Source organism: Aeromonas sp. 130281 (assembly GCF_056642115.1).
In genome coordinates this window covers 171,216-228,293 of sequence record NZ_JBWVQS010000006.1, presented here as the reverse complement: position 1 = coordinate 228,293, position 57,078 = coordinate 171,216, and the positions used below count along the sequence as shown (strand labels likewise).

Annotated in this window: 49 protein-coding genes and 1 tRNA gene (2 of these 50 running past the window's edge); 23 read left to right on the top strand and 27 right to left on the bottom strand. The window is 63.1% G+C overall.

Annotated elements, in window-relative coordinates:
• From pgsA to AC1IN8_RS16560, 8 genes are all read right to left on the bottom strand, one after another.
• Positions 1-318 carry the 5' portion of a CDP-diacylglycerol--glycerol-3-phosphate 3-phosphatidyltransferase gene (gene pgsA, locus AC1IN8_RS16595; protein WP_139436951.1) on the bottom strand. 237 nt of this gene lie to the left of the window's left edge, so 318 of the gene's 555 nt are visible here — the first part of the coding sequence; its start codon is at positions 316-318; the stop codon falls past the left edge of the window.
• 360 nt (positions 319-678) lie between these two features.
• A complete protein-coding gene (gene uvrC, locus AC1IN8_RS16590; RefSeq protein ID WP_479759718.1) occupies positions 679-2,532 on the bottom strand; it encodes an excinuclease ABC subunit UvrC in 1,854 nt (617 codons plus the stop codon).
• A gap of 111 nt (positions 2,533-2,643) precedes the next feature.
• Positions 2,644-3,288, bottom strand: a complete 645-nt coding sequence (uvrY, locus tag AC1IN8_RS16585; RefSeq protein ID WP_025327477.1) for a UvrY/SirA/GacA family response regulator transcription factor — start codon at positions 3,286-3,288, stop codon at positions 2,644-2,646.
• A 210-nt stretch (positions 3,289-3,498) separates the two neighbouring features.
• Positions 3,499-4,248, bottom strand: coding sequence for a 3-deoxy-manno-octulosonate cytidylyltransferase (gene kdsB, locus AC1IN8_RS16580; RefSeq protein WP_479759716.1), 750 nt, complete (start codon positions 4,246-4,248; stop codon positions 3,499-3,501).
• The gene (locus AC1IN8_RS16575) at positions 4,245-4,445 is read right to left on the bottom strand and encodes a Trm112 family protein (protein ID WP_005331987.1); all 201 of its coding nucleotides are present in this window, start codon (positions 4,443-4,445) and stop codon (positions 4,245-4,247) included. The genes kdsB and AC1IN8_RS16575 overlap by 4 nt, the downstream gene beginning before the upstream one ends.
• Positions 4,446-4,595: 150 nt before the next feature.
• Positions 4,596-5,591: a tetraacyldisaccharide 4'-kinase gene (lpxK, locus tag AC1IN8_RS16570; RefSeq protein ID WP_479759714.1), complete on the bottom strand. Its 996-nt coding sequence runs from the start codon at positions 5,589-5,591 to the stop codon at positions 4,596-4,598.
• Entirely contained in the window at positions 5,591-7,357 is a 1,767-nt protein-coding gene (gene msbA / locus AC1IN8_RS16565; protein ID WP_247626543.1) for a lipid A ABC transporter ATP-binding protein/permease MsbA, read from the bottom strand. The genes lpxK and msbA overlap by 1 nt, the downstream gene beginning before the upstream one ends.
• 202 nt (positions 7,358-7,559) lie before the next feature.
• A complete protein-coding gene (locus AC1IN8_RS16560; RefSeq protein ID WP_479759759.1) occupies positions 7,560-9,815 on the bottom strand; it encodes a DNA internalization-related competence protein ComEC/Rec2 in 2,256 nt (751 codons plus the stop codon).
• Between the two features lie 28 nt (positions 9,816-9,843).
• Here AC1IN8_RS16560 and AC1IN8_RS16555 point away from each other — a divergent pair, with 28 nt between their 5' ends.
• The 3 genes from AC1IN8_RS16555 (at position 9,844) to AC1IN8_RS16545 (ending at position 12,474) form a co-directional block, all read left to right on the top strand.
• Positions 9,844-10,362, top strand: coding sequence for a DUF2062 domain-containing protein (locus AC1IN8_RS16555; protein WP_139436941.1), 519 nt, complete (start codon positions 9,844-9,846; stop codon positions 10,360-10,362).
• Positions 10,356-10,850 carry a DUF2062 domain-containing protein gene (locus AC1IN8_RS16550; protein WP_479759712.1) on the top strand — a complete coding sequence of 165 codons (495 nt, stop codon included), beginning with the start codon at positions 10,356-10,358 and terminating at the stop codon, positions 10,848-10,850. Before AC1IN8_RS16555 ends, AC1IN8_RS16550 begins: the two co-directional genes overlap by 7 nt.
• A 118-nt stretch (positions 10,851-10,968) precedes the next feature.
• Positions 10,969-12,474, top strand: a complete 1,506-nt coding sequence (locus AC1IN8_RS16545) for a helicase HerA-like domain-containing protein (RefSeq protein WP_479759710.1) — start codon at positions 10,969-10,971, stop codon at positions 12,472-12,474.
• Positions 12,475-12,632: 158 nt separating this feature from the next.
• On the opposite strand, the gene AC1IN8_RS16540 is transcribed toward AC1IN8_RS16545, so the two are convergent.
• From AC1IN8_RS16540 to AC1IN8_RS16530, 3 genes are all read right to left on the bottom strand, one after another.
• Positions 12,633-13,823 (bottom strand): amino acid aminotransferase, encoded by a 1,191-nt coding sequence (locus AC1IN8_RS16540; RefSeq protein WP_319916656.1) that lies wholly within the window; start codon positions 13,821-13,823, stop codon positions 12,633-12,635.
• Between the two features lie 145 nt (positions 13,824-13,968).
• Entirely contained in the window at positions 13,969-14,910 is a 942-nt protein-coding gene (locus AC1IN8_RS16535) for a hypothetical protein (protein ID WP_162519222.1), read from the bottom strand.
• A 203-nt stretch (positions 14,911-15,113) separates the two neighbouring features.
• Positions 15,114-16,151 (bottom strand): porin, encoded by a 1,038-nt coding sequence (locus AC1IN8_RS16530; RefSeq protein WP_139436934.1) that lies wholly within the window; start codon positions 16,149-16,151, stop codon positions 15,114-15,116.
• A gap of 385 nt (positions 16,152-16,536) precedes the next feature.
• Here AC1IN8_RS16530 and dinG point away from each other — a divergent pair, with 385 nt between their 5' ends.
• The 3 genes from dinG to AC1IN8_RS16515 all read left to right on the top strand — a co-directional run bounded on the left by dinG (position 16,537) and on the right by AC1IN8_RS16515 (position 20,382).
• Positions 16,537-18,609: an ATP-dependent DNA helicase DinG gene (gene dinG, locus AC1IN8_RS16525; RefSeq protein ID WP_139436932.1), complete on the top strand. Its 2,073-nt coding sequence runs from the start codon at positions 16,537-16,539 to the stop codon at positions 18,607-18,609.
• Positions 18,610-18,752: 143 nt separating this feature from the next.
• Positions 18,753-19,412: a YccT family protein gene (locus tag AC1IN8_RS16520; protein WP_139436930.1), complete on the top strand. Its 660-nt coding sequence runs from the start codon at positions 18,753-18,755 to the stop codon at positions 19,410-19,412.
• Positions 19,413-19,485: 73 nt separating this feature from the next.
• Entirely contained in the window at positions 19,486-20,382 is an 897-nt protein-coding gene (locus AC1IN8_RS16515) for a histone deacetylase family protein (RefSeq protein WP_479759707.1), read from the top strand.
• 170 nt (positions 20,383-20,552) lie between these two features.
• Here the strand turns inward: AC1IN8_RS16515 and AC1IN8_RS16510 are convergent, their stop codons facing one another.
• Positions 20,553-21,701 carry an MFS transporter gene (locus AC1IN8_RS16510; RefSeq protein WP_479759705.1) on the bottom strand — a complete coding sequence of 383 codons (1,149 nt, stop codon included), beginning with the start codon at positions 21,699-21,701 and terminating at the stop codon, positions 20,553-20,555.
• A 376-nt stretch (positions 21,702-22,077) separates the two neighbouring features.
• A complete protein-coding gene (ylqF, locus tag AC1IN8_RS16505; protein WP_139437034.1) occupies positions 22,078-23,028 on the bottom strand; it encodes a ribosome biogenesis GTPase YlqF in 951 nt (316 codons plus the stop codon).
• A 326-nt stretch (positions 23,029-23,354) separates the two neighbouring features.
• On the opposite strand from ylqF, the gene AC1IN8_RS16500 reads away from it, so the two are divergent.
• From AC1IN8_RS16500 to uhpC, 8 genes are all read left to right on the top strand, one after another.
• Complete coding sequence (locus AC1IN8_RS16500) at positions 23,355-24,746, top strand: alkaline phosphatase (RefSeq protein WP_479759703.1); 1,392 nt, start codon at positions 23,355-23,357, stop codon at positions 24,744-24,746.
• Between the two features lie 23 nt (positions 24,747-24,769).
• Positions 24,770-26,137 carry an alkaline phosphatase gene (locus AC1IN8_RS16495; RefSeq protein ID WP_479759757.1) on the top strand — a complete coding sequence of 456 codons (1,368 nt, stop codon included), beginning with the start codon at positions 24,770-24,772 and terminating at the stop codon, positions 26,135-26,137.
• A 49-nt stretch (positions 26,138-26,186) separates the two neighbouring features.
• Positions 26,187-26,870 (top strand): hypothetical protein, encoded by a 684-nt coding sequence (locus AC1IN8_RS16490; RefSeq protein ID WP_479759701.1) that lies wholly within the window; start codon positions 26,187-26,189, stop codon positions 26,868-26,870.
• Positions 26,871-26,952: 82 nt separating this feature from the next.
• The gene (locus AC1IN8_RS16485) at positions 26,953-27,687 is read left to right on the top strand and encodes a substrate-binding periplasmic protein (protein WP_479759699.1); all 735 of its coding nucleotides are present in this window, start codon (positions 26,953-26,955) and stop codon (positions 27,685-27,687) included.
• A gap of 227 nt (positions 27,688-27,914) precedes the next feature.
• Positions 27,915-28,310: a nucleoside diphosphate kinase regulator gene (gene rnk / locus AC1IN8_RS16480; RefSeq protein ID WP_025327497.1), complete on the top strand. Its 396-nt coding sequence runs from the start codon at positions 27,915-27,917 to the stop codon at positions 28,308-28,310.
• Between the two features lie 197 nt (positions 28,311-28,507).
• A complete protein-coding gene (gene uhpA / locus AC1IN8_RS16475; RefSeq protein ID WP_202046104.1) occupies positions 28,508-29,098 on the top strand; it encodes a response regulator transcription factor UhpA in 591 nt (196 codons plus the stop codon).
• Entirely contained in the window at positions 29,095-30,612 is a 1,518-nt protein-coding gene (gene uhpB, locus AC1IN8_RS16470) for a signal transduction histidine-protein kinase/phosphatase UhpB (protein ID WP_479759697.1), read from the top strand. Before uhpA ends, uhpB begins: the two co-directional genes overlap by 4 nt.
• A 27-nt stretch (positions 30,613-30,639) precedes the next feature.
• Positions 30,640-31,974 carry an MFS transporter family glucose-6-phosphate receptor UhpC gene (uhpC, locus tag AC1IN8_RS16465; RefSeq protein ID WP_479759695.1) on the top strand — a complete coding sequence of 445 codons (1,335 nt, stop codon included), beginning with the start codon at positions 30,640-30,642 and terminating at the stop codon, positions 31,972-31,974.
• A 176-nt stretch (positions 31,975-32,150) separates the two neighbouring features.
• On the opposite strand, the gene AC1IN8_RS16460 is transcribed toward uhpC, so the two are convergent.
• Entirely contained in the window at positions 32,151-33,278 is a 1,128-nt protein-coding gene (locus tag AC1IN8_RS16460) for a GGDEF domain-containing protein (protein WP_479759694.1), read from the bottom strand.
• A gap of 485 nt (positions 33,279-33,763) precedes the next feature.
• Between AC1IN8_RS16460 and AC1IN8_RS16455 the strand changes: the two genes are divergently transcribed.
• The 4 genes from AC1IN8_RS16455 (at position 33,764) to AC1IN8_RS16440 (ending at position 37,479) form a co-directional block, all read left to right on the top strand.
• Positions 33,764-34,564 carry a transporter substrate-binding domain-containing protein gene (locus AC1IN8_RS16455; protein ID WP_162519227.1) on the top strand — a complete coding sequence of 267 codons (801 nt, stop codon included), beginning with the start codon at positions 33,764-33,766 and terminating at the stop codon, positions 34,562-34,564.
• 96 nt (positions 34,565-34,660) lie between these two features.
• The gene (locus AC1IN8_RS16450; RefSeq protein ID WP_342059829.1) at positions 34,661-35,620 is read left to right on the top strand and encodes an amino acid ABC transporter permease; all 960 of its coding nucleotides are present in this window, start codon (positions 34,661-34,663) and stop codon (positions 35,618-35,620) included.
• 89 nt (positions 35,621-35,709) lie between these two features.
• Positions 35,710-36,453: an amino acid ABC transporter ATP-binding protein gene (locus AC1IN8_RS16445; protein ID WP_139437013.1), complete on the top strand. Its 744-nt coding sequence runs from the start codon at positions 35,710-35,712 to the stop codon at positions 36,451-36,453.
• Positions 36,454-36,639: 186 nt separating this feature from the next.
• Entirely contained in the window at positions 36,640-37,479 is an 840-nt protein-coding gene (locus AC1IN8_RS16440; protein ID WP_247626559.1) for a sterol desaturase family protein, read from the top strand.
• Between the two features lie 86 nt (positions 37,480-37,565).
• Here the strand turns inward: AC1IN8_RS16440 and AC1IN8_RS16435 are convergent, their stop codons facing one another.
• The 10 genes from AC1IN8_RS16435 to tadA form a co-directional block, all read right to left on the bottom strand.
• Positions 37,566-38,966 carry a basic amino acid/polyamine antiporter gene (locus tag AC1IN8_RS16435; protein WP_479759691.1) on the bottom strand — a complete coding sequence of 467 codons (1,401 nt, stop codon included), beginning with the start codon at positions 38,964-38,966 and terminating at the stop codon, positions 37,566-37,568.
• Positions 38,967-38,975: 9 nt separating this feature from the next.
• Entirely contained in the window at positions 38,976-39,878 is a 903-nt protein-coding gene (locus AC1IN8_RS16430; protein ID WP_479759690.1) for a homocysteine S-methyltransferase family protein, read from the bottom strand.
• 282 nt (positions 39,879-40,160) lie between these two features.
• Positions 40,161-40,703 carry a hypothetical protein gene (locus tag AC1IN8_RS16425; RefSeq protein WP_162627170.1) on the bottom strand — a complete coding sequence of 181 codons (543 nt, stop codon included), beginning with the start codon at positions 40,701-40,703 and terminating at the stop codon, positions 40,161-40,163.
• 20 nt (positions 40,704-40,723) lie between these two features.
• Positions 40,724-40,846 carry a hypothetical protein gene (locus AC1IN8_RS16420; protein WP_479759688.1) on the bottom strand — a complete coding sequence of 41 codons (123 nt, stop codon included), beginning with the start codon at positions 40,844-40,846 and terminating at the stop codon, positions 40,724-40,726.
• A 29-nt stretch (positions 40,847-40,875) separates the two neighbouring features.
• Positions 40,876-42,198, bottom strand: a complete 1,323-nt coding sequence (gene paeA, locus AC1IN8_RS16415; protein ID WP_479759686.1) for a polyamine export protein PaeA — start codon at positions 42,196-42,198, stop codon at positions 40,876-40,878.
• 192 nt (positions 42,199-42,390) lie between these two features.
• Entirely contained in the window at positions 42,391-43,101 is a 711-nt protein-coding gene (gene phoU / locus AC1IN8_RS16410; protein WP_025327511.1) for a phosphate signaling complex protein PhoU, read from the bottom strand.
• A gap of 191 nt (positions 43,102-43,292) precedes the next feature.
• Positions 43,293-44,111 (bottom strand): phosphate ABC transporter ATP-binding protein PstB, encoded by an 819-nt coding sequence (gene pstB, locus AC1IN8_RS16405; RefSeq protein WP_005328825.1) that lies wholly within the window; start codon positions 44,109-44,111, stop codon positions 43,293-43,295.
• Positions 44,112-44,216: 105 nt separating this feature from the next.
• On the bottom strand, positions 44,217-45,866 hold the full coding sequence (gene pstA / locus AC1IN8_RS16400; protein ID WP_479759684.1) for a phosphate ABC transporter permease PstA: 1,650 nt from the start codon (positions 45,864-45,866) through the stop codon (positions 44,217-44,219).
• 50 nt (positions 45,867-45,916) lie between these two features.
• Positions 45,917-48,154: an ABC transporter permease subunit gene (locus AC1IN8_RS16395; RefSeq protein WP_139437000.1), complete on the bottom strand. Its 2,238-nt coding sequence runs from the start codon at positions 48,152-48,154 to the stop codon at positions 45,917-45,919.
• 201 nt (positions 48,155-48,355) lie between these two features.
• A complete protein-coding gene (gene tadA / locus AC1IN8_RS16390; protein WP_479759755.1) occupies positions 48,356-48,865 on the bottom strand; it encodes a tRNA adenosine(34) deaminase TadA in 510 nt (169 codons plus the stop codon).
• Between the two features lie 269 nt (positions 48,866-49,134).
• Between tadA and AC1IN8_RS16385 the strand changes: the two genes are divergently transcribed.
• The 4 genes from AC1IN8_RS16385 (at position 49,135) to aceA (ending at position 53,307) form a co-directional block, all read left to right on the top strand.
• A tRNA-Pro gene (locus AC1IN8_RS16385) sits at positions 49,135-49,211 on the top strand.
• Between the two features lie 257 nt (positions 49,212-49,468).
• The gene (locus tag AC1IN8_RS16380; protein WP_163153711.1) at positions 49,469-49,609 is read left to right on the top strand and encodes a hypothetical protein; all 141 of its coding nucleotides are present in this window, start codon (positions 49,469-49,471) and stop codon (positions 49,607-49,609) included.
• Positions 49,610-50,313: 704 nt separating this feature from the next.
• Complete coding sequence (gene aceB / locus AC1IN8_RS16375; RefSeq protein WP_479759682.1) at positions 50,314-51,921, top strand: malate synthase A; 1,608 nt, start codon at positions 50,314-50,316, stop codon at positions 51,919-51,921.
• Between the two features lie 72 nt (positions 51,922-51,993).
• Positions 51,994-53,307: an isocitrate lyase gene (aceA, locus tag AC1IN8_RS16370; RefSeq protein WP_025327517.1), complete on the top strand. Its 1,314-nt coding sequence runs from the start codon at positions 51,994-51,996 to the stop codon at positions 53,305-53,307.
• Between the two features lie 92 nt (positions 53,308-53,399).
• Here the strand turns inward: aceA and hda are convergent, their stop codons facing one another.
• The 3 genes from hda to upp form a co-directional block, all read right to left on the bottom strand.
• Entirely contained in the window at positions 53,400-54,101 is a 702-nt protein-coding gene (gene hda / locus AC1IN8_RS16365; RefSeq protein ID WP_162519142.1) for a DnaA inactivator Hda, read from the bottom strand.
• Positions 54,102-54,203: 102 nt separating this feature from the next.
• Positions 54,204-55,232: a DUF2066 domain-containing protein gene (locus AC1IN8_RS16360; protein WP_247626565.1), complete on the bottom strand. Its 1,029-nt coding sequence runs from the start codon at positions 55,230-55,232 to the stop codon at positions 54,204-54,206.
• 143 nt (positions 55,233-55,375) lie between these two features.
• On the bottom strand, positions 55,376-56,002 hold the full coding sequence (gene upp, locus AC1IN8_RS16355) for a uracil phosphoribosyltransferase (RefSeq protein ID WP_479759680.1): 627 nt from the start codon (positions 56,000-56,002) through the stop codon (positions 55,376-55,378).
• Positions 56,003-56,177: 175 nt separating this feature from the next.
• On the opposite strand from upp, the gene purM reads away from it, so the two are divergent.
• Positions 56,178-57,078 carry the 5' portion of a phosphoribosylformylglycinamidine cyclo-ligase gene (gene purM / locus AC1IN8_RS16350; protein ID WP_182788445.1) on the top strand. It continues 137 nt past the right edge of the window, so the window shows 901 of its 1,038 coding nt (coding positions 1-901); the start codon lies at positions 56,178-56,180; its stop codon lies beyond the right edge, outside the window.

Here is a 57,078-nt window from a genome sequence, read left to right as displayed (position 1 = left end):
AGCGGAGATGATGATCTCGCGGCCAATCATGGTCATGGCCGGTATGGTGACCCAGATGGTGTTGTAGTGTTCGACGATGACCACCAGGGCGGCCGCCACCATGATCTTGTCGGCAACGGGATCGAGGAAGGCACCGAAGGCGGTGGACTGGTTCAGCTTGCGGGCGAGATAGCCATCAAACCAGTCGGTCGCGGCCGCCAGGATGAAGACAAGCGCAGCCGCCAGGTAGGACCACTGATAGGGAAGGTAGAACAGGATGACGAAGACGGGGATGAGCAAAATCCGAAAAAACGTCAGCAGGTTAGGAATATTTGTCATTATTTTCAGCCACTTCTTGTATGCCGCTACATGGTAGCCCCAAGCCGATCACCGTTGCAACCGGACAGGCGACCGCCTTGGTCCATTAATCCATCAATAACCTCAGGATGCATGCCATTATGGCATTTGCGGGCCCCCTGCGTCACGGCTCTTGTGCTGCCGGGGCCGGTTTGCGGGATCCACATCAAATGCCCCCCACTCAAGGTGGCCCGGGTCGGACCCGCTCCTGACGGATACCAGGCATCCCCTGTCCGGAACAACAACGCCTACCCGGGCGGGAACGAATGCAAGGCCCCTGAATGGTATGAGCCAGCCGGCTCCTGGGTATCGCCTACCCAGAACAGCAACGATTATCCAGGGTCAGAGCGAGTGCAGGGCGTCGTGGATGGATTGGGCCAGCTCCAGGCTGATGCCGGGCACCTTGGCGAGCTCGTCCACCCCCGCCTTCTTCACCTCCTGCAGGCCCCCCAGGTACTTGAGCAGGGCCTGCCGCCGCTTGGGCCCCACCCCCGGGATGTCCTCCAGGGTACTGGTGGTACGGGCCTTGGCACGGCGGGCGCGGTGGCCTGTGATGGCAAAACGGTGGGATTCATCGCGAATGTGCTGAATAAGGTGCAAAGCGGGCATATCTGCCGGCAAGTGCAGCTCTTCGTGGCTCTCCCCCAGGATCAGGGTCTCCAGCCCGGCCTTGCGGGTCACTCCCTTGGCGATGCCCACCAGCAGCGGGTATTTGCCCCCCAGAAACTCCAGCTGACGGGCCAGGATCTCCTCGGCGCGGCGCAACTGGCCGAGGCCGCCATCGATGAAGAGCACGTCCGGCACCTTGTCCGGCTCCTGCTGCTTGCCAAAACGCCGCTCCAGCGCCTGCTCCATGGCGGCGTAGTCATCGCCCCCCGTGATGCCGTCGATGTTGAAGCGCCTGTATTCCGATGAGAGCGGTCCCTCCCGGTTGAACACCACACAGGAGGCGACGGTGCGCTCCCCCATGGTGTGGGAGATGTCGAAGCACTCCATGCGGGCGATGGGGCGCTCGAGCTCCAGCAGCTCCTCCAGCTGGTCGTAGCGGGCGGTAATGGTGCTCTTGTGGGCCAGCCGCGAGCGCAGCGCCGTCTGGGCGTTGATGGAGGCGAGCTTGATAAATCGTGCCCGCTCGGCCCGGGTGCGGCTCTGCACCCGCACCTTGTAGCCGGCGGTCTGGCTCAGGGTCTCGGCGATCACCGCCTCGTCTTCCAGCGCCACGTCCAGCAGCACCTCGCTCGGGATCTGTCGTCCCCCCTGCCCCGACAGGTAGAACTGCAGCAGGAAGGATTGCACCACCTCGTCGAGGGGGGTATCGGCCGGCACCTTCGGGTAATAGCTGCGCGATCCCAGCACCTTGCCCTGGCGGATGAAGAGCACGTGGATGCAGGCCGCCCCCTGATCGAAGGCCACCCCCACCACGTCCAGCTCGTCCAGCACGTTGCCGCTCACCGACTGCTGCTCGGTGACCCGGCGCAGGGCCTGGATCTGATCCCGGTAGCGGGCCGCCTCCTCGAAGCGCAGATCGCCACTGGCGGACTCCATCTTGCCCACCAGCTCGCCGATCACCTGCTGGTTCTTGCCCGCCAGGAACAGCTTGGCCAGCTCCACCTGCTGGGCATACTCGGCCTCGCTCACCAGCCCGGCCACGCAGGGGCCGGCGCAGCGCTTGAGCTGATAGAGCAGGCACGGGCGGGTGCGGTTGGCATAGACGGCGTCCTCGCACTGGCGCACCGGGAAGATCTTCTGCATCAGGTGCAGGCTCTCGCGCACGGCGCCGCCGGAGGGGTAAGGGCCGAAGTACTCCCCCTTCACCTTGCGGGCACCGCGATGCACGCCGATGCGCGGGTGCTGGTGCGCCGTGATGATGATCCAGGGGTAGGACTTGTCATCCCGCAGCAGCACGTTGTAGCGCGGCTGGTACTGCTTGATGAGGTTGTGCTCGAGGATCAGCGCCTCTGTCTCGGTGTGGGTGACAGTGACCTGGATGTCGGCTATCTGGCGCACCAGGGTGCGGGTCTTGATGCTGTCCACATTGGTGCGAAAGTAGGAGGCGAGCCGCTTTTTCAGATCCTTGGCCTTGCCCACGTAGATGACGGTGCCGCCGCCGTCATACATGCGGTAGACGCCGCTCTGGTGGGTGACGGCGCTCAAAAATGCCTTGCTGTCAAAATGGGGCTCGGGAGAGAGGGTCATCGGCAACTCGACTCAACGGATGAATGCAAAAAGACGGGGAGAGCATACTGCGCCGGGCCTGCGAAAAGCAAAAAGGCGGCACTCGCCGCCTTGGGTGGGCACAGGCATCCCTTACAGGGTGTCGGCATCCAGCATGCCATAGCGAATGGCCAGATGGGTCAGCTCCACGTCGCCATTGATCCCCAGCTTGCTGAACAGGCGGTAGCGATAGCTGTTGACCGTCTTCGGGCTCAGGTTGAGCTGCTCCGAGATGTCGGTCACCTTCTGTCCCTTGGTGATCATCATCATGATCTGCAGTTCGCGCTCGGAGAGGGACTTGAAGGGGTTCTCGTCCGCCGAGGCAAACTGGCTCAGGGCCATCTGCTGGGCGATCTCGGGGGAGATGTAACGCTGGCCGGAGTGCACCAGGCGAATGGCATGGATCATCTCGTCCGGCGCGGCCCCCTTGGTGAGGTATCCGGCGGCGCCCGCCTGCATCACCTTGGTGGGGAACGGATTTTCGGAATGAATGGTCAGCACTATGATGCGCACATCGGGGCGCAGCCGCAGGATCTTGCGGGTCGCTTCCAGACCGCCGATACCCGGCATGTTCATGTCCATCAAAATCACGTCGGGGTGATGCTGCCGACAGAAGGCCACGGCGGTTTCCCCGCTCTGCGCCTCGCCCACCACCTTGATCCCGCGGACATCTTCCAAAATGCGTCTTATCCCTGTACGCACCAACTCATGATCATCGACCAGGAATACATTAATCACCCAAACACCCCGTTTTTTATCTCGTTATATGCCAGTTAGGGTTAACACGGCGTCTTGCATCATAACCAAACTCGATGATTTGGCAAACCATGGCCGGGAAAAGTTTGAAAGTGCTCGTAAAAGCCGTTTTAAATCAAATTATTATATAAATAATCAACGAAAAAACGGCGCCTGAAGGCGCCGTATCGGTCAACTTTCGTGCCGCCAGCCTCAGTTGGCCAGCAGGGCACGCACCTTGTCCAGATCGGACTGGGTATCCACCCCGACCGGGGGAGCCTCCAGCGCCTGGGCCACGTGGATCTTCTCCCCGTACCAGAGCACCCGCAACTGCTCCAGCGCCTCGATTTGCTCCAGCGCGCTCGGCGCCCAGTCCACGTAACGCTGAATGAAGCCGGCGCGATAGGCGTAGATGCCGATGTGGCGCTGGTAGTGATCGCCAATCTGCTCGTGACTCTTGGCAAAGCGGTCCCTGTCCCAGGGGATGCTGGCGCGGCTGAAGTAGAGGGCGTAACCATCCTTGTCGGTCACAACCTTGACCGCATTGGGGTTGAATGCCTCTTCGGCGTCCTGGATCGGCACCGACAGGGTCGCCATCGGCGCCGTGGCGGCGGCCAGGTTGTCCGCCACCTGGCGGATGATGGCGGGCGGAATGAGCGGCTCGTCCCCCTGCACGTTGACGATGATGGTATCGGCGGCGAAGCCGTAGTGACGGCACACCTCGGCCAGGCGCTCGGTGCCGGACTGGTGATCCGGTGAGGTCATGCACACCTCGACGCCGGTTGCCTGCAGTGCCTGCTGCACCCGCTCATCGTCGGTGGCGACTATCACCCGATCGGCGCCAGATTGCAGGGCCTTCTCCACCACGTGCTGCACCATGGGCTTACCATGGATGTCCGCCAGCGGCTTGCCCGGCAAGCGGGTCGAGGCGTAACGGGCCGGAATGACGACGACGAAACTCATGGCTTCAGCTCTTCCAGGGGCAGATGACGCGCCCGGTTCTCCAGGAGGACGGGGATCCCCTCCTCCAGCGGATAGGCCAGTCTGTCGAAGCGGCAGATGAGCTCATGGGCGGCCTTGTCCGACTGCGGTTGATAGTGCAGCTTCCCCTTGCAAACCGGGCAGGCGATGATGTCGAGCAATTTGATATCCAGTGCCAAAACGAAACTCCTTCAACGATGTCGAGCAAGCGACGATCTCGGGCGGGCTAGGCTGCCGAGCAGTTTAATGGTCCATCGCCGGAGCCGGCACCCGGCTCCTTGCAACGGCGCCGCACGGGCTATGCCATGCAGGCGATGATCTTGCGCCATTCAGTGTGCATGGTCAGGGCCGGACGCCTGCGGCGGGGTCAACCGCTGCAGCAGGGTATCGAGCAGGGAGGCGGGCAACTCGGCGCTCACCGGCAGATACCACCAGTGCGGCGGTGCGAAGGCCCGGCACTTGACCGCATCCTTCTCCGTCATCAGCAGGGGGCGCTCGCCGAAACGGGCGAGCAGCTCATCCCGATCAAAGGCCTGATGATCCGCATAACCGACACGCTCTGCCAGCTCATAGCCGAGTCCGGCCAGGGTGGCAAAGAAGCGGGGAGGATGGCCGATACCCGCCAGTGCATCCACAGGTCCGGCAAGGGGAGCCTCGAGGGGCGCATCGTCGCACACGCGGCGCGGCGCGGCCGCCACCAGCGCCATGGGGTATTCCCCCTGGGCCGGGGTGCCGCCGTTACAGATGATGGCATCGACCCGCTTGAGGCGGGTCATGGGTTCCCGCAGCGGCCCCATGGGTAGCAGGCAGCCATTGCCGAAGCGCCGGGCCCCATCCACCACCACCAGCTCTATGTCCCGGTCCAGGGCGTAGTGCTGCAGGCCATCGTCGGTGATGACGATGTCCACCTCACCGCTTTGCTCCAGCAGACGCACCGCATCGGCGCGCCTGGGGGCCACCACCACGGGGCAGCCGCAGCGCCTTGCGATGAGCACAGGCTCATCCCCCGCCTGGGCCGTGGTGCTCTGCTTATCGAGTCGGTAAGGGTAATGGGGCGCCTTGCCGCCGTAACCCCGGCTGACCACGCCGGGGCGATAGCCACGGGCCTGGAGTTGCTCTACCAGCCAGACCACCACAGGGGTCTTGCCGTTGCCACCGACCGAGATATTGCCCACCACTATCACCGGCAGGCTGGCGCGATAGGCGCTGAACCAGCCGCGCCGGTAGGCGAAACGGCGCCCGCCGCTGACGAGGGCAAACAGCAGGGCCAAGGGGGCCAGCCACCAGCGCCAGCCACTCTTGCCGTACCAGAGACGCTCCAGCATCAGGCCGAATGACTCACGGCGCCGCCGAACTGGATGGCGCGCAGTTGGGCATAGGTGCCCTGCTGGCTCATCAGCTCGCCATGGTTGCCGCGCTCGACGATATGACCCTCGTCGATCACCAGGATCTCGTCCGCCTTCTCTATGGTGGAGAGACGGTGGGCGATCACCAGGGAGGTGCGCGCCTTGCACAGCTCGTCGATGGCCGCCTGGATGTGGCGCTCTGACTCGGTATCCAGGGCCGAGGTGGCCTCGTCCAGCAGCAGGACCGGGGAGTCCCGCAGCAGGGCGCGGGCGATGGCGATGCGCTGGCGCTGGCCACCGGACAAGGAGGCGCCATTCTCGCCGATGACGGTGTCATAGCCCTCCGGCATCTTGCGCACGAACTCGTCGGCATGGGCGATGCGGGCGGCATGCTGGATCTCTTCCCGGCTGTACTTGTCTTCTGCCGCGTAGGCGATGTTGTTGGCCACGGAGTCGTTGAACAGGTGGACGTGCTGGGAGACCAGGGCGTACTGCTTGCGCAGCTCGCTTAAGCGATATTCGCGGATGTTGACGCCGTCCAGCAGGATCTCCCCCTGCTCTATGTCATAGAAGCGGGTCAAGAGGCTGGCGATGGTGCTCTTGCCGGAGCCGGAGCGACCCACCAGGGCCACGGACTTGCCCGCCTCCACCTTGAAGCTGATGTTGTGCAGCGCCGGGGTCTCCTTGGTCGGGTAGGTGAAGGTGACGTTGCGAAACTCGATCTCCCCACGGGCCCGCTCCAGGGTGCGAGTGCCGGTGTCCTGCTCCGGGGTGGAGTCCAGCAGACCGAACAGGCTCTGGCAGGCGGTGATGCCGCGCTGGAACTGGTTGTTCACGTCGGTCAGGCTTTTCAGCGGCTTGAGCAGCATCATCATGGAGGTGACCATGACGGTGAAGGTGCCCGCGGTCAGGGTTGCCTTGACCGAGTCTATGGTCGCCACATAGAGGAAGACCGCCAGGGCGACCGAGGCCACCATCTGGACTATGGGGCTGCCGATGGCGTCGGCCGCCACCATCTTCATGGTCTGCTGGCGCATCCGGTTGCTGACCTGATAGAAGCGCTTGTCCTCCACCTGCTGGCCGCCGAACATCAGCACCTCTTTATGGCCCTTGAGCATCTGCTCGGTGGAGGTGGTGATGTCACCCACCGCCTGCTGGATGTGGCGGCTGATCTTGCGAAAACGACGGCTGATGAGGCCGATCAGTATGCCCACCACGGGGCCGACCACCAGGAAGATCACCGACAGCTGCCAGGAGTGCCAGAACATAAGCCCGAGCAGGCCGATGACGGTGGCCCCTTCCCGCACCAGAGAGACCAGGGTGGAGCTCGCGGCTGACGACACCTGACCGGCGTCATAAGTCACCTTGGAGAGCAGGTTGCCGGTATTCTGGCGGTCGAAGAAGCTCATGGGCATGGCCATCAGGTGGCTGAACACCTGCTGCTGCAGCCGCATCACCACATGGTTGCCGACCCAGGCCATGCAGTAGTTGGAGAGAAAGGCGGCGCAACCGCGCAGGGCGACGATGCCGAGCACGAAGAAGGGCATCCACTTGAGCACGCTGCTGTCGTTGCCGTTGAGGCCCTGATCGATGAGCGGCTTGATGGAGTAGACGAAGGTGGTATCCACGGCCGCATAACCCAGCATGCCGATGATGCCGCCCACCAGCCCCAGTTTGCGATCCCGGACATAACCGAGCAGGCGCTTGAAGACGGGCCAGCTCTCTTGTGAGGTTTCTTGTTGCATGAATAGCCGTTAATAAGGGAAATGACGGGGTATTCTAGCCAAAGCGCAGGATTACACCAAGCGTTGCCATCGCCTGGCCATCTTCCTCCCCCTTATTAACGGGAAATGACGGATTATTGCCCTGGCCAACGCTTGGGCATCCATCGGGCGTTGCCATGGCACAGGTCCCACCCCAAAGAGAAATAACGGCCGAGGGAGAGTCCTAGCGCCATAGCCTGGGCCGCCACCAGTGGCCATTGCGCCTGTACCAGGGGCCCTGCTCGCGCTCGGCCCGGATCTCGAGCCCGGCCTCCCCCGCCTCGATCAGGATGGCGCCATCCTGCCCCGTCACCCATTGGCGAGCCCCCTCGTATCTCGCCACCACCTCGGGGCGGGGAAACTGCCACTGGTTCCTGTCGCCGGCGCTGTGGATGACGACATCCGGGTTCACCGCCGCCACGAAGCCCGGGGTCGAGGAGGTGCGGCTGCCATGGTGAGGGCTCACCAGCACGGCGCTGGAGAGGGTGCTGAAGCGAGCGCCGGAGAAGGTGCTGGCGAGTTCTTCGCCTTCGCCCTTATCTTCCAGTGCCAGCAGGCGGCGCTCCGCCCCCTGCTCTATGTCGCCACTGAGCAGGATGCGATGCCGGCCGTCGCTTATCTGCACCACGCAACTGTCGTTGTTGCGCCCCGCCCCCGGCCGCTCGGGCCAGAGCAGCCGCACCTCCAGCCCCTGCCAGTGCCAGTTCTGACCGCGGCGACACAGGATCGTGCTGGGTGCGAAGCCGAACGAGGAGAGCTCGCGGCGCACCGGCATCGCCTGCAGCATGGCACGTCGATTGCCCGCATGATCCCTGTCCTTGTGGCTGATGATGAGGGCATCGAGCACCCGCACATCGAGCCGGCTCAGCACGGGTAATATGGCGGCCTCCGCCATGTTGTAACCGCCGGGGTAGCTATCCCCGGTGTCGTAGAGGATGCCGCGATCGCCGCGGGTGACGAGCACTGACAAGCCCTGCCCCACATCCAGCACCCGCACCTGCCAGGACGTGGGGGCAGGCCAGGCTCCCAGCAGCAGGGCGGCCCCCACCGGGAGCAGCAAGCCGCGCCCTCCCGGCAACTGCCAGGCCCCCCACAGCAGCACCAGCAGGGCGCTGACGGGCATCAGCCAGCCGGGAACCGGCCACCAGAGCTGCAGGTGGTCCGCCAGCAGGCCGAGTCCCCACAGCACCCACGTCAGCCCCAGATCGGACAACCAGAACAGACCATGAGCCAGGGCGGTGGAGAGCGGCGCCAGCAGCACACCGATGAGCGCCAGCGGAATGATGCCGAGGCAGAACAGCGGCAACGCCAGCAGATTGAGCAAGAGCGCCAGCGGGGCCATGCCCTCGAACAGCAGCAGTTGCAGGGGCAGCAACCCGAGCAGCAGCAGGCACTGCAGGCGCACCAGCCCGGGACGCACGTGCAGCAGGCTCGCCAGCAGCAGCAGGGCCACCGCCATGAAGGAGAGCCAGAAGCCGGCCGAGTAGAGGGCAAAGGGATCCCAGATCACGAGCACCACGAAGGCCCACAGCCAGATGCGGTGGCTGGGCCAGTCCCGCCTCAGCCAGCGCAGCAGGCTCCACACCAGCACCATGATGAGGGCCCGCTCGGTCGCCACCGCAAATCCCGCCAGCCAGCTGTAGACGGCGGCAAACAACAGGGAGACCAGAATGGCCCCCCGCAATCCCAGCAGCCGCCCCAGCCACCAGCCGAGTACCGCCACCAGGGCGATATGCTGGCCGGAGATGGCGATGATGTGGGTCAGGCCGCTGCCGCGAAACAGATCCCACTGGGCATCCGTGATGCCCCCCTGCTCCCCGAAGCTGAGGGCCGCCAGCAAGGGGGCCTGCTCCAGCCCCTGCCAGGCGGTGCTGGCGGCGGCCAGCCAGCGCTCCCGCATCCCGGGGGCCGCCCCCTGGACCTTGATGAGACTGCGCAGGTTGCCGGTCGCCGTGATCCCCTTGCCAAGCAGCAGGCGCCGCCCATCCATGCCCGCCTCATTGGCCAGCCCGTGGGCGGGCTTGAGGGAAGTCACCAGGGTGATGCGGCTACCGGCGGGCAAGTGCGGCAGTGCCTGGTAGGCATTGATCCTGACGAGGGGAGCCACCCCGAGGGGCCGCTCGTCCAGCGTCTCGACCCGCAGTAGCAGGCGGGCAAATTTATCTCGTGGTTTATCGCCTGAGGACTCCGTACTTTGCACCCGTGCGGTTATGATGTGGCTGGTCTGTGTCTCCAGCTTGTCCAGCCAGGCCAGCCGATACTGCAGGTTCAGCTGCATCCAGAGCACCCCGAGCACCAGAAACAAGAGCCGCCAGTGGCGGCCATGGGCGAGCAGGATCGCCAGGGCCAGCAGTGCGCCGCCCCATGCAGTAGAGGGTAACCAGGGCCAGAGCAGTGAGGAGCTTGCCCCCAGGGCAAACGACAACAGACGCAGATCCATGGAGCAAGTATTTAGCAAGGTTTCAAACATGCCCAAACGACTCATAAAACGCTGGCTGCCCGATCAGGACAAGCTCAAGGAACACAAGCACTTGCGGCTGTTCGGCAAGCTGCTGCTCGATGCCAACCTCTGGCACCTCAACCGCCGCTCCGCCGCCGGAGCCTTCGCGGTCGGCCTCTTCATGGCCTGGATCCCCCTCCCCTGCCAGATGCTGCTGGCGGCCGGTGGCGCCATCCTCTTTCGGGTCAATCTGCCCCTCTCGGTCGCCCTGGTCTGGCTCTCCAACCCCTTCACCATGCCGCCGCTGTTCTATGGCGCCTACCTGGTGGGCTGCCAGCTGCTGGGGCACCCCGCCCAGCACATCGAGATCCAGTTCACCTGGGCATGGCTGGTCTCGGTATTTGAGACCCTGGCCCCGCCGCTGCTGCTGGGCTCCCTGGTGCTCGCACTCTTGAGTTCACTGATGGGTTACACCTTCATCCGCACCTTCTGGCGCATCAATACGGTGCGTCAGTGGCAGAAGCGCAAGGAGGCGCGGGCATGCTGAGCCGCTGGCTGGCCCGTTTCAAGATAGACCCGGACACCCTGCGCCAGCAGAAGTGGTTCGCCCTCTTTGGTGAGCGCCTGCTGACCCCCGCCCTCTGGCAGGGCGGCACCCGGGCACTCAGCGGCGCCGTGGCGGCCGGCATCTTCGCCAGCTGGATCCCCATCCCCATGCACTCCCTCGTCGCCGTCGCGCTGGCGCTGGCATTCAGCCTCAACCTGCCGCTGGCCCTGCTGGCGGTCTGGTTCAACAACCCGCTGACGTTGCCCTTCATGTACCTCTATGCCTACCGCACCGGCTGCCTGGTGCTGCACCAGACGCCGGAGCCCTTCCACCTCACCTGGTCATTGCACTGGCTGGAGCATGAGGCGGCGACCCTGGTGCCCCCCTTCCTGCTCGGCAGCCTGCTGCTGGCGCTGCTGACCGCCGCCACCGGGGCCCTGCTCACCCTCATGCTGCTGCAGCTGGGCAGGCTGACTCGCTCCCGCTGAGCCCCTCTTCGGCCTCGCCATAGGGCGCAATTCGCGCCGCCTTGCCATCGTTTGGCTCTGCCACCACACTCCTTGTAGCCCTCAGCTTGCCGCTACCTGCAAAGACAAGGAGTTCACCATGGCCCAACCCCTGACGCTGGCCTATGCCAATGGCCAACCCATCTCCCTGCTGCCCGCCATGGCCAACCGCCACGGCCTCATCACAGGCGCCACCGGGACCGGCAAGACAGTCACCCTGCAGGTGCTGGCAGAGGGGTTCTCCCGCCTCGGGGTGCCGGTCTTTCTGGCGGATGTGAAGGGGGATCTCAGCGGCCTTGGCGCCGCCGGCACCCCGTCGACCAAGCTGGATGCCCGGCTGGCCCAGCTCGGCATCCCGGCCCCCGCCTTCGCCCCCAGCCCGACCCTGTTCTGGGACCTGTTTGCGGAGCAGGGGCACCCGGTGCGGGCCACCGTCTCCGACATGGGGCCCCTGCTGCTGGCCCGTCTGCTCGGCCTCAACGACACCCAGAGCGGGGTGCTGGAGCTGGTGTTCAAGGTGGCGGACGACGAGGGGCTGTTGCTGCTCGATCTGAAAGACTTGCGCGCCATGGTGCAGTTTGCCGGAGACAACGCCAAGACCCTCACCACCCGCTATGGCAATGTGTCCACTGCCTCCATCGGCGCCATACTGCGCAACCTGCTCACCCTGGAGAGCGCGGGAGGGGACCACTTCTTCGGCGAGCCCATGCTGGACATCCAGGATCTGCTGCAGACCGACGGGGCTGGCCACGGCCACATCAATGTGCTGGCGGCCGGCAAGCTCACCCAATCCAACCGCCTCTATGCCTGCTTCCTGCTCTGGCTGCTCTCCGAGCTGTTCGAGCAGTTGCCGGAGGTGGGGGATCCCGATAAACCCGTGCTGGTCTTCTTCTTCGACGAGGCACATCTCTTGTTCAACGATGCCCCCAAGGCGCTGCTGGAGAAGATAGAGCTGGTGGTGCGCCTCATCCGCTCCAAGGGGGTCGGCGTCTACTTCGTGACCCAGAGCCCGGCCGACATTCCCGACAGCGTGCTGGGGCAGCTCGGCAACCGGGTGCAGCACGCCCTGCGCGCCTTTACCCCGAGCGATCAGAAGGCGGTGCGCATCGCCGCCAACACCCTGCGCGCCAACCCGGCCTTCGACGCGGCCGGCGTCATCACCGAGCTCGGGGTGGGCGAAGCCTTGGTCTCTCTGCTCGATGAGAAGGGGCGCCCCTGCGTGGTGGAGCGCGCCTTCATCGCCCCGCCCGCCAGTCGCATCGGTCCCCTGAACGACGCCGAGCGGCAGGCCCTGATCCAGGGGTCAGTGCTTCACGGCAGATACGAGACCCGCGAGGATCGCGAATCCGCCTTCGAGCGGCTCAATGGCGGGGCACCGGCCGCCTCAGATGATGCCCCCCCATCCCCGTCGGAGCAGGGCGGCGGATTGCTCGACGCCCTCAACGGCATCCTGTTCGGGCGCACAGGCCCGCGCGGTGGCCAACATGACGGCGTGGTGCAGACCGCCGCCAAGAGCGTGGCCCGCACCCTGGGCAACGAGGTGGGTCGCCAGCTGGTACGGGGGGTGCTGGGCTCTCTGCTGGGGGGCAGCAAACGGCGCCGCTGATACCGAAAAACAGGCATGAAAAAGCCCGCCAGGGGACGCCTGGCGGGCTTTTTACTGAGCGGATGCCGATGGTTGTGTTTACAGCACCTTGGTGATGGCATCGCACAGGGGATCTATATTGACGCGGGTGACTCCCGCATAGAACCTCTTCGCCTCAGTTACAGCACCTTGGCGATGGCGTCGCACAGGGGATCTATGTTGGCGCGGGTGATCCCGGCCACGCTGATCCGGCCGGAGCCGACGATGTAGATGGCAAACTCGCTCTTGAGGCGCTCCACCTGATCCTTGGAGAGACCGGAGAAGGAGAACATGCCGTTCTGCTCGCGGATGAAGCTGAAGTCCTGGCTCACGCCGAGGGCGCCGAGTTTCTCCACCAGCAGCTCGCGCATCTCGCGAATGCGCACCCGCATGGCCGCCACCTCTTCCACCCACTCTGCATAGAGGGCCGGATCGCTGACGATGGTGGTCACCACGGCGGCGCCGTGTGACGGCGGGTTGGAGTAGTTGGCACGGATGACGGTCTTGACCTGGGTGAAGGCCACATCGGCAATCGCCTTGGTCGCGCTCACCAGGGTGAAGGCGCCGACCCGCTCGTTGTAGAGGCCGAAGTTCTTGGAGAAGGAGCTCGCCACCAGCAGCTCGTCGTGGCACTCGGCGAAGATGCGCAGCCCCTCGGCATCCTCTTCGATACCACGGGCAAAGCCCTGATAGGCGAAGTCAAACAGCGGCAGCCAGCCGGCGGCGGCGCTCTGTTTGGCTAGGGCACGCCACTGATCCGCGGTGGGGTCAATGCCGGTCGGGTTGTGGCAGCAGCCGTGCAGCAGCACCAGATCGCCGGCCTGCGCTTCGGAAAGCGACGCCTGCATGGCGGCAAAGTCGAGACCCTTGGTCGCCGCATCGTAGTACTTGTACCACTTGACGGTGAGGCCGGCGGCCTGGAACACGCTGACGTGGTTGGCCCAGGTGGGATCGGAGATCCAGATGGTCTTGGCCAGACCGTTGCGCACCACGAACTCGGCGGCGATACGCAGGGCCCCTGTACCACCCGGCGCCTGGGCTGTCTTGGCGCGGCCGCTGGCGACCAGGGCAGAGTCCTGCCCGAACAGCAGTTGCTGCACTATGCGGCCATATTCGATATTGCCTTCAATACCGAGGTAGTTCTTGGTCTTCTCGTCGGTGAGCAGCTTCTGCTCGGCTTTCTTGACGCAATGAAGGATAGGAGTGGCACCGGTCTCATCCTTGTAGATCCCGACCCCCAGATTGATCTTGTGGCTGCGAGAGTCGGCACGGAAGGCTTCGGTCAGGCCCAGGATCGGATCCGCTGGGGCGGCAACAACCTTTTCAAACATGGTATTCCCTGTATTCCGTTGAGTTCGTTGGCTGGCAAAGTAGGTTGGCAAACAAAAGCGCCCCTTTGGCGAGCGCTCCGTCAACTCTTTATACCACTGCCTTCCATAGGGGAAAACCGCTTTCTCAAGGGGGATGACGGCCTCGTCAGCCGATGGCATGCCAGCCCGATGCCAGGGCACATACTTCGGCCGACAGGCCACGGTTGGACTCCACCAGATCGCTGCACAAGGCCCGCAATGGACGGGGGATCCGGCTCGGCTCCCAGGGACGAGCATCCTGCAGAGGGGCGGCATAGGCCTCCTTGATGGGGGCCAGCTCCCGGGGCAGCCACCAGCTGGCCGGGCGCCCCAGCCGCTGGGCCAATACCAGGACCCTGTCGACACCGGCCGGGTCCAATGCTGTGAGGTGGCTCCAGAGGGTCTGGGGAGGCAAGGCGGCAATCAGGGGTTGCAGGGCACCGGGATCCTGGGCGGGCAGCCAGACCAGCAAGGCATCATCCGGGAGACTCAGCTCGGCGAAGACGCCAACGGAATCTGTGCTGATCACCCGCTGGATCTCCCCCTCCCCCCACAGGATCTTGCCAAGACCCGCCAGGGTGCGGGCGGGTAGCGCCACCTCTCCCAGGGTGCGCAACCAGGGGGCCGCATCGAGCAGGGTGCCACCGCTGAAGAACAGGCTGAACGGGCGGGCGGCCCGCAGCCGCAGCGGCAGATCGCTGCACAGCCGTATCCCCTTGTCTTCGAAGTTGATCTGCTCAACCGGACTGAAGCTCGCCTCCCCCTTGCGATAGAGCGCCGCCAGCACCCGTTCGTTGACCCGCTCCCCCAGTTGCCAACCCTGAGCATGGAGCCACTCCTCGGGCTCGGGGGGGGCACAGGCCAGCTCGGCCAGCATCAGCTCACGGGTGAGATAGCGCCGTCCAGCCGGGGTCAGCTCATAGCGGTGATTGCCAAGGGGAAGCAGCAACTGATTGTCCCTGAGCATGCCGATGAGGGGCTGCCATTGGCGACCGCGGATAACCTGGGGCGCCTCGTCCAGCAATTGCTGAGCCAGCGCTCGCCACTCGGGGTGACTGAAATCGATCACACGCATCCTTCCCTGTCGGCTGACCATCTTTCAACGAATTGAATAATCTAGCGATTTACGACCAAGGAGCCAAGGGCGGAAAAGAGACAACGTGACCTGGCGCAGGGCCAAACGGCGGGGAACTGAAAGAGGTGAAAGACAGATAAAACAAAACGGCCAAGCAAGCTTGGCCGTTTATCAACTAAATCCGTACTAAGACTGGATTAGAAGTTGTATTGCAGGGCAACAGTGACTTCGTCATCCTTGTCGTTGATACCCTGGATCTTGTACTCGGTGTAAGCCTTGAACTTGGAAGTAAAGTTGTACTGAACACCCAGCAGGGTTTCGTCAACGATGTCTTCGTAGGAAGAACCGGCAGAGTTGGACAGAACCTTGCCTTCGGCAAAGTTGTAGCCAGCCAGGAAGGTCCAGGCGTCTACGTTGTAGGAAGCAGCCAGCTCGTAGCCACGACCCTTGTCCTTGTTGCTACCTTGGGTGGTGTTGTCGTAGCTCAGGTCACCCTGGGTGTACATACCAGCGAAGTAGAAACCGTTGATGGCGTAGTGTGCGCCCAGGGCCCACTCTTTCTTGTCGCCAGAAGCGCTGGAAGCGGTGCTTTCCAGGTCGGAGTAAGCGTAACCAGCGTTCAGGCCCAGACCGAAGTCGAAGTCATAGCCGGCTGCAGCGGCGTAACCGTAGTTACGTTTAGCGTTCGGACCATAAACCTCGGTCTCTTTGATGCCTTGACCGATGTCAGTAACCTTGACGGCTTTGTCATCGTTGGTCTGATAGGACAGTTTGCCCTTGAAGCCACCGTAGGTGTTGGAGTAGATGATCTGGCCTTCTTGACGACCGTCGTAGAAGTTACCTACGTCACCCCATTCGTTGAAGATATCGGTCGGCTCCAGCACGTCGTAGAACGCGGTGTCGGTCTGGCCGAAGATGATCTTGCCGTACTGGGTGCCATCGAAACCAACGTAGATGTGACGGGAGTCAAACTTGTTGGCAGAGTTTTCGGCAGAGACTTGCCACTCGGTCTTGGCGATACCGGACCAGGTGTTGTTCAGCGCAACTTTACCGGACCAGCCCAGACGGGAAGAACCGACCAGCTCAGCGTCGGTGTCGTCGTGCTCACCGTACATGTTGGCCTGAACACGGCCGTAGATATCAAAGGAGGTGCCGTCTTTGTCATAAACGACTGCGGCGTTAGCGGCAGATGCGAACAGAGCCGGGATAGCAATAGCCAGAATTGTCTTTTTCATAGTTGTTTCCAATGCCTACTGTAATTAAACACTAAGTCCTTGTTATTCCCTGTGTTAGCGATGTTCTTTGCATCACTATGCCGCCGAGACTATCACCGGGTTTTACGATCCGCAACGAAAAAACTTGGAACTTTTTGAGAAAACCATAGTCATAGGGAAAAAATTGTGAGCTGAATCCCATATTGTTTGCCCTCCCAGGGAAAACGTTTACAGCGATACTTGCTGCCTGAACAACCTTTTTTTGGTGGTTTATTGCACGCAAAATCAGCCCCATGACATAAGTGCGGATCCCGGCCCGCAACCCCTGCCTCGCCTTGCCTCGACCCCGGCCGCCTGTTGCGGGTATCCTGTGACCATTCATCCCAGACACGGTCACGCCCCATTCATGCTATCCACTCGCCTCAAAGCCACCATTCGCAATACCTATCGACAGATTGCCGATGGTTTACCCGGTTTTGTGCCGCGCAAGGAGCAGAATTTTCTGGTGGCCGAAATCGCCAAGACACTCACCGGAGAGTATGAGAAGAGTCGCCGCATCCTGGTGGCCGAGGCGGGCACCGGCATCGGCAAGTCCCTCTCCTATGCCCAGGGCGCCATCCCGGTGGCGCGGCTCACCCAGAAGAAGCTGGTGATCTCCACCGCCACCGTCGCCCTGCAGGAGCAGCTGATCCACAAGGACCTGCCGTTCTACCATCGCCACAGCGAGCTGCCGTTTCGCTTCATGCTGGTCAAGGGGCGTCAGCGTTACTGCTGCGAACATCTGCTTGAACAAGCGGCAAGTGGCGCCGATATGGCCAATTTCGAACTCGATTTCGGGAGCTTGAGCAAGCACAAGCCGTCAGATTCTGACAAGGAGCGCTATCAGGCGCTGTGGCAGGCCTATACCGAGGGGAAGTGGGACGGGGACAGGGACAACTGGCCCAAGCCCATCCCGGACACTTGCTGGGATCGCATCGCCGCCGATCGCCACAGTTGCAACAAGGCGCTCAGCCATCATCAGCACTGCCCCTTCCACCGTGCCAGGAACGACATGGACGCCGCCGATGTGCTGGTGGTCAACCATGCCCTGCTGCTCTCCGACCTCACCATGGGCGGCGGCATCATACTGCCGCCACCGGACGAGTGTATCTATGTGCTGGATGAGGCCCATCACCTGCCGACCATAGCCCGGGATCACGGCGCAGCCTCTGCCAGCATCAAGGGATCCCGCCGCTGGCTGGAAAAGCTGGTGCAAAGCGCTGGCAAGCTGGCCAGGGCGCTGAACAAGGAGAGCTTGCTCGACCCCCAGCTCAAGCTGCAGGATGCCCTGGCCTCCTTGCAGCCGGATCTCAAGGCGCTGGAGCAGTGGCTCGCTGGCAACGATCACCTATTTGGCTCAGAGCAGCACCACAGATTTGCCGAAGGGGTCCTGCCCGATCCCCTGCCCATGCTGGCGGAGAACCTGAAGGAGGCGAGCAAGAAGGCGCTGCGGGCGCTGGACAGGATGCAGGGCGCCATCGGCGAGGCGCTCAAGGACGGCGAAATCCGTCGCAAGGAGGCCGAGCCTCTGCTGGCGGAGAGCGGTTTTCACCTGCAGCGGCTGGAGAGCTTCTGCGCCCTGTGGGAGATGCTGAGCCGTCACGTGCCCACTGGCAAGACACCGCTGGCCCGCTGGATGGCCAGGAGCGAGGACGGGGACATCTGGCTGCACGCCTCTCCCATAGAGGTGGGTTATCTGCTGGAAGAGTGGCTCTGGTCCCGCTGTCTGGGCGCCGTGCTGGTCTCGGCCACCCTCACCGCCCTCTCCTCCTTCAGCTATTTCCGCCACCAGGTGGGACTCAAGGAGCACGACGGCACTCGCTACCTGCGCCTGCGCTCTCCTTTCGAGTACCACAAGGCCGAGCTCTATCTGCCCAAGATGGCCCATGAACCGAGCGCACCCGGCTTTACCCAGGAGCTGGTCGATACCCTGCCCCGGCTGCTGGCGGGCAAGGAGGCGAGCCTGGTGCTCTTCTCCTCCTACCGCCAGATGAACGAGGTGGCGGTGGGCCTGCGGGCCAAGGGGCTCTCCCTGCTGGTGCAGGGGGAAGCGTCCCGCAACGCCCTGCTGACCTTGCACAAACAGAAATGCGACGGCGGTCAGGCCAGCATCCTGTTTGGCACCGGCAGCTTCTCGGAAGGGCTGGATCTCCCCGGTCACTACCTCACCAACCTGGTGATCACCAAGCTCCCCTTCGCGGTGCCGAACTCCCCGGTGGAGGAGGCGACCGCCGAGTGGGTCGAAAAACGCGGCGGCAACCCCTTCCTGCAGTTGACGGTACCGGAGGCGTCCCGCAAGCTCATCCAGGCCTGTGGCCGCCTGATCCGCAAGGAGGCCGATCGGGGCCGGGTAACCATTCTCGACCGGCGCCTTCTTACCAAGCGCTACGGCAAGGGGTTGCTGGACGCCCTCCCCCCCTTCACCCGACGCATCGAATGAAACACGCCGGGTTGATTTGACAGATGCATCATCAAGCTGCTGCCGGGCGGCGCCATAAACCGCTATTGCTGCTGTGGGGCAAACCTGTAAAAATGAGCCCCTATTTTTCAGTGGGCAATCGCCTGACTGTTCAAGGAGATGAAATGAAACTGACTGTTCTGGTGCCGGCTCTGGCTGGTCTGTTGTGGGCAGGTAGCGCCCTGGCTGATAGCCAACTGGAAATACAGAATCCCTACGTGATGCAGCTGCTCGATGGCGAATCCATCAATCCCAAACTGCTGGACAAGACCAGCAGCTTCCCCATCAGTGCCGGCAAGCACCAGGTAGTGGTGGCCTTCGAAGGCAACTACTCCAGCCGCAGCGAAATCAAACTGGTGACCGCCGAGCCCCTGGTGATCAACTTCACCGCCGGTGACAACCAGACCCTGGTGCTGGATTTCAAGAAGCCCCGTAACGAGTCTGAAGCCCAGCAATTTGTCAAAGAGCAGAAAGTCGTGCTCAAGGACAAGGTCAGCGGTCAGGTTCTGGCCAGCGAGCAGTTCGTCATGCCGAAAGTGGGTGGCTTCCAGCTGACCCGCGACTATCAGCAGGAGCTGATCAAGATGGGCAAGGCCTTCAACCAGCCAGCGACCGTTGCCGTCTCCACCGCTGCCGTGATGGCCGCCGCCAGCGCACCGGTGGAAGTGGCGCCGAGCAAGGCCCAGAGCAATCCGGAAGCCCTGACCCAGCTGCAAAACTGGTACAACAAGGCCGATGCGGAAACCCGCAAAGCCTTCCAGATCTGGGTTATCCAGCAGCAATAAGGGCGCAGCGCGTCGCTTTATGCATAGAGGGGAGCCTGGCTCCCCTTTTTCATATCAGTTCGGGCCTATTGCCATGTCCCTGCGCATCTTCTACTACCCCTATTACTCCTCCCTGACACTGCCCGAGCGGCACCGCTTTCCCCTGGCCAAGTATCAGGCGCTCTACCAGCACCTGGCAGCACTGGGCTATCCGCTGGCAGAGGCCGCGCCCGCCACGCCTGAGCAGATCAAAAGAGTGCACGACGCCGGTTATGTGGAAGCGGCCCTTGCCGGCACCCTGGATGACGGCGCCATCCGCCGGCTCGGCTTTCCCTGGTCACCCATGCTGATGGAGCGCACCCTGCGCTCGGTCGGGGCCACCCTGGCCGCCAGCCGCCACGCCCTCGAGCAGGGCTGCGGCCTGCAGATCTCCGGCGGCTATCATCACGCCCACAGGGACTTTGGCAGCGGCTTCTGCCTGTTCAACGATCTGGTGATCGCAGCCCGGGCCTGCCTCGACGAGGGGCGCTGTGAGCAGGTGCTCATCGTGGATCTCGATGTCCACCAAGGGGATGGCAGCGCCGCCCTGTGCACGGGGAGCCGGGAGATCATCACCCTCTCCCTGCATGGCGAGCACAACTTCCCCCACCACAAGCCCGCCTCCCATCTGGACTTTGCCCTGCCAAGCGGTATGAAGGACGACGCCTACCTCGAGACCCTGGCCCAGGCGCTCTCTCTGGCGCTGCGCCTCTACCGCCCCGACCTCATCCTCTATCAGGCCGGGGTCGACGTGCACCAGGCCGACGAGCTCGGCTATCTCTCCCTGAGCGACGCCGGGGTGCGCCAGCGGGACGCCATGGTGTTTGACTGCGCGATAAGCCACGGCCTGCCCATTGCCGCCGTACCGGGAGGCGGCTATCGGCGCGACTGGCGACAGTTGATCCCCCTCCACCTGTCCCTGTTCGAAGAGGCGAAAAAGCGCCATGGCTAGCGCCCCTTTCTCCCTCCCCAGCCCCTGATAACAACAAGGCGGCCCAGGGGCCGCCTTGTTGTATAGGGCACAGCTGCCTTTTGCTGCCCCTGTCACCATAGACAGCACAGGGCATCATGCCTGGCTCTCGGCGCCTCTTCCCATCAGACACTCGCCATCAGACACAGCCATCAGGCATGGGCCACCGGCGTCGGATGCTCACCCATGGGGCGCAGCAGCATCAGCAGATAGATGAAGGAGACGCTGGCAATCATGATAAACAGCAGCTTATCCGAGTAGTGCTGCATCAAGAGCGCGGTATAGGCCGGGCCGAGCAGGCTGCCTATGGTGTAGCTCAGCAGCAGCGCCTGATTCATCGCCACCAGCTGATGCTGCTCGACCCTCTCGCAGGCCCAGGCCATGGCCACCGGATAGAGGGTAAAACCGGCGGCGCCCAGGATGAAGAGCGCCGGCCCCATCGCCAGGTTGCCGAGCATCGCCAAGGCGCCCAGGATGACCACCAGCACCTGCAGCCGCAGTACCGGCAAACGACCGAACCTGTCTGCCAGACGGCCGGCGGGCCACTGCCCCAGGATGCCAGCGCTCACCATCACCGCCATCCAGTAGCCGATACCGGCATCACTCACCCCCTGGTGGTTCAGGTAGAGCGGCATCAGGCCATAGAGCGACCCCAATACGATGCCGGAGATGACGCAGCCATTGACCCCGAGGCGCGCCTGACGCAGGCGCAGCATGGGCCACACCCGGGTTGCCCCCTGCGGCTCCCCCTGCTCGCTGACAATGCGGGTAAACAGCAGCGGCAAGATAGCGGCCAATACCAGGCCAGTCACCCAGGGCAACACGTCCATCAGCGCGGTCGGCAGCGTGCTGACCAGCAGTTGCCCGAGCACAGTCCCCAGGTAATAGACCATCATGTAGGCGGCGAGCAGGCGCCCCCGGTTGCGCGCGTTGCCGCTGCACATCAGCGCACTCTCCACCACCACCCAGATCATGGCGCAGCCGATGCCGGCGATGAAGCGCCAGGCGAGCCAGCTCCAGAACCCCAGGGTGACTCCTAGGCCCACACAGCCTGCGGCAAAGATCAGAGACGCCAGGTAGTAGCTGCGGTTGAACCCGGCGCGTTTGATCAGCACCCCCGCCAGCAGGGTCCCCAGCAGGTTGCCGCAAAAATAGGCGGAGCCGACCATGCCCACCTGCCAGGTCGGCAGCTGGTCATGGGCGAGCCAGAGCGGCACCAGGGTATTCAACACTGCGATGGCCAGGGTCAACAGCAGCAGGCCACAGAGCAATAACAGCACTGGCCGGGAGTATGTGGTCATGGATAAAACCGTGGGGAGAGTCAAAATGCGAGCGCATCATGCCACCGCCAAAGCCATTGTCAATCGGCGCTGAACGAACCGCAGCCAGGTTTGCTTCGCACAGGCCTTGCGCCCTGGTGCTGCCCCCTGCACCCCCTGCCCGTCAGCAGGATGAACCCACTGACCAAACGGGCCTTGGACTGGAAGGGATAGGGCCGGATGGGGATCTTCATCCCTCTGTTAGCGGCGGCATCAAGGTAAAGCGGGGCTGCTCCCTTGCGCTATGGGCGCGCCATCGTTTCGGCTACTTTTTCCTTGCCTCGTCCCTGACCATAAAAGCCATAACAGAAGAGGCGACCCCGGGGTCGCCTCTTCGTTATTCCTGCCACAATAGCGGTTATTTCTGACGCTTTCTGGCGTACTTGCGACGGGCCCGCGCCTGGCGCTCCTCTTCCCGCTCCGCCTTCTCCTTGGCCTTCTGCTCCGCCTCCTCGGCCGCCAGCACGATCTCGGCGCTCACCATCTCCGGGGTCTCCAGGGAGATGCGCCCCAGCATGCCGGATCGGAACTCGTTGACCAGGATCTCGGAGGCCTTGTGCAGATCCGCCAGGCCGCCCTTGCGCATGAAGGCGCGCTGGCGGGCGATGAGCTCCAGCAACTCGATCTCGGTCTCGGGCAGATCGCTAATCTGGTAGCGCGCCTTGATCCGCTCCGGGTAGGCCTTGATGAAGTAATCGGCGGCGAACATGGCGATGTCGGCGTAGTCGAAGACGGTGTCCTTGATGGCCGCTGTGATGGCCAGCCGGTAGCCGCAGGAGGGCGGGTTGAGCTTGGGCCAGAGGAAACCCGGGGTATCGGTCAGGATGACGTTGTTGTCCAGCTTGATCCGCTGCTGGGACTTGGTCACCCCCGCCTCGTTGCCGGTGCGGGCTATGATGCGCCCCGCCAGGGTGTTGATCAGGGTGGACTTGCCCACGTTGGGGATGCCCATGATCATGGCCCGCACCCCTCGCAGGTCAAAGTTGCGCTCCGGCAGCATCTCGTGGCACAGGGTCAGCAGCGCCTTGATCTTCTCCGGCTCCTGCTGGGTCAGGGGCAACGCCTTGATCCCCTTCTCTTGTTCCATGTGCGCCACCCACAGCTCGGTGATCGCCGGATCGGCGAGATCCGCCTTGTTCAGCACCTTGATGACGGGAGTATCCCCACGCAGCTCGGGCACCAGGGGATTCTCGCTGGAGAAGGGGATGCGGGCATCGAGCATCTCGATGATGACATCGACCTGGGGCATGACCTCGGCAATTTCTTTGCGGGCCTTGTGCATGTGGCCGGGGAACCAGTTGATGGACATATCCGTTACTCTCTCATTGGGGATGCGGGCTCCCGCCGGGGGCTGCGGGCGCCTGGTGATGCGCCAGACCGCTGGCACTCATCGCAAGGGGGCGCATTTTACCTGCTGTGGCCCCGATTTGACAGGCCATTATGGCAACGGGCGTGCACGGCAGCGGCGCCGGTGTCACCACGACCGCCCGGGGCCAAAGGCCAGACAGTAATCAATAACTCATTGATACAACATAACATTTACCTGGCACCTTCACCGTATTGTCATCCAGACTCACTAAAAGTGTCATCTGCCCCCTCTAGGCTGCGCTCAGGTTTTACAAGGAGCGAACCCCAATGAGAAACATGGCAGGACTTGCAGTGATGATAGGCGCCACCCTGGTCGCCGGCTGCAACTCCAACAACGACAGCAGCACCCCGGAGCCCAGCGCCAAAAACGTCATCTTCTTCCTCGGCGACGGCATGGGCCTCAACACCCTGACCGCCGCCCGCATCTACGGCGTGGGGGAAGAGGGCAGCCTCACCATAGACACCCTGCCGGAAACGGCCTTCATCAAGACCTTCTCCCACGACGCCCAGGTCACCGACTCGGCCCCCTCCATGGCGGCCTACATGACGGGGGTCAAGAGCAACAACGGCGTCATCAGCATGGACAGCGACGCTACCTATGAGAGCGACTGCAGCATGAGCGCCGGCAAGCCGGTCACCACCCTGCTGGAGCTGGCCAAGGCCGACGGCCGCGGCACCGGCGTGGTCACCAGCACCCGGGTGACCCACGCCACCCCGGCTGCCACCTATGCCCACATCTGCAACCGGGATCTGGAAGCCGACATCGCCGCCCAGCTGGTACCGGGCGGCGCTGGCTACAACACGGCCCTGAAAGAGGGGCTGGACGTGGTGCTCGGTGGCGGCAGCAGCTTCTTCCTGCCAAAAGCCGACAAGGGCAAGCGAGAAGATGGCCGCAACCTCATCGACGAGATGCAGGCCAAGGGCTACCAGTTTGCCAGCACCCTGGACGAGCTGAACCAGGCCGAGGCGGGCAAGCCGCTGCTGGGGCTGTTTGGCGCCAGCCACATGAAATATGACCTCGACAGGCCCGCCAGCGAGCCGTCGCTGGCCCAGATGACCCTGGCCGCCATCAAGCAGCTCAAGGACAAGGAGAAGGGCTACTTCCTGATGGTGGAGGGGGGCCGCATCGATCACGCCCTGCACGACACCAACGCCAAGCGCGCCCTGCAGGACACCCTGGCCTTCGACGACGCCATCAAGGCCACCCTGGACGAGGTGAAGAAAACCGACCCCGAGCTGAAGAACACCCTGATCGTGGTCACCGCCGACCATGACCATACGCTGGTGCTGAACGGCTACGCCAAGCGCACCGGCAAGACCACGGCCGGCAACCCCGGGGTGCTCGGGCTGGTGAAGAACTATGAGACCGGCGAGCCGAGCAAGGACAGCGACGGCATGCCCTACACCATCATCGGCTTTGGCAACGGCTACAACCGGGTGGATGGCCCGCGCAGCAGCGTGGCGCCGCTCGACGATGCCACCGTCTCCGCCGACGACTATCACCAGGAGGTGGTGGTCAAGGTGGGCGAGATAGGCAACGAGACCCACGGCGGCACCGACGTCTTCCTCGGTGCCATAGGCCAGGGAGCTGACAGCTTCCACGGCTCACTCGATAACACCGCCGTGTTCGGCAAGGTCAAGGCTGCGGCCAAGCTGTGAGGATCATTCCCGTGAGAAAAACCATGAACAAGACCCTGGTGTGCACCGCCCTGTTCGCCGCCCTCGGCGGCCTCTCCCAGGCCCAGGCCGCCGACGCCAAGAACGTCATCCTCTTTATCGGCGACGGCATGGGCCCCACAGTGCTCACCGCCACCCGCCTCTACAAGGTGGGGGAAGAGGGTGATCTCGAGATGATGAAGCTGCCACGCAGCGCCCGCATCAAGACCTTCTCCCACGACGCCCAGACCACGGACTCGGCCCCCTCCATGGCGGCCTACACCACCGGGGTCAAGATGAACAACGAGGTGATCGCCATGAGCAGCGACACCAGGGCCGTGGCGCCGTCCAAGGATGCCAACGGCAACAAGGGCATCAACAACTGCACCGGCGACAACGGCACCCCGGTGCCGACCATACTCGAGCTGGCCAAGGCGGCGGGCAAGTCGGTGGGGGCCGTCACCACCACCGAGCTGACCCATGCCACCCCGGCGGCCACCTACTCCCACATCTGCCACCGGGATGCGGCCTACGCCATCGCCGAGCAGGCGGTACCGGGCGGCGCCGGCTTCAACGCCGCGCTCGGGGACGGGGTGGACGTGCTGATGGGGGGCGGCGCCAATCACTGGACCCCCTACAGCGCCAGCAACAAGGGGGGCCGGGCCGATGGCCGGGATCTCACCGCCGAGCTCGGTGCCCAGGGCTATCAGTACGTCACCACCCAGAGCGATCTCGCCAAGGTAGAGAGCGGCAAGGTGCTGGGTCTGTTCAGTGCCAAGTCCCACCTCGACTACGAGCTGGACCGTGTCGCCAAGGGAGCGGCCAACACCCAGCCGTCCCTCTCCGAGATGACCGCCAAGGCGATCGATCTCTTGAGCCAGAACAGCCAGGGTTACTTCCTGATGGTTGAAGGGGGCCGCATCGACCACGCCCTGCACGCCACCAATGCCAAACGGTCGCTGACCGATGCGGTGGCGCTGGACGAGGCGGTCAAGACGGCGCTGGGCAAGGTGGACCTGACCGATACCCTGATCGTGGTCACCGCCGATCACGACCACACCATGACCATCAACGGTTACTCCGCCAAGGGCAACCCTGTGCTGGATCTGGTGAAAAACGGCGACGGCTCGACCCAGAACGACGTGGATGGCAAGCCCTTCACTACCCTGGTGTTCGGCAACGGCCCGAACCGCGCGGACCAGCGCCCCACCCTCACCAGCAACGAGGTGATGGGGGACGACTACCTGCAGGAGACCGGGGTCAAGCTGGGCTCGGAGACCCACGGCGGCGGTGATGTGATGCTGTTCGCGGGCGGCGCCGGCAGCGGCCGCTTCAAGGGCACCCTCGACAACACCCTGGTGTTTGGCAAGCTCAGGGAGGCGCTCGGCCTGTAAGAAAGCGGGCCCGGTGTCACGCCGGGCCCCTTCTTTCGAGCGATCACCCATGATGCGACTGTTACTTCCGTTATGGCTCCTTGGCAGCAGCCTCTGCTTCCCCCTGCTGGCCGACGAGGCGCCCGATCTGGCCGCCCGCATCCGCTATCAGGACAGGATCACCAGCAGCGACGGCATAGCCCGGGAGAACCACTGGCAGGAGAAATGGATCCGGGTCGGCAACCAGGTGTGGAGCCAGCGGCTCATCCCCCTGCCGCTCGCCCGCGCCTACCACGCCAGCCACGATGCCACCCCGGGCCACAAGCACTTCACCCACCAGATGGCGGCGCGCTGGGTGACCCGCGACGCACAGGGGGAGCTGCAACTGCGCTACGCCGACAGCTGGCACAACCAGCTGGTGGAGGTGCCGCCGGAGGAGTATGGCCAGGTGGCCTTCACCCCCCACTGGGACAAGCTTCGCCACCTGGTGGATCCGGCCTTGCTGCAAGGCATGACCCCCCTCGACGACGCGGCCCCCGAGCAGGCCCGCTGGTACGAAAAACGCGAGGGCAGGCAACGCACCCGCATCCTCTGGTCTAGACAATGGCAGTTGCCCCTGGTGGTGGAGTCCGCGAGCCTGGACGGCTATCGCAGCTACCGGATGGAGGTGACCCTCAAACCCCTGCCAAGGCAGTTGCCCTGGCAGCAGCTGGGCGGCTACCAGACCCTGGATCTGCGGGACTTCTTCGACTGACGGCCCGCTCCCCCCGATGGGTTGGCTGACTTGGGGTAACGGGATGTTACACTCTGTGTACTCATCCCTGACCCGGTCTCCTATGCGCCTTCCCCTACTGCTTCTATTCTGCTGCGCCCTCCTCTTCCCGGGCCCCGGCGCCCACGCCGTGGTGGTCCTGGCCGCAGACATTCCCCCCTATGTCATTCGCTCCCAGCAGGGGGCCCCGAGCGGCATGGCCATCGAGGTGCTGGAGGAGGCGGCCCGCCGCCTCGGGGAGCCCCTGGAGATAGAGCTGATGCCGCTGGCCCGCGCCCTCAGCCAGACCCGCCACCGGGCGGACGTCCTGCTGCTGCCACCGGCCCGAAATCCCCAGCGCGAACCCCTGTTCCTCTGGATTGCCCCCCTGCTGGAGGAGGCCTTCGTGCTGGTCAGCCACCGTCAGCACCACCCGGCCCCCCTCTCGGCCAAGGCACTGACCGGCCTGACCCTGGGGGCGATGCGTGGTTCTCATGGTCAGAGCCTGATCCAACCCCTGAAGGGGGTGACCCGGGAGCTGGTCACCGAGGAGGTCAACAATGCCAGCAAGCTGGCGCTGGGCCGCATCCAGGGTTGGGCCGTGGCCTGGAACACGGCCCGCTACAACCAGCAGCGGGCCGGCTTGCCCCTGGGAGATCTGGTGCGCGGTGACACCCTGCAAGAGAGCGCCCTCTATCTGGCCGCCAGCCCGCGGTTTCCTGCGGCCGAGGCGCTGCGCTGGCGCAAGGCGATCGAGGGGATGCGCGAGGATGGCAGCCTGGCGCACATCCTCAAGCAGTACGATTATCAGGCGCCCTGACACTGGGCCGGACATTTGCCAAAGCCATTCAGAATGGTTATGGTATCCCCATGAAAGCGCTCATGATTTTTTCCAGTCTGCTCACACCCCGTTGAGCCCCCGCCCTCGCCCCTGACAGCGAGTCGCTCGGGGGCATCGCGCTTGCGATCTATTCTCACAATCCGAACCCTTTTTCGACCAGCTTGTCCGTCATCCTGGTCCTTTCAGCCATTGATAAGGAATACCCAATGCAACAGCCTCATCTCGTCATCTCCAACCTGGATCTGGATCGCATCGAGCAACTGCTCGGCAACCACCCGCAACACCTGGCCCTGCAGGAGGAGCTGAACCGCGCCGAGATCCGCGACCCCGCCGATATGCCGCCGGACGTGGTCACCATGAACAGCACGGTGCGCTTCAAGATGCAGAACAGCGGCAACGACTTCTGCCTGACCCTGGTCTACCCGAAGGACGTGCAGGGGGACGAGTCGAAGATCTCCGTGCTGGCACCGGTCGGCAGCGCCCTGCTTGGCTTGAAGGTGGGTGACAGCATCGCCTGGCCGGGCCCGGCCGGGCGCACCATACAGGTGGAGATACTGGAGGTGGTCTATCAGCCGGAGCGCGCGGGCGAGCTGCACCGCTGACCGGGCCGGGCACGCTCTGCCGCCCAGGCGAGCAGGGCGTGCCTCTCCTTATATTGCCGCCCTGAATCCCGCACTCAGGTGAAGCACCCATCGCCGCATCCCCAGCTCCGGGGCTCTCCTCCCCTTGAGCAAGAAGGCGAGCGGGAGTATCTTGTTGGCCGCGCCAGCGCCCTGGCCGCAGATTTCAGGCTGACATCATGATAAAAATTGCCCTCATCGACGATCACCAGATAGTCCGCTCCGGCTTTGCCCAGTTGCTCAATCTCGAGCCCGATCTGCGGGTCATCGCCGAATTTGGCAGCGCCGCCGACGCCCTCGCCGGCTTGCCGGGCAGCGGCGTCCAGCTGTGCGTGTGCGACATCTCCATGCCGGATCAATCCGGGCTGGACCTGCTCAGGCAGCTGCCCGCCGGCCTCGCCGTGGTGATGCTGTCGGTGCACGACAGCCCGGCCCTCATCGAGCAGGCCCTGCAGGCCGGCGCCAAGGGGTTTCTCTCCAAGCGCTGCAGCCCGGAGGAGCTGATCGCTGCGGTGCGCACCGCCGCCCAGGGGGGCTGTTACCTCACCCCGGACATCGCCCACAAGCTCGCCAGCAGCCACAGGGATCCCCTCACCAACCGGGAGCGGGAGGTAGCCCAGCTGCTGGCCGGCGGCATGGAGGTGAAGGCCATCGCCGAGCGTCTCGGCCTCTCCCCCAAGACGGTGCACGTGCACCGCGCCAACCTGATGGACAAGCTCAACGTCAACAACAACGTGGAGCTGGCCCACCGCATGCTGGACAGCTGGTGATCTCTCGGTTTGCCAGCTATGTCGCCATCGCCCTGGCGGCCTGCTTCATCTTCACCGCCGGCTGGTTCTGCCTCTGGAGCATAGGGCTGCACCTTGTGGAGAGCCCGGTGCTGGCGGTGCTGCTGTTCCCCTTCGGGCTGCGTCTGGGCCTGCTGCTGCAGAGCCCCCTCTCCTACTGGCCGCCCCTGCTGCTGTGTGAGGCCCTGCTGCTGCACTGGCTCGATGGGGAGGTGGGCATGCCCCTGTGGCCCCTCATCCTGGCCGGCAGCCTGCTCACCCTGCTGCCGCTGCTCATCGCCCGCCGCCAGCGCATTCGTGACGACTGGCAGCAACTGCTGGTGCTGCTCGCCACCGTCACTGTGGCGGCGGCCCTGCAATCCCTGCTCTGGCATCTGGCGGGGGAAGATGGCCTCACCGCCCTGCTGCTCACCCTGACCGGCGGCCTCACCCTCACCTCCACCTGCATGCTGATCTGGCACTATCTGACCCGCGCCACCTGGGTGCCGCTCGGTCCTGCCCTCATCGATCAGCCGGTGGACTGGCGCTTTCGCCACCTCATCTGGTACCTGCTGCTGTTCGTGCTGAGCCTGGGGCTGCAGCTCGGCCTGCCGGACTCCCTGGTGCGCTTCACCCCCTTCTGCCTCGCCATTCCCATCATGGCCATGGCCTGGCGCTACGGCTGGCAGGGGGCCCTGCTCGCCACCCTGATGAATACGGTGGCCCTGATGGCGGGCCAGGCCTGGCACGAACATCCCCTGGATCTGCTGCTCTCCCTGCTGGCCCAGAGCCTGACCGGCCTGCTGCTGGGGGCCGGCATCCAGCGCCAGCGCGAGCTCAACCAGGCGCTGACCCGCCAGCTCGCCCACAACCGCCAGCTCACCGAGCGGCTGCTGGAGACCGAGGAGAGCATCCGCAAGGAGGTGGCCAGGGAGCTGCACGACGACATAGGCCAGACCATCACCGCCATCCGCACCCAGGCAGGCATAGTGCGCCGCCTCGCGCCGGATAACCCCAATGTCGGCCAGAGCAGCGCCCTTATCGAGACGCTGTCGCTCGGGATCTACGATGCGGTGCGCGGCCTGCTCGGTCGCCTGCGCCCGCGCCAGCTCGACGACATGAGTCTGGAGCAGGCGGTGCGCGGCCTGCTGCGGGAGCTGGAGCTGGAGCGGCGCGGCATCGTCACCCGCCTGGAGTGGGGGCTCGTGGATGAGGCGCTCTCGGACGCCCAGCGGGTCACCCTGTTCCGGGTCTGTCAGGAGGGGCTCAACAACGTGGTCAAGCATGCCAATGCCAGCGCCGTCACCATACTGGCCCGCCAGCAGGCCGACAGGGTGCTGCTGCAACTGGACGACGACGGCTGCGGCCTGCCCGAGCAGACGCCCCAGGGCTATGGCCTGCTCGGCATTCGCGAGCGGGTGCAGGCGCTGGGGGGCACGCTGCGCCTCTCCTGCGCCCAGGGAACCCAGCTGACTGTCAACCTCCCCAGCCGCAAACGGGAGGAGTCCCATGACTGATCCAGGATCCAGAAGGCAGGGCGTCCCATGCTGAGCTTTATGAAGAGCCGCCAGCTGGCGCCGCCGATGCGGGACAAGGGGGAGATAGACGCCTGCTATCGCCATTGGCGCCTCCACATACTGCTGACCATGTACCTGGGCTATGCGGTCTTCTACTTCACCCGCAAGAGCTTCAACTTCGCCATGCCGGACATGCTGGCGAGCGGCATCCTGGACAAGGCCGACATCGGCATGATGTGGACCCTCTTCTACCTCACCTATGGCTGCTCCAAGTTCGTCTCAGGCATCATCAGCGACAGGGCCAACCCCCGTTACTTCATGGGGCTGGGGCTGATGGCGACCGGGGCCATCAACATACTGTTCGGCCTCTCGTCGGCCCTCTGGATGTTCGTGGCACTCTGGATTGCCAACGCCTTCTTCCAGGGCTGGGGCTGGCCCCCCTGCTCCAAGCTGCTCACCAGCTGGTACTCGAGGACCGAGCGCGGCTTCTGGTGGTCTGCCTGGAACACCGCCCACAACGTGGGCGGGGCCCTGATCCCGCTTATCGTCAGCACCATAGCCCTGCAGCACGGCTGGCGCTACGGCATGATAGTGCCCGGTCTCATCGCCATACTGGCCGGGCTGCTGCTGTGCTGGCGGCTGCGGGACACCCCGAGCACCCTGGGGCTGCCCACGGTCGGACAGTGGCGAAATGACGCCCTGGAGATGGCCCAGCAGACCCAGGATGTCGGCCTGGACCCGCGCCAGATCCTGCACAAATACGTGCTCGGCAACCCCTACATCTGGCTGCTCGCCTGCTGCTATGTGCTGGTCTACGTGGTGCGCACCGCCATCAACGACTGGGGCAACCTCTACATGACGGAGCAGCGCGGCTTCAATCTGATGAGCGCCAACTCGGCCATCTCGATGTTCGAGGTGGGGGGCTTTATCGGCGCCCTGGTGGCGGGCTGGGGCTCGGACAAGCTGTTCAACGGCAACCGGGGCCCGATGAACCTCATCTTCGCCATGGGGATACTGCTCTCGGTCGGGTCGCTCTGGCTGATGCCCTTCTTCAGCTACGTGATGCAGGCGGCCTGCTTCTTCACCATCGGCTTCTTCGTGTTCGGCCCCCAGATGCTGATCGGCATGGCGGCCGCCGAGTGCTCCCACAAGGATTGCGCCGGGGCCGCCACCGGCTTCGTCGGCCTGTTTGCCTACATGGGGGCGGCGCTGTCGGGGTATCCGCTGGCCAAGGTGATGGAGATCTGGCACTGGAACGGCTTCTTCGTGGTCATCTCGGTGGCGGCCGGGGTCTCGGCCCTGCTGCTGCTCCCCTTCCTCAAGGCCCAGGCGCCGCGTCCCCTCGCCACCGAAGCGGGCTAAGAGGCCGCCTCCCGACCCTGCTGCTGCACCTCTTCAGGCTCAAAGCCCAGGCGCCGCGTATCCTCACCACCGAAGCGGACTAAGAGGCCGCCTCCCGACCCTGCTGCCGCACCTCTTCAGGCTCAAAGCCCAGGCGCCACGTACCCTCGCAACTGAGCCGGGCTGATCACGACAGCTCAGGCCGGCAGGCAGACCCGGTTCTTGCCGCTGCGCTTGGCCTGATAGAGGGCGCGATCCGCCTGCCCGAACAGGGTGTCGAGATGCCAGCCCCGGGCATAAGGCACCAGCCCCAGGCTGGCGGTGACCTGGATGCCGTCCAGGGGCAGCGTCGCTATGCCCTGGCGGATCTGCTCGCAACGCGCCTGCTGGGCCGGGGCATCCCCCTCGGGCAGCAGCAGCACGAACTCCTCGCCACCGAAGCGGCTGGCCACCAGATCCCCCTGACCGGCCAGATAGGCCCCCACCGCCGCCAGCACCCTGTCCCCCGCCTCGTGACCGTGGCGATCGTTGATCTGCTTGAAGTCATCGAGATCCAGCACCACCAGAGCTCCCTGTTTGGGCGCCTGTGCACAGCGCTCCATGAAGCCACGCCGGTTGAGCAGGCCCGTCAGGGGATCCTGGCTCGCCTGCCGTCGCAGGGCCAGGGCCCGGTACTGGGTACAGAGCAGCAGCACCCCGAAGGTGGAGAGGTAGTTGCCCATCAGCATGGAGAGGAAGGGCAGCACATTAACCACGTGCTGATCCATCAGCACCCTCACCTCGCCGCTGAACAGGGCCCCCATCCGGATCAGGTTGAAGCCGTAGAGCAAAATGTTGACCACGGTAAACACTAGAATGGCGGGCAGATAGGCGGGGTAACCGTGGCGCCACACCTGCCACACGATCACGGCCCCAAGCACCATGTAGCTCAGGCAGGCCAGCAGCACCCGGGGCGCCATCTCGTCGTTGAACAGCACGCTCCAGCAGAGGATCAGCAGGTAGACCAGCATGAAGAGCGCGAAGGCCCGCCAGGCCGGTGGCTCGCCGAAGAAGCGCTGCAGGGCCAGCGGCATCAGTGCTATGCAGAGGGTGATGAGCAGGTTGGCCAACCAGATCCCCGCGATATGGGGGGCGAACGCCTGCATAAAGAACAGCGACTGGGCCGCCAGGGCACAGAGGCTGGACCACCACCAGAGCCCGAGGCCGGGGATCTCCCTGTGGGTCGACCAGATGATGGAGAGGGTGATGAACCCCAGGCTGTAGCCCCCGAGGGCCATCAACATCAGGGTAAACACGTCCAGATTGAGCAGAATTGAGGCGTCCATTCCCGAACCTTACTATGGGGATGGCTGAGTATATGGGAAGCCCATGACAAGACACAGAGGGAGCCCTCTGGCGTGAAGAAATATTTTCCGGACAGCCAACTGGCCCCCTCTCACTCGGCCAGCCGGCCTGATGCCTACGCTCCAGGTTCGTTCGGCCCCAGATTTCCCGCCGACCACACAGCAAAATGCCTGCCAACTATTTTTGCACTTGAACCCGCGCCCTTAGATAGATATGTTGTTTTCATGTGGTTTTATGAGCCGTGCCGCGAGGAAAAAGTGCCACTAACCTATTGAGTCGTCTGACACAATCGGATTTTGGTACATTTTTCACTCACCGGATGGAGAATAGAATCTCATATGGGGCTTTTGCCTCAATCAAGACAATAATCCTGTCTTGCCTGCTGCCGGATGCAGCAGTCTCTTGTGCCATGGAGTCGCACGGAGCAGGTTCAAGGCCGAACACACTTACGACAGAGACGTCACTTATGATCAAAAAACTCATTCTCTCTACCCTGCTGCTGTGCGGGCTCGCCAATGCTGCCACCAGCGCAGCCCCCAGCTCCACCCTGGATGCCGTGCTGGAACGCGGTGTGCTGCGGGTCGGCTTCGACGCCGGCTATCAACCCTTCGAGATGACCAACAAGCAGGGCCAGTACATCGGCTTCGACGTGGATCTGGCCAAGATGGTCGCCAAGGAGATGGGCGTGAAGGTGGAGTTCGTCAACACCGCCTGGGACGGCATCATCCCGGCCCTGCTGACCGACAAGTTCGACGTCATCATGGGCGGCATGACGGTCACCCCCCAGCGCAACCTGCGCGTCAACTTTGCCGATCCCTACATAGTCGTGGGCCAGACCATAGTCCTTCGCAAGGACAAGGCGGGGGAGATCAAGTCCTTCCAGGACCTCAACGATCCCAAATACAAGATCGCGGTCAAGCTCGGCACCACGGGCGAGCAGGCAGTCAAGCGCATGATCCCCAAGGCCACCCTGCTGCAGTTTGAAACCCAGGACGACGCCAAGCTGGAAGTGATCAACGGCAAGGTGGATGCCTTCGTCTACGACCTGCCCTACAACGCCATCTTCGCCTCCCAGAACACCGGCGCCGTGGTGCACCTGGACAAGCCCTTCACCTTCGAGCCGCTGGCCTGGGCCATCCGCAAGGGGGATCAGGACACCCTCAACTGGTTCAACAACTACCTGCGCCAGATCAAGGGCGACGGCAGCTACGACCGTCTCTACAAGAAGTGGTTTGAATCCAACGCCTGGCTCAACCAGCTCAAATAACCTCTCAAGGGGCGGCTCGCCGCCCCTTCACGCAGACCCCACACAATAACGACAAGAGAGGTTGTGACAGTGATCAACCCCAAAATCACAAGACAGATGGAAAAACAGCCCAACCTGCTGCTCTGGCACGGCGTTTTCCTGCTGATGGTGCTGGCCGCCATCTTTGGCATCTACAAGGCCGTGCAGGCGGTGGATTACACCTGGCGCTGGGAACGCATTCCCCAATACATCGCCTACCAGGCCGAACAGAAACAGTACGCAGAATTTGACGGCACAGTGGTGACCGGCACCACTGCCGCAGAGAAGGGGCAGCTCTTCCTGCAAGACGATCTCGACCCCAACCGTCGCCAGGCCATCGCCAGCACAGGCGCCCAGGTTGCCGAAGGGGATACCGTCTTCCTCGGTGACACCCTGGATGTGCAACTGAGCTGGACCGCCGGCCCCATCGCCTGGGGTGTCTGGGTCACGGTCAAGCTCTCCCTGGTGGCTGGCGTCTTCGCCATCCTGCTGGGCACCCTGGCTGGCCTCGCCCGCCTCTCACCCAATCCCGCCCTGCGCAACCTGGCGGTCACCTATGTGGAGCTCATTCGCGGCACCCCGCTGCTGGTGCAGATCTTCATCGTCTACTTCTTCATCGGCACAGTGCTCAACCTCGACAGATTCACCGCCGGGGTGGCGGCGCTGGCCGTCTTCACCGGCGCCTATGTGGCCGAAATCGTGCGCGCTGGCATCAGCTCCATCCACAAGGGGCAGATGGAGGCGGGCCGCAGCCTGGGCCTCACCTCGGCCCAGACCATGCGCTATGTGATCCTGCCCCAGGCGTTCAAGCGGGTCTTGCCGCCGCTGGCGGGCCAGTTCATCAACCTCATCAAGGACTCCTCCCTGGTCTCGGTCATCTCCATCACGGATCTCACCAAGGCGGGACGGGAGGTGGTCAGCTCCACCTTCAGCCCGTTCGAGGTGTGGTTCACCGTGGCCCTGCTCTACCTGGTGCTCACCGGCACTCTCTCCTTCCTGGTACGCCGTCTGGAGGTGAAATATGCGCGCAGCAACTGATCCCATTATCAAGGCTCAACCTGTGTCGAGAAGTGCTGCCATCACCGGCACGCCCCGCGCCTTCCTGGGGCGACGTCTGGAGGTGAAATATGCGAAAAGCAACTGATCCCATTATCAAAGCTCGCGGTGTAGAGAAGTTCTACGGCACCGAGGTGCACGCCCTCAAGAACGTCAGCACCCAGGTGGCCGAAGGGGAAGTGGTGGTGATAGTGGGCCCGAGCGGCTCTGGCAAATCCACCTTCCTGCGCACCCTCAACCAGCTCGAGACCATCAACGACGGCCATATCGAGGTCGATGGCATCAGCCTGACCGAGCCCGGTGACGTCAACAAGCTGCGGGAAGAGGTGGGCATGGTGTTCCAGTCCTTCAACCTCTTCCCCCACTTGAACGTGCTGGACAACATCAGCCTCGCCCCCCAGAAGGTGCGAGGGTTGTCCCGCCAGGACGCGGAGGAGCGGGCCAAGGCCCTGCTGCTGAAAGTGGGGCTGTCGAACAAGGCCCAGAGCTACCCCTCCCAGCTCTCCGGCGGCCAGCAGCAGCGGGTGGCCATCGCCCGGGCGCTCGCCATGCAGCCGCGCATCATGCTGTTTGACGAGCCCACCAGCGCCCTGGACCCCGAGATGGTGGGGGAGGTGCTGGACGTCATGAAGGGCCTGGCCAAAGAGGGCATGACCATGGTGGTGGTGACCCACGAGATGGGCTTTGCCCGTGAGGTCGCAGATCGCGTGCTCTTCATGGAGAGCGGCGAGCTGCTGGTGGATGAAAAGCCCAGCGACTTCTTCGACAATCCCCCCTCCCCGCGCCTGCGCCAGTTCCTGAGTCAGGTGCTGTAAACAGGAGCAGAAGAGGGAGCCCTGGGCTCCCTCTTCACTATTCTCACCTCGCCACCTTCCCCTGATCCTTCACTGAGCAGCAAGCGGTCATCTGGCTGCCCGTCGCGCGGACTTCGACAGGATGTTAATGAAATTTTAAATCCATTCGGTATGCTGGAACCCAACTGGTCCAACCGGATGTCTCACATGGATGTGCAACTGCTGCTGCTCTACCTCTCCCCTCTCTTTCTGGCCTTCGTCGGCTGGGAGATGCTCTATCTGCGCAAACACGGGGCGGCCTTTCCCACCGCCACCTACCAGTGGCGGGACCTGTTCGCCAATGCCGCCCTGGCCCTGATGCACCAGGGGGGCGATGCCCTGGCGGCCATCGCCATCGCCTACCTGTATGACGCGCTGTGGGGCTGGCGGCTGTTTGACATAGAGCTCAATGTCTGGAGTCTCTTGCTGCTCTTCCTGCTGCAGGATCTCTGCTACTGGCTGTTCCACTTCGCGAGCCACCATGTGCGCTGGCTCTGGGCCTCCCACGTGGTGCACCACAGCTCGGAGCGGCTCAACCTCTCCACCGCCTTTCGCCAGAGCCTGATGTACCCTGTCTCCGGCATGTGGCTGTTCTGGATCCCCATGATCCTCATCGGCTTCCCCCCCGAGGCCGTGGTCGCCACCGTGCTGCTCAGCCTGGGTTTTCAGTTCTTCGTCCACACCCAGGTGGTGGGCAAGCTCGGCTGGCTGGAGTGGATTTTCAACACCCCCTCCCACCACAGGGTGCACCACGCCAGCAACCCCAGATATATCGACCGCAACTTCGCCGGGGTGCTGATCATCTGGGACAGGCTGTTTGGCACCTTCGTGGAGGAAGACCCCGCCGAGCCCTGCCGCTTCGGCATCACCAAGCCCATCCACAGCTTCAATCCCCTCACCCTCACCTTCCACGAGTGGCGCGACATGGTGCAGGAGGCCCGAGGCCTGCCCTGGTCAGAGAAGCTCAAGGTGCTGTTTGGCAAACCGGCGGGCCCCGCCAGCCGCTAAGTCCTTGCCGCAGCTAAAAGCAGTCCGCGTCGCAGACAAAAAGAGAGCACCCCTGGGCGCTCTCTTGCATTTGATCATCAGCTTGCTCAGACGTGGGCAAAGGACCAGATGGCGGGCACCAGGCTCACCAGGGTTATCCCGGCCAGCAGCCGCTCGCGCCCGCTGAGCCGCTGATCCGCCCCGAGCTGGCGGCGACTGTAGAGAAACAGCAGCAGACCCGGCCCGTAGAGCAGCAAGGAGAGCAGCAGGTACTCCACCCCGGCGGCGTAGAGCAGCCAGAGACCGTAACCGCTCGACACCAGGGCCACCGCCCGCACCCGACCATTGCCCTCTCCACTCAAGGAGAGCTTGAGCAGGAAGAGGCCGATCAGCAGGTAGGGCACCAGTATCATGGAGGTGGAGATGAGCAGCAGGTTGGTGTACCCCTTGCCGAGCAGCCACACCAGCAGCAGACAGCCCTGCACCGTCAGGCTGGTGAGCCAGAGGGACGCTATGGGGGTGCCGTTGCGGTTCTGGCGCCGGAAGATGGCCGGGAAGGCGCCGTGACGCGCCGCGCTGAACGGCACCTCGGCCGAGAAGAGGGTCCAGCTCACATAGGAGGCGAGCACCGAGACGATGAGACCGGCGCTGATGAGCACCTTGCCCCAGGATCCCGTCATCTGGGCCATCAGTCCCGCCATGGAGGGGTTGGGCAGGGCCGCGAGCTCGGGGCGACTCAGGATCCCCAGCGCCAGCACGGAGATGAGCACATAGAGCAGCAGCGCCAGCACCACGCCAAGCACTGTGGCCGTGCCCACGTCCCGCCTGTTTCTGGCCCGGGCCGAGAGCACCGCCGCCCCCTCGATGCCGGTGAAGACCCAGAGGGTGATCAGCATGGTGTTGCGCACCTGCTCGGAGACCGGCACCGCCAGGGTGCTGCCCTGCTGATCCGCCGCGAAGGTGACAGGATCGAACCAGTAGCAAGCGAACAGGATGAACAGCAACAGCGGCAGGCTCTTGGCCAGGGTCGCCACCAGGTTGAACAGGGCCGCCTGTTGCACGCCGCGGGCCACCAGCAGGTGCACCGCCCAGAGGATGCAGGACTCGCCGATGAAGGCCGCCAGGGTGTTGCCGTCACCAAACCAGATCTGTTCCGGGGTATCGACGAAGCTGCCCAGCGCCGCGAAGGCGATCACCAGATAGCCCACCACGCCGATGGTGGCGCAGAGCCAATAGCCCCAGGCGGAGAAGAAGCCCACCAGATCGCCAAAGCCGGCGCGGGCATAGCTGTAGATGCCGCCGTCGAGATCGGGTCTTAGCCGCGACAGATAGAGGAAGCTCGCGGCGAGCGCCAGAATGCCCACCCCGGTCACCCCCCAGCCGATCAGCACGGCGCGGGCCCCGGCCACCTCGGCCATGTTCTGCGGCAGGCTGAAGATCCCCGCCCCCACCATGGAGCTGAACACCAGGGCGGTGAGGGACCAGAGCCCTATCTTGCTCTCTTTCATGGGCTCTCCTTAGCGCAGCCGGCTGGCCAGCGCCTCAATGTGTTCCGGGCCTATGCCGCAGCAGCCGCCAATGAGGTTTGCCCCGGCTGCGCGCCAGCGCTCGGCCCAGCCGAGGTAATCCAGCGGCCCCAGATCGGCGCGGATCTCGTCCAGGCCGTCGTTGGCGGTGGCCTCCTTGGGCTGGGGCGGGAAGGCGTTGGCGTAGGCGCCGAGGCGAATGTCGCTGCGACCCAGAGTCTGCAAGTCGGCGCAGGCCACCTTGAGCGCCCCCTCAATCACCTCGGGCTGGCAGCAGTTGAACAGGATGGCGTCCACCCCGGCCGACGCCAACGCAGTCACGGCATCGGCCACCCGCTCCCCGGAGCGCAGTCTGGGTTCGCTGCCCGGCGCCTCGTCCTCCAGGGTGAAGGAGACCCAGAACGGCTTGCCGTCCTCAGGCAGCAGGGCCTTGAGGGCCAGCGGCTCGGCAATCAGGCTCATGGTCTCCGCCAGCCAGAGATCCACCCGAGGGGAGAGCGCCCGAACAAGCGGGGTCGCCAGCTCGCTCACCCGGGCAGGTTCGAACAGATCGGCACGGTAGGAGCCAAAGAGCGGTGGCAGGGAACCGGCCACCAGCACGGCGCCCCCCTGGTCGTCGGCCACCTCGCAAGCCAGTTGCCCGGCCAGGGCCGCAAGCCGCTCCCCATCTGCGGCGAAGCGTTCGTCACCGATATGAAACGGCACCAGGGCATAGCTGTTGGTGGTGATGACCCGGGCCCCGCTCGCCACATAGGCCTGATGCACCTCGCGCACCGTCTCTGGCGCCTCCATCAGGGCCAGGGCCGACCACTCCGGCTGGCGAAACGGTGCGCCCCGCCGTGCCAGCTCGCGCCCCATACCGCCATCCAGTACCCACAAATCCTTTGTATCCATCTCTATCTCTCTGCGTCTCCCCGTCATGACGGGTGTTTATTGTGTGGAACAACATTAAGCCATCAAAACATCTAGACGGCCATACGTCCTGTGCATCATGGCGCAAAGCAGAGGGAGAGGCAATCGGGAACGAGGAACAAATCCGGGCAAGCTCGGGATGATAGCGACAAAGGAAGGCCCCCGTCCTCGCCACCCTCGCCGCCCTGGGCCCGGATCCATGGCCCTGAACGACAAGAGGCCACCCCGGGGGTGGCCTCTTGTGAAGCATGGATGGCTGGCGACTCAGCGCCCTGCCAGTACCCGCTTGGTCTGCTTGACCCAGTCGGAGACACGCCCCTGCTGGGGGAAGCCTTGCCAGATCTGCTCCCACTGGGCCGGACTCAGGGGGCGGCCCAGCCTGCGCTGCACCCCGGCATAGAGGTAGTCGTGGGCCGTGGTACGGGCCTGGGCCGAGGTGAGGAACTTGGCCACAGGATCGGTCAGGCGCACGTCCCGCATGCCGAGCAAGGGGTAGTCGCTGTGCACCGCCGCCAGCATGGTTTCACGCATGGCAGATTCTATGTAGCCACGGGCGAACAGGGCGGTCACCGACTCCAGCGACCCCTGATCCGGACCATGGTACTCCTCATCGAACACCGGGCTCGGCTCTGCCACTGCACTCTGCACCACGGCATCGGGGTCCGGCTGCGGCGCTACCACGGCGGCCTTGGGGGCCACGGGCTTGGGAGCGGCGGCGGGTTTGCGGGGCGCACTCTGGCTGCAGGCCCCCAGCGCCAGGGCGAGAGCCACGCAGCTCAACGCACGAGAATAAGACGGCATCTTCATGACTCCTTGGTAACTTCCTTTCACGATTCCAGGGCGGGTTTGTCGATCACATTGGGTTCAATGCGGGTGACCAGCAGCTGATCGATCTTGTAGCTGTCGATGTCGACCACCTCGAACTTGTAGCCCGCGTATTTCACTGACACCAGGCGCGCTTGGGGAGCCTGGTATCCGATCACACAGCTGCGTCCGCAGGTTTGTCGGTCACCATGGGCTCGACCCGGGTGACCAGCAGCTGGTCGATCTTGTAGCTGTCGATGTCCACCACCTCGAACTTGTAGCCCGCGTATTTCACCGAGTCGGTACGCTTGGGGATCTTGCGCAGCATGAACATGATGAAACCGGCGATGGTCTCGTAGTTCTGCGCGTCGGGGAACTCCTCGATGTCGAAGGCCCGCATGACGTCGGAGATGGGGGTGACCCCGTCCACCAGCCAGGAGTTCTCGTCCCGCTGGACGATCTGCTCTTCCACCACGTGGGTGGCCCACTCCCCCATGACGGTGCTCATCAGGTCGTTCATGGTGACAATCCCCACCACCAGGGCGTACTCGTTCATCACCACGGCGAAGTCACCCCTGTGGTTCTTGAAGTACTCCATCGCCTCGTAGAGGTTCAGGGTGTCGGGAATGATGATGACGCTCTGCACCAGGGAGCCGCTGTTGAGATCGATGCTCTGGCCGCTGATGACGCGGATCAGCAGCTCCTTGGCATCCACGAACCCCTTGATGCTGTCGAGGTTGTGGTCACAGACCAGGAACTTGTTGTGGGGGTGCTCGGCTATCTTGGCCTTGATGCTCTCCTCCCCCTCTTGCAGGGTAAAATAGATCAGGCTTTCGCGCGCGGTCATGGCGGAGGTGACGCCGAGGGACTGCAGCTCGAACACGTTCTCGATGAGCTGGTGCTCCTCGCGCTGGATGACGCCGGCCTCGGCCCCCGCATCCATCACCGCGTAGATGTCGTCCGAGGTGATCTCGTCGTTGCGCACCATGGAGACCCGCAGCAGGCGGAACAGGGCGTTGGCCATGCCGTTGAAGAACCACACCAGCGGCATCAGCAGGGTCACGCACAGCAGCATGGGACGCACCACCACCACCGCAACCCGTTCCGGCATCGTCATGGCGAGGCGCTTGGGCATCAAGTCCGCTATCAGGATGAACATGCCGGTGACGAACACGAAGGAGGCGATCGAGCTTATCTGGGAGAGCCAGGGGCCCTGATAGAAGCCGGAGATAAGCTCCTTGATGGCGGGGTTCAGGGCGGATTCGCCCAGGATGCCGCCCAGGATGGCGACGGTGTTGAGGCCTATCTGCACCACGGTAAAGAAGTTACCCGGCTGGGCCTGCAGCGCCAGCACTTTTTCGGCATGGCGATTGCCCTCGTCGGCCATCACCTGCAACTTGATCTTGCGGGAGGCGGCGAGAGAGATCTCGGAGAGCGAGAAGAACACGCTGCCGGCGACCAGCAGCATTAAAAAGAACAAACTATCGGCAAAACTCATGATTAACCTATTGCGACAGCCGCCTTAGCACAAGACGGCAAACTGGGCCCGGGAAACCGGACCGTGACTCCATCCGGGACTCACACAGGGGCCATATTCTAGCAGAAAAGCGCCCCGTGGGGCGCGTTATCTTAAGCCGTCCCCCAATGCAATAAAAAAGGCGCTCAACGCGCCTTTTTATTCATCGTGGATTCAATGCTTGCCGAGCAGGTCGCTCAGTTCATCCGCCTTGGTGTGGCGCACGTCCTTGCCCTTGACGTAGTAGACGATGTATTCGCAGATGTGCTGGCAGCGATCGCCGACCCGCTCTATGGCCCGGGCCGCCCAGAGCACGTTCAGTACCTGGGGTATGGTGCGGGGATCTTCCATCATGTAGGTCATCAGCTCGCGGATGATGGACTCGTACTCCCTGTCCACCTTGTCATCTTCCTTGTAGACGGCGATGGCCGCCTCCAGATCCATGCGGGCGAAGGCGTCGAGCACGTCGTGCAGCATCTTGATGGTGCGACGGCCCATGTTCTCGAGGGACACCAGCGGCGGCTGCGGCTTGTTGGCGTTGTCGGTCAGCATGCGGGCTATCTTGTCCGCCACGTCGCCGATGCGCTCCAGATCCGTGATGGTCTTGATGATGGCCATCACCAGGCGCAGGTCGGACGCGGTGGGCTGACGCTTGGCGATGATGCGGGTGCACTCCTCGTCGATGGCCACTTCCATGGCGTTGACCTTGTGGTCGTTGGCCACTATCTTGCGCGCCGCATCCAGATCCTGGATGTGGATGGCGGAGATGGCGTCGGTCAGCTGCTGCTCCACCAGACCGCCCATCACCAGCACCTGGTTGCGCACGTTCTCGAGCTCGGCATTGAACTGACCGGAGATGTGTTTATTGAGGTTCATATTGTCCATACAAATAATCCTTGTTGCTCCGAGTATGCCTTAGCCGTTGAACCGACCGGTAATCTGTTTATTGATGCTCATCTTGTTCATACCAATGATCCTTGTTGCACCAACCATGCCTTAGCCGTTGAACCGACCGCTAATCTGTTTGTTGATGCTCATCTTGTTCATTTCAATAACCCCTGTTGCACCAACATGCCTTAGCCGTAACGACCGGTGATGTAGTCCTCGGTCTTCTTCTTGGCCGGGGTGGTGAAGATGGTGTTGGTGTTCGAGTACTCGATGAGCTCGCCCATGTACATGAAGGCGGTCTGATCCGACACCCGCGCCGCTTGCTGCATGTTGTGGGTCACGATCACCACGGTGAACTGGCTCTTGAGCTCGTTGATCAGCTCCTCGATGGTGAGGGTGGAGATGGGGTCGAGCGCCGAGGTCGGTTCATCGAGCAACAGCACTTCCGGCTCGATGGCGATGGCACGGGCGATCACCAGACGCTGCTGCTGACCACCTGAGAGGCCGAAGGCGTTGTCGTGCAGGCGATCCTTAACCTCTTCCCACAGGGCCGCGCCGCGCAGGGAGCGCTCGGCGGCCTCGTCCAGGGTACGTCTGTCGTTGATGCCCTGCAGACGCAGGCCATAGACCACGTTCTCGTAGATGGACTTGGGGAAGGGGTTGGGGCGCTGGAACACCATGCCCACCTGACGGCGCAGGGCGGAGACATCCACGCTCTTGTCGTAGATGTTGTGGCCGTGCAGCTGGATCTCCCCCTCGATGCGGCAGATCTCCACCAGGTCGTTCATCCGGTTGATACAGCGCAGCAGGGTCGACTTGCCACAGCCGGACGGGCCGATAAAGGCCGTCACCTGCCCTTTCGGGATCTTCATGTTGACGTTGAACAGCGCCTGCTTGTTGCCGTAGTACAGGTTGAGATCCTTGACCTCAAGGGCGGTCTGCTCCGGGCTCAGGTTGAGCAGGTCCAGTGCGGTATGCTGGGTCGAAGTCGGTGTTACGTTGATCATCTGTTACCTCAAATCAGTTCAAGGTGGCCGGATACACTCCGGCGACCATCATGCTGTTGATGGCGGCCGCCGGGCCGCGCATCTCTTGTCTCAGGGGTGGCTGGATTAATGCTCCAGCGACCGGAATTTCTCGCGCAGGTGGTTACGAATGCCGATGGCCGTCAGGTTGAGGCCCACAATCACCGTCACCAGCAGGAAGGAGGTGGCATAGACCAGGGGGCGCGCCGCCTCGACGTTCGGGCTCTGGAAGCCGACGTCATAGATGTGGAAGCCCAGGTGCATGAACTTGCGCTCCACGTGCAGGTACGGGAAGTTGCCATCCATCGGCAACGTGGGAGCAAGCTTCACCACCCCCACCAGCATCAGGGGTGCCACTTCACCGGCGGCCCGGGCGATCGCCAGGATGAGGCCGGTCATGATGGCCGGGCTCGCCATGGGCAGCACTATGCGCCACAGGGTCTCGGCCTGGGTGGCCCCCAGGGCCAGGGAGCCCTGGCGTATGGTGCTCGGGATCCGCGCCAGCCCCTCTTCGGTGGAGACGATCACCACCGGCAGGGTCAGGATGGCCAGGGTCAGCGCCGACCAGATGACGCCGGGTGAGCCAAAGGTCGGGCTCGGCAGCGCTTCCGGATAGAACAGCTGGTCCAGGGAGCCACCGAGGGTGTAGACGAAGAAGCCCAGACCGAACACGCCGTAGACGATGGAGGGCACACCCGCCAGGTTGATCACCGCGATGCGGATGATCTTGGTCAGGCTGTTCTTGCCCGCGTACTCGTGCAGGTAGACGGCAGCCACCACCCCAAGGGGCGTCACTATGATGGCCATCAGCAACACCATGAAGACGGTGCCGAAGATGGCCGGGAAGACGCCGCCCTCGGTGTTGGCCTCACGGGGATCGTCGGAGACGAACTTGCCAATCTGGTGGAACCAGTGACCCACCTTGGCGGGCAGGCTCATGTCGTTGGGCCAGACCACGTCCAGCACCTTGGACATGGGCATGGTCACCTGCTCGCCACGCATGTCCTTGACCGTGATGGCGTCCCTGTCCGCCTGGGCACGCAGGGAGAAGAGCTCCTTCTCCAGCACCTGATAGCGATCGTTCAGGGCCTGGCGCTGCGCGGCGAGGTCCGCCTTGAGCGCGTCGGTCAGCTCCCCTTCCAGCTCCGCCTTGCGCTCTTTCAGGCGCAGTCGCTCCAGCTGGTAGTTGATGCCGCCGATGTCTCCCTTTTGCAGATCGTTGGCCTGCTCCGACAGGGCGTTGGCACGGGCCAGTACCCGTTGCAGGGCGGGATGCAGATCCTGGGTCAGCTCGTGGCCATCCTCCTTCACCGAGGTGATGTAACCGTAGAAGTTGCCGTTGGTGGCACGCTCGACCATGGCGAGCTCGGCGGGCTGGGTGCGGGACTTGATGTCGGTCTCCAGCACCCAGCGGAAGTCGAGGTCGACGAACTCGCGGTTGCCGGTCTTGACCAGATAACGGGTCAGCAGCTCGCGCTCCTCCCCCTCCAGCGCCTGACCCGCGGCGCGCAGCCGCTCCACAGGTACCAGCTCGCGGTCGTTGATCTCGCCGATCAGCACGCTCTTGTTGCCCTGGGCGTCTTCAAGCTGCCACTCATAGATGGGGTGCGGCCAGAAGTAGACCAGACCACGCCAGCCGATCAGCAACAGCAGACCCAGTACAGCCACCAGACTCAGGCTGACGGCGCCCCCCGTCATCCAGATCCAGGGGGCCCCCGATTTAAACCACTTACCCATTATCGATTCCTTGTTCATATGCAGAGCGCCGCTTTTGATGGAACGGCTCATTACAGAGAGCTGTACTTTTCACGCAACCGCTGACGGATGAACTCGGCCAGGGTGTTGAACATAAAGGTGAATACGAAGAGGACGAAGGCCGCGAGGAAGAGCACACGGTAGTGGGAGCTGCCCACTTCCGACTCCGGCATCTCCACCGCGATGTTCGCCGCCAGGGTACGCAGCCCCTGGAACATGGAGAAGTCCATGATGGGGGTGTTGCCGGTGGCCATCAGCACTATCATGGTCTCGCCCACGGCGCGGCCCAGACCCATCATCACCGCCGAGAAGATGCCCGGACTCGCGGTCAGGATCACCACCCGACTCAGGGTCTGCCAGGGGGTGGCGCCGAGCGCCAGCGAGCCCTGGGTCAGGTGCTTGGGCACCGAGAAGACCGCATCTTCGGCGATGGAGAAGATGGTGGGTATGACGGCGAAGCCCATGGCGATGCCGACCACCAGGGAGTTGCGCTGGTCAAACTTGATGCCCATCTCGTGGGTCAGCCAGATGCGCGAATCCCCGTGCATGAAGGCATTCTCGATGAGCGGGCTCAAGGCGAAGGCGCCCCAGCCAATCAGCAGCAGCACAGGAATGAGCAGGATGGCGTGCCAGCCCTCCGGCAGCCAGGAGCGGCCGCGCTCCGGCAGGTAGTTCCACACCAGGGCGGTGAGCAACATGCCCATCGGCAGCAACAGCAGCAGCAGGATCACCCCTGGCAGCGCCCCCTCGATGATGGGGGCCAGCCACAGACCCGCCAGGAAGCCGAGGATGACGGTCGGCAGCGCCGCCATGATCTCCACCGTCGGCTTGACGTATTTGCGCAGACCCGCCGACATGAAGTAGGCGGTGTAGATGGCACCGGCGACGCCGAGCGGCACCGCAAACAGCATGGCGTAGAAGGAGGCCTTGAGGGTCCCGAACACCAGGGGCACCAGGCTCAGCTTGGCTTCGAAGTCGTTGCTGGCAGAGGTGGACTGCCACACATACTGGGGCTCCGGATACCCTTCGTACCACACCTCTTGCCACAGGGCGGACCAGGTCACCTCGGGGTGATCGTTCTCCACCTCGAATACCTTGAAATCATTCCCCTGCTGGGTCAGCAACAGGTTGTGACGGGGAGAGATGGCCAGGGCCGCCAGGGCGCCCCCTTCTATGGTCTCGCCAAGCAGCTTGGCCTCGCCGGTGGCGTGGAAGAAGTTGATGGTCCCGTCGTTGGCGGCGCTGATGAAGCCCTTGCGGAAATGCTCCGGGGTCAGCAGCGCGACCGGGCCGTCGCCCTTGAAGTCACGGATCTGGGTGAACTGGCGCTTGCCATCCTTCGCCACCTCGAACCACTGGGAGATGACGCCATTGTCATTGCCCACCATCAGGGAGGAGGCGCCGGAGAGCAGGGCAACCTGGGTCACGTCGGCGTTGGGGGCATTGATCTCCATGACGTCGCGCAGGGAGATGTCGCTCAGGTTGTGGATGTCATAGACAGACAGGCGATTGCCTTCACGCACGAACAGGATGCGCAGATTGGGGGTCAGCAGCATCTGATCCACATGACGAGGCAGGGAAGGAATGGCGTAGTTCTGGCGACTCCACTCGATCTCGCCGGAGAGGAAGTTCTCCTCACCGCTCATCACCGTCATCACGCCACGGCCATCCTCGGTCACGGCGGCGGTGGCCATCTTGTCCTTGGTCGCCTCGAACACCATGCGGGTCAGCGCCTTGCCCTGGGGATCTATCACCACAGGCTCTTCGCCGAAGGGATATTGCAGGCTGGGCTCGATGACGCGCACGTCATTCGGGTAGGAGACCTTGAACGAGGGCTGCACCACCATGGCCTTGCCATCGGCAAAGCCATAGGCGATGAGCTTCTGGCCCGGCGCGGGAGGGGCGACGGCGGTGACGTCACCGGCCACACTGGCCTGACCCAGCACCTGACCCACCTTGACGCCGCCATCCGCCTTGACGGCGAAGAAGCTGACCTGACCCTGGTCGTTGAAGCGATACCCTATCTCGTTCTGCTCCTCGACGCCGAGCCAGGCCGTCTTGCCCTGCGTCGGCAGGGTAAAGGAGGAGGTCGCCTCCACGCTGGCGCCATTGAAGATGGGTTTCACCACATAGAGCAGGTAGAAGAAGATAAGCAGCAGGGCCACCAGTACCAGGGCTCCCCCTGTGGTGACGCCGTATTTGGCCAATTTATCCTTGATCCGGCGTTTTCTACTGCCCGCCATGACCAGGTTTAACGATTCCGATGACATGCAAGACCTCAATGTGAGCTAGGCTTGGCGGCATTATATGGCGGTTGCATGACAGTTTTGTTACATCGAGAGCCTCTGTGAAGAGGTTATTTCAGGAGGGATACAGACCGGAGATCGAGGGCAAGCCGAAGTGCCAACCCTCTGTTTTATATGTGGATATGTGAATAAATCCTGGACGGGCAAGACGATGCCCCGTCCGCCTCAGAGGGCCGGGCCACCACTTTGTTTCAGCGCCTCTCTGGCTGCCTTCTTCTCGGCGCGGCGCCGCTTGAAGAAGTCCGACAGCTGGGCCGAGCAGGCCTCTGCCAGCACGCCTCCCGTCAGCACCACCCTGTGGTTGTGGCGCGGGTCCTGCAAAATGTCGAACACCGAGCCCGCCGCCCCCGTCTTGAGATCGCGGGCCCCGTAGACCACCCGCTTCACCCGGCTGTGGATGAGGGCACCGGCACACATGCAGCAGGGCTCCAGCGTCACATAGAGGGTGGTGTCGATCAGCCGGTAGTTCTCCAGCGTGATGCCGGCGGCACGGATCGCCATGATCTCCGCATGGGCGCAGGCGTCATGGACGCTGATGGAGCGGTTCCACCCCTCGCCGACCACCTCGTCCCCCAGCACCAGCACGGCACCGACCGGGATCTCCCCTATCCCTTCCGCCCTGGCCGCCAGGGCCATGGCATGACGCATCCAGCGTTCGTCCTGGGTGATCTGCATCTCGGCTGCGTTCTTCTGTGCTGGCTCCACGGCCGCTCCTCTCATTTATCTGCATTCATCATCAAAGACGGCCCTGTCCGCTCGGCCCGGATCCAGGGCCACCTGCACCGGGCGAGGTGGGCGGCGATTATGCCAAAACTCCTGCCAAGGCCCAAGTTGCATCTTGGTTGAGCAATAAAGAAGCAATCGGCATCTCCCTGATAAAAAAGGAGTTGCACCCTAGAGTTCATCCTATTAGACTCCCTTCCCGTCAGCCGAGCTGACTCCGTCGGTGTGTAGCGCAGCCAGGTAGCGCATCTGCATGGGGTGTAGAGGGTCGGAGGTTCGAATCCTCTCACACCGACCATTTTCCCCGAAAATAGCCCAGTCAAACGACTGGGCTATTTTTTTGCCTTCTTTCTACCCGTCCCTGCACGTCCTCTTCTTGTCTCACCCCGGTGGCTTGCACAGAGGCGGTGATGGCATGAATTTTATACAGAACCACTTGAAGCTTTCATAAAGTCCCGCTAGGATACGCAACTTTTCCGCCGGCCATCAGACAGGGAGGTGGCATCAGGGTGAGGGAATCACCAACCGGCTTGCAATCCATTGAGGCAAGCACCCATGAACCAAGCAGTCGACACTCAGCCCGATCAGCCCCTTCTCTCCTCACCCCATTCCGATCTCGAATCCACCGACACCGGCCTCGGCGGCACAGTGCATCTCGATGTGATCGATCTCGCCGCGCCGGATGATGACTACTGAGGCGATTCTGGCCCAGCCCCTCTCCAAACCCTGCGGATGAAAGGCCGGTTTTGTTGTCCGGCACCCCGTCCCGACCCGGCTAAAAAGCCGCCAACGAAAATAACCATAAAATGCTGATAAACATCCAGGGATTGGTGTTATTCACTACTCCGTTCCCCGTCATCTCCCTCCCCCCTGCCCCCGCCCCTTGATACAAACCTACGTTATTGCTCGTCATTTCTACCACTCGCCCCCCTATGCCCCCACTTCGCAAGATTTGACCATTTCGTTTTAAACAGCAGTTCACCTGTCAGTGACTTCACATACCAGATGCAGACGGTGTTGGTAGCAGGCATTTCATACAACTGTTTTCGCAAAGCCTGGAGTAAGGTCGGGATTTGTTTTTGCATTGGTAATTTTATTACGTAATTAATTACATTTTTGATGTGCCGCACCCGACGCTTTCATCCCCCCTGACAGCCTTGCCAGCCGAGAGCATAACCATCTGCGTAGAGCTTTTATGCTAATCACATAACAACTTTAAAAACATCAACTTAAATACCAACAAAAAACACCTGTTTTAAAAATCAAGTTGACGAACCAAGCATTATTTTGCACCTTATGAGTCGTGTTACCCCGCTGTTACGGGGAGTTTAAGAGAAACGGATATAGACGTTAGTCGTAGTTAGTAAGTTCAAAATGTAACTTTCAAAGGAGTGAAACCTATGTCGGCACCGGCCCAGACCATCAGCAGCACCCGTCTGCGCATCCAAGGCGAGATGCTTCCCGATTACGCGCAGATCCTGACGCCGGATGCGGTGGCCCTGGTATCCGAACTGGTGGAACGCTTCGCTCCTCAGCGCAATGAACTGCTGAAACAACGGGTGGCTCGCCAGGCTCGCATCGATGGCGGCGAGTTGCCGGACTTCCTGCCCGAAACCGCCCACATCCGCGAAGGCAGCTGGACAGTGCGCGGCATTCCCTCCGATCTGCAGGACCGCCGTGTGGAGATCACCGGCCCGGTCGAGCGCAAGATGGTGATCAACGCCCTCAACGCCAACGTCAAGGTGTTCATGGCGGACTTCGAGGATTCACTGGCGCCCGCCTGGAACAAGGTGATCGAGGGGCAGATCAACCTGCGCGATGCGGTCAATGGCACCGTCTCCTACACCAGTCCGGAAGGCAAGGCTTACACCCTCAATCCCGATCCCGCCGTGCTTATCTGCCGGGTCCGTGGCCTGCATCTGCCTGAAAAACACGTCACCTTCGATGGTGAGGCCATCCCCGGCGGCCTGTTCGACTTCGCCCTCTACTTCCTGCACAACCACAAGGCGCTGCTGGCCAAGGGCTCGGGCCCCTACTTCTATGTGCCCAAGCTGCAGAGCCACCTGGAAGGTCGCTGGTGGAGCGAGGTGTTCGCCTGGACCGAGGACAAGTTCAGTCTGCCCCGCGGCACCATCAAGGCCACCGTCCTCATCGAGACCCTGCCGGCGGTGTTCGAGATGGATGAGCTGCTCTATCAGATGAAGGATCACATAGTGGCGCTGAACTGCGGCCGCTGGGACTACATCTTCAGCTACATCAAGACCTTGAAGAACCACCCTGACCGTGTCCTGCCGGACCGCCAGGTGGTGACCATGGACAAGCCGTTCCTCTCCGCCTACTCGCGCCTGCTGATCAAGACCTGTCACAAGCGCGGCGCCCTCGCCATGGGCGGCATGGCCGCCTTTATCCCGGCTAAAGATCCTGCGGTGAATGAACAGGTATTTGCCAAGGTGAAGGCTGACAAGGAGCGTGAAGCCAGCAACGGCCACGACGGCACTTGGGTCGCCCACCCCGGCCTCGCCGATACCGCCATGGCGGTGTTCAACGCCGCCATCCCGGCTGGCGCCAAGAACCAGATAGGCGAACTGCGCGAGCAGGATGCCCCCATCACCGCCGCCGATCTGCTGGCCCCCTGCGAGGGGGAGCGCACCGAGACGGGCATGCGCACCAACATCCGGGTCGCCCTGCAATACCTGGAGGCCTGGATCAACGGCAACGGCTGCGTGCCCATCTACGGCCTGATGGAAGACGCCGCCACCGCCGAGATCTCCCGTACCTCCATCTGGCAGTGGATCCGCCACGGCAAGAGCCTCACCAACGGCAAGGTGGTGACCAAGGCGCTGTTCCGCCAGATGCTGGCCGAGGAGCAGGAGGTGGTCAAAGCCGAGGTGGGCGAGGCCCGCTGGCAGGCAGGTCGCTTTGCCGAGGCGAGCGAGCTGATGGAGCAGATCACCTGCGCCGACACCCTGATCGATTTTCTGACGCTGCCCGGTTACGAGCGGCTCTGAATCCGGGCCCCGGGAGGGGCTCGTCCATAACAAATCAATGGAAACGTGAAATCAATGAAAGAGGGAACTGATATGGCACTGACCCGTGAGCAACAGATCCAGGCTATCGAGAAAGACTGGGCAGAAAACCCCCGCTGGAAAGGGATCAAGCGCGGCTACAGCGCCGAAGACGTGGTGAACCTGCGTGGCAGCCTGCAGCCGGCACACACACTGGCCCAGCGCGGCGCCGACAAGCTGTGGGAGCTGATCCACGGCGGCGCCAAGAAGGGCTACGTCAACTGCCTCGGCGCCCTGACCGGCGGCCAGGCGGTGCAGCAGGCCAAGGCGGGCATAGAGGCCATCTACCTCTCCGGCTGGCAGGTGGCGGCGGACAACAACTTGTCCTCCACCATGTATCCGGATCAGTCCCTTTACCCGGCCAACTCTGTCCCGTCCGTGGTGGAGCGCATCAACAACTCCTTCGCCCGTGCCGACCAGATCCAGTGGGCCAACAAGGTGGGCCCGCAGGATGCCGGTTTCATCGACTACTTCCTGCCGATCGTCGCGGATGCGGAAGCCGGATTCGGCGGCGTGCTGAACGCCTTCGAGCTGATGAAGGGCATGATTGAAGCGGGCGCCGCCGGCGTGCACTTCGAGGATCAGCTCGCCTCCGTCAAGAAGTGCGGTCATATGGGCGGCAAGGTGCTGGTGCCGAGCCAGGAAGCGGTGCAAAAACTGATCGCCGCCCGTCTGGCCGCGGATGTCTGCGGCACCACCACGCTAGTGATCGCCCGTACCGACGCCAACGCCGCCGACCTGCTGACCACGGATGCCGATCCCTACGATGCCGGCTTCCTGACCGGTGAGCGTACCGCCGAGGGCTTCTACAAGGTGCAGGCCGGTATCGAGCAGGCCATCTCCCGCGGCCTGGCCTATGCCCCTTACGCCGACATGGTGTGGTGCGAGACCGCCAAGCCGGATCTGGACGAGGCGCGTAAATTTGCCGAGGCCATCAAGGCCCAGTACCCGGACAAGATCCTGGCCTACAACTGCTCCCCGAGCTTCAACTGGAAGAAGAACCTGGACGATGCCACCATCGCCCGCTTCCAGCAGGAGCTCTCCGACATGGGCTACAAGTACCAGTTCATCACCCTCGCGGGCATCCACAACATGTGGTTCCACATGTACGAGCTGGCCTACCAGTACGCCCGCGGCGAAGGGATGAAGCACTACGTCGAGATGGTGCAGCAGCCGGAGTTTGCGGCCGCCGAGCGGGGTTACACCTTCGTGGCACACCAGCAGGAAGTGGGTACCGGTTACTTCGACAAGGTGACCACCGTCATCCAGGGTGGCCAATCCTCGGTCACCGCGTTAACGGGCTCCACCGAAGAAGATCAGTTCCACTGATAACATTGAGATAGCAAAACCCCGGCCTGGTGCCGGGGTTTCTTTTTGCTCGCCACTCAAGGATGCGGCGTAGACAGGCAATCACCGTTGGCTCAGAGTTCGAGGATCTCTTTGACAAAGGGGATGGTGAGCTTGCGCTTGGCGCGAAAGGAGGCGTTGTCGAGCTGATTGAGGGTGGTGAGCAGGGTGCGCATGTCGCGGGACAAGCGGTTGAGCAGGAAGCGGCCCACGTCTATGGGCAGTTTGAAGCCCCGCAGCTCGGCACGCAGCTGCAGGGCACTGAGCTTGCCTTCGTCATCGAGCTCGTCGAGATGGAAACTCACTCCCCAATCGAGGCGAGAGGCGAGATCCGGCAGTTGCAGCCCCAGCTTGCGCGGGGCGCTGCAGCCGGTGACCACCAGGGTACCCTCGCCTTTCTCTTTCCAGCGATTGTAAAAATCGAACAGGGCCCGCTCCCACAGGGCGTTACCGGCGATGGCCTCCAGGCTGTCGAGACAGACCAGGGGCAGGCTTTCGAGGGCGTCGAGCATGCTGGGATCCAGCTGTTCGAACTGGTCGAGGGAGAGATAGGCGGCGGCGGCGTCGCGGGCATTGACCTCGGCGCAGGTGGCGTGCAGCAGGTGGGAACGTCCGGAGCCCTTGGCTCCCCAGAAATAGAGGAAAGGAGCGCCCTGACCGATGGCCGCATTCTTGAGGGCGGTGATCAGATGGGCGTTGTTGCCGGGATAGAAACTGACGAAGGTTTCATCATCCGGTAATTGTACGGCTAAAGACAGTTGGGCCGGTTGCTTCACTCGTTGGGCTTTGACTGTGATATTTGCGCCCAAGTGTATCATTGCAGCGGCAGATAGAGAACCGCCCGGGTCATGCCGGGCGGTTGGGATCAGCAGAAAACGTCAGGGCTGCGACCATTGATAACGCAGACCGCTCTCGTTGTCTTCGATCTGGTGCAGGCGGCTCTCCAGTTGCAGGCCCCTTACCAGCTCGGCCTTGTCCCCCTGAAGCGACAGGTTGAAGGTGACCTTGTCCCCCTCCAGCTTGCCGATCGCCACCTTGGTGACGCTGGCCATGCCCTGCAGCATCTTCTGTATCTGGATCATGCCGTCGATGCCGGACAACCCCTCCACCACCAGGGTCTGGCTGGAGACGACCCCGGACAGGCGAGTGCCGTACTGTTGCACCAGCCAGCCAGCCAGGGCATCGGCCATGCCCTGCGCCACCTCGGCCTGGGTACCCGAGCCGGCCCCCTTGGTCAGCTCGGTCAGCTCTGCGCCGCCCTGAGCTCCCGGCTTGGCGCCATAGAGCCCCCAGTCGATGCTCCACTTCTCACCTTCCGGCGTCAGCTTGCCCAGCACCACCATCTCGGCGCCATAGCGCTCGCTCGCCTTGAGGATGGGGTCGGCGAAGCGGCCCCAGACATCGGTGGCGCTGACTGCCATGTTGTCGTCCAGATCCATCAGCGGGATGCTGACCGGCAACCCCATGGCCTGAGCCTGGCCGCGCAGGGCGGCGGACCAGCCGTCGCTGGACTGATCCGGCAGTATGCGGCGCTCCCCTTCATCTATTACCAGCCAGAGTGCCATTTGCGGGCGGACGGGCCCGAGCAGGGGGAACTTGCTCTGGCCTACCAGGGCATTGACCTTGGCCACGTTGAAATCGGCCTTGAGAAACTTGACCGGTCCCACATCCTGATAGCCGTAGTGCTGCACATAGTCACCGGGGGCCGCCAGCGCCTTGGCCACCTCGGGCTGGGTGAGGATGTCGCGCCTGCCGGTCACCTTGACGAGTACCTCCCCCAGTGCCTGGGACTGGGCGGCCGTCATGTCGCCGCTGGTCGGCGCCTTGCCCTGATAGAGGTCGGTCACCTGGGCAGCCGACACCATGAGTGGCAGACAGCAGAGGAGAGTCGCTAAGCGTTTCAGCATAAAGAAGATTCTCGAAATGGGGGATGCTGCTTATGGTAGCGGCAAGGCGCGCATGGCAGCAAGCCGGAGGGCGGGATAAACGACGGAGCCGGCAAAGTGCCGGCTCCGTTTGCGCTCAGAGAGAGCGGCTATGGCGTCAGGGGTTACTTGGTGCCGAAGATCTTGTCGCCGGCATCCCCCAGACCCGGGACTATGTAGCCCTTCTCGTTCAGTCCCCGGTCGATGGAGGCACAGAACAGCTCCACGTCGGGGTGAGCGGCTTCCAGCGCCTTGATCCCTTCCGGGGCGGCAACCAGCACCAGCACCTTGATGGACTGGCAGCCTTTCTTCTTCAGCAGATCGATGGTGGCAATCATGGAGCCGCCGGTGGCCAGCATGGGGTCGATGACCAGGGCCAGACGCTCTTCGATGTTGCTGACGATCTTCTCGAAATAGGGAACCGGCTGCAGGGTCTCTTCATCACGGTAGATGCCGACCACGCTGACACGGGCGCTCGGCATGTGCTCGAGCACGCCATCCATCATGCCAAGACCGGCGCGCAGGATAGGCACGACGGTGACCTTCTTGCCCTTGATCTGGTCAACTTCCACTGGCCCGTTCCAGCCATCGATGGTAACTTTCTCGGTTTCGAAGTCAGAGGTCGCTTCGTAGGTCAACAGACTGCCCACTTCCTTGGCCAGTTCACGGAAACGCTTGGTGCTGATGTCGCCTTCGCGCATCAGGCCGATCTTGTGCTTGACCAGGGGGTGTTTGACTTCAACGACTTTCATTATTATCTCCTCGAACCGGCGCCAAAAAATCGCGGAATCATACAACAAAAGCCGCGGCTTGTAGAGCATTTCTGCGCAAAAACGCGCAAACGATTTTCTTTCTGCTTTTACCCGCCCACTGGTAGAATACGCCCCGAATTTTACCCTCCACTTCTCTATATGACGGGGAATACGCGTGACTGACAAAACCTCACTGAGCTACAAGGATGCTGGCGTAGATATCGATGCCGGCAATGCACTGGTTGAACGTATCAAGGGCGTGTCAAAGCGCACTCGTCGTCCTGAAGTCCTTGGTGGTCTTGGCGGCTTTGGGGCCCTGTGTCAAATCCCTGCTGGCTACAAGGAGCCGGTACTGGTCTCCGGTACCGACGGTGTGGGCACCAAGCTGCGTCTGGCCATCGATCTGAAGAAGCACGATACCGTGGGCATCGATCTGGTGGCCATGTGCGTCAATGACCTCATCGTGCAAGGCGCCGAGCCCCTGTTCTTCCTCGACTACTATGCCACCGGCAAGCTGGATGTGGACACCGCCGCCGCCGTGGTCACCGGCATAGGTGCAGGCTGCGAGCAGTCCGGCTGTGCCCTGGTGGGCGGCGAGACCGCCGAAATGCCTGGCATGTATGAAGGGGAAGACTACGACATCGCCGGTTTCTGCGTCGGTGTGGTGGAGAAGAGCGAGATCATCGACGGCAGCAAGGTCGGCGAAGGGGATGCCCTGATCGCCCTGGCCGCGAGCGGCCCCCACTCCAACGGCTTCTCCCTGGTGCGCAAGATCCTGGAAGTCTCCCAGGCCGACGTGCATCAGCCGCTGGGTGACACCACCCTGGCCAACGCCCTGCTGGAGCCGACCCGCATCTATGTGAAGCCGGTGCTCAAGCTCATCAAGGAGTGCGAGATCCACGCCCTGTCCCACATCACAGGTGGCGGCTTCTGGGAGAACATCCCCCGCGTGCTGCCCGCCAATACCCAGGCGGTGATCGACGAGCAGAGCTGGCAGTGGCCGGCGGTGTTCAGCTGGCTGCAGCAGGCCGGCAACGTCACCCGCCACGAGATGTACCGCACCTTCAACTGCGGTG

Excerpts from the sequence above, each read along its gene's own strand:
- dinG (WP_139436932.1), top strand. The coding sequence starts at position 16,537 with ATGCTATCCACTCGCCTCAAAGCCACCATTCGCAATACCTATCGACAG.
- AC1IN8_RS16450 (WP_342059829.1), top strand. The coding sequence starts at position 34,661 with ATGGAAAAACAGCCCAACCTGCTGCTCTGGCACGGCGTTTTCCTGCTG.
- AC1IN8_RS16485 (WP_479759699.1), top strand. The coding sequence starts at position 26,953 with ATGCGCCTTCCCCTACTGCTTCTATTCTGCTGCGCCCTCCTCTTCCCG.
- AC1IN8_RS16500 (WP_479759703.1), top strand. The coding sequence starts at position 23,355 with ATGAGAAACATGGCAGGACTTGCAGTGATGATAGGCGCCACCCTGGTC.
- pstA (WP_479759684.1), bottom strand. The coding sequence starts at position 45,866 with ATGGGTAAGTGGTTTAAATCGGGGGCCCCCTGGATCTGGATGACGGGG.
- AC1IN8_RS16510 (WP_479759705.1), bottom strand. The coding sequence starts at position 21,701 with ATGACCACATACTCCCGGCCAGTGCTGTTATTGCTCTGTGGCCTGCTG.
- AC1IN8_RS16545 (WP_479759710.1), top strand. The coding sequence starts at position 10,969 with ATGGCCCAACCCCTGACGCTGGCCTATGCCAATGGCCAACCCATCTCC.
- kdsB (WP_479759716.1), bottom strand. The coding sequence starts at position 4,248 with ATGAGTTTCGTCGTCGTCATTCCGGCCCGTTACGCCTCGACCCGCTTG.
- AC1IN8_RS16440 (WP_247626559.1), top strand. The coding sequence starts at position 36,640 with ATGGATGTGCAACTGCTGCTGCTCTACCTCTCCCCTCTCTTTCTGGCC.
- AC1IN8_RS16540 (WP_319916656.1), bottom strand. The coding sequence starts at position 13,823 with ATGTTTGAAAAGGTTGTTGCCGCCCCAGCGGATCCGATCCTGGGCCTG.
- upp (WP_479759680.1), bottom strand. The coding sequence starts at position 56,002 with ATGAAAGTCGTTGAAGTCAAACACCCCCTGGTCAAGCACAAGATCGGC.
- AC1IN8_RS16425 (WP_162627170.1), bottom strand. The coding sequence starts at position 40,703 with ATGAAGATGCCGTCTTATTCTCGTGCGTTGAGCTGCGTGGCTCTCGCC.
- pstB (WP_005328825.1), bottom strand. The coding sequence starts at position 44,111 with ATGATCAACGTAACACCGACTTCGACCCAGCATACCGCACTGGACCTG.
- uvrC (WP_479759718.1), bottom strand. The coding sequence starts at position 2,532 with ATGACCCTCTCTCCCGAGCCCCATTTTGACAGCAAGGCATTTTTGAGC.
- AC1IN8_RS16490 (WP_479759701.1), top strand. The coding sequence starts at position 26,187 with ATGATGCGACTGTTACTTCCGTTATGGCTCCTTGGCAGCAGCCTCTGC.
- phoU (WP_025327511.1), bottom strand. The coding sequence starts at position 43,101 with ATGGACAATATGAACCTCAATAAACACATCTCCGGTCAGTTCAATGCC.
- msbA (WP_247626543.1), bottom strand. The coding sequence starts at position 7,357 with ATGCAACAAGAAACCTCACAAGAGAGCTGGCCCGTCTTCAAGCGCCTG.
- tadA (WP_479759755.1), bottom strand. The coding sequence starts at position 48,865 with ATGCAGATCACCCAGGACGAACGCTGGATGCGTCATGCCATGGCCCTG.
- aceA (WP_025327517.1), top strand. The coding sequence starts at position 51,994 with ATGGCACTGACCCGTGAGCAACAGATCCAGGCTATCGAGAAAGACTGG.
- uhpA (WP_202046104.1), top strand. The coding sequence starts at position 28,508 with ATGATAAAAATTGCCCTCATCGACGATCACCAGATAGTCCGCTCCGGC.
- ylqF (WP_139437034.1), bottom strand. The coding sequence starts at position 23,028 with ATGTCCATCAACTGGTTCCCCGGCCACATGCACAAGGCCCGCAAAGAA.
- AC1IN8_RS16455 (WP_162519227.1), top strand. The coding sequence starts at position 33,764 with ATGATCAAAAAACTCATTCTCTCTACCCTGCTGCTGTGCGGGCTCGCC.
- AC1IN8_RS16495 (WP_479759757.1), top strand. The coding sequence starts at position 24,770 with ATGAACAAGACCCTGGTGTGCACCGCCCTGTTCGCCGCCCTCGGCGGC.
- AC1IN8_RS16395 (WP_139437000.1), bottom strand. The coding sequence starts at position 48,154 with ATGTCATCGGAATCGTTAAACCTGGTCATGGCGGGCAGTAGAAAACGC.
- AC1IN8_RS16555 (WP_139436941.1), top strand. The coding sequence starts at position 9,844 with ATGCCCAAACGACTCATAAAACGCTGGCTGCCCGATCAGGACAAGCTC.
- AC1IN8_RS16360 (WP_247626565.1), bottom strand. The coding sequence starts at position 55,232 with ATGCTGAAACGCTTAGCGACTCTCCTCTGCTGTCTGCCACTCATGGTG.
- AC1IN8_RS16380 (WP_163153711.1), top strand. The coding sequence starts at position 49,469 with ATGAACCAAGCAGTCGACACTCAGCCCGATCAGCCCCTTCTCTCCTCA.
- AC1IN8_RS16550 (WP_479759712.1), top strand. The coding sequence starts at position 10,356 with ATGCTGAGCCGCTGGCTGGCCCGTTTCAAGATAGACCCGGACACCCTG.
- rnk (WP_025327497.1), top strand. The coding sequence starts at position 27,915 with ATGCAACAGCCTCATCTCGTCATCTCCAACCTGGATCTGGATCGCATC.
- uhpC (WP_479759695.1), top strand. The coding sequence starts at position 30,640 with ATGCTGAGCTTTATGAAGAGCCGCCAGCTGGCGCCGCCGATGCGGGAC.
- AC1IN8_RS16435 (WP_479759691.1), bottom strand. The coding sequence starts at position 38,966 with ATGAAAGAGAGCAAGATAGGGCTCTGGTCCCTCACCGCCCTGGTGTTC.
- AC1IN8_RS16560 (WP_479759759.1), bottom strand. The coding sequence starts at position 9,815 with ATGGATCTGCGTCTGTTGTCGTTTGCCCTGGGGGCAAGCTCCTCACTG.
- AC1IN8_RS16515 (WP_479759707.1), top strand. The coding sequence starts at position 19,486 with ATGTCCCTGCGCATCTTCTACTACCCCTATTACTCCTCCCTGACACTG.
- lpxK (WP_479759714.1), bottom strand. The coding sequence starts at position 5,591 with ATGCTGGAGCGTCTCTGGTACGGCAAGAGTGGCTGGCGCTGGTGGCTG.
- AC1IN8_RS16530 (WP_139436934.1), bottom strand. The coding sequence starts at position 16,151 with ATGAAAAAGACAATTCTGGCTATTGCTATCCCGGCTCTGTTCGCATCT.
- aceB (WP_479759682.1), top strand. The coding sequence starts at position 50,314 with ATGTCGGCACCGGCCCAGACCATCAGCAGCACCCGTCTGCGCATCCAA.
- AC1IN8_RS16445 (WP_139437013.1), top strand. The coding sequence starts at position 35,710 with ATGCGAAAAGCAACTGATCCCATTATCAAAGCTCGCGGTGTAGAGAAG.
- AC1IN8_RS16460 (WP_479759694.1), bottom strand. The coding sequence starts at position 33,278 with ATGGACGCCTCAATTCTGCTCAATCTGGACGTGTTTACCCTGATGTTG.
- AC1IN8_RS16520 (WP_139436930.1), top strand. The coding sequence starts at position 18,753 with ATGAAACTGACTGTTCTGGTGCCGGCTCTGGCTGGTCTGTTGTGGGCA.
- paeA (WP_479759686.1), bottom strand. The coding sequence starts at position 42,198 with ATGAGTTTTGCCGATAGTTTGTTCTTTTTAATGCTGCTGGTCGCCGGC.
- AC1IN8_RS16430 (WP_479759690.1), bottom strand. The coding sequence starts at position 39,878 with ATGGATACAAAGGATTTGTGGGTACTGGATGGCGGTATGGGGCGCGAG.